General features: G+C 72.8%; 58 protein-coding genes and 1 tRNA gene (2 of these 59 only partly in view). 30 read left to right on the top strand and 29 right to left on the bottom strand.

The window, feature by feature from the left end; genetic code table 11:
- Together FJ658_RS06225 and FJ658_RS06220 are read right to left on the bottom strand one after the other, a co-directional pair.
- Positions 1–2,271 carry the 5' portion of a bifunctional RecB family nuclease/DEAD/DEAH box helicase gene (locus FJ658_RS06225; protein ID WP_141144506.1) on the bottom strand. Its footprint begins 1,320 nt before the window's first position, so only the first 2,271 of its 3,591 coding nucleotides appear in the window; the start codon lies at positions 2,269–2,271; the stop codon falls past the left edge of the window.
- Between the two features lie 104 nt (positions 2,272–2,375).
- Positions 2,376–3,389: an ADP-ribosylglycohydrolase family protein gene (locus FJ658_RS06220; RefSeq protein WP_255447598.1), complete on the bottom strand. Its 1,014-nt coding sequence runs from the start codon at positions 3,387–3,389 to the stop codon at positions 2,376–2,378.
- 88 nt (positions 3,390–3,477) lie between these two features.
- On the opposite strand from FJ658_RS06220, the gene FJ658_RS06215 reads away from it, so the two are divergent.
- Together FJ658_RS06215 and FJ658_RS06210 are read left to right on the top strand one after the other, a co-directional pair.
- Positions 3,478–4,761 carry a nuclease-related domain-containing protein gene (locus FJ658_RS06215; protein WP_141144505.1) on the top strand — a complete coding sequence of 428 codons (1,284 nt, stop codon included), beginning with the start codon at positions 3,478–3,480 and terminating at the stop codon, positions 4,759–4,761.
- Positions 4,762–4,805: 44 nt separating this feature from the next.
- Positions 4,806–5,288 (top strand): hypothetical protein, encoded by a 483-nt coding sequence (locus tag FJ658_RS06210; RefSeq protein WP_141144504.1) that lies wholly within the window; start codon positions 4,806–4,808, stop codon positions 5,286–5,288.
- Positions 5,289–5,309: 21 nt separating this feature from the next.
- On the opposite strand, the gene rlmB is transcribed toward FJ658_RS06210, so the two are convergent.
- The 4 genes from rlmB to FJ658_RS06190 form a co-directional block, all read right to left on the bottom strand.
- Complete coding sequence (rlmB, locus tag FJ658_RS06205; protein ID WP_141144503.1) at positions 5,310–6,314, bottom strand: 23S rRNA (guanosine(2251)-2'-O)-methyltransferase RlmB; 1,005 nt, start codon at positions 6,312–6,314, stop codon at positions 5,310–5,312.
- A complete protein-coding gene (gene cysS, locus FJ658_RS06200; RefSeq protein WP_141144502.1) occupies positions 6,311–7,714 on the bottom strand; it encodes a cysteine--tRNA ligase in 1,404 nt (467 codons plus the stop codon). Before cysS ends, rlmB begins: the two co-directional genes overlap by 4 nt.
- 121 nt (positions 7,715–7,835) lie before the next feature.
- Positions 7,836–8,993: a 2-C-methyl-D-erythritol 4-phosphate cytidylyltransferase gene (ispD, locus tag FJ658_RS06195; RefSeq protein ID WP_141144862.1), complete on the bottom strand. Its 1,158-nt coding sequence runs from the start codon at positions 8,991–8,993 to the stop codon at positions 7,836–7,838.
- Entirely contained in the window at positions 8,990–9,472 is a 483-nt protein-coding gene (locus FJ658_RS06190; RefSeq protein WP_141144501.1) for a CarD family transcriptional regulator, read from the bottom strand. The genes ispD and FJ658_RS06190 overlap by 4 nt, the downstream gene beginning before the upstream one ends.
- Before the next feature lie 130 nt (positions 9,473–9,602).
- Here FJ658_RS06190 and FJ658_RS06185 point away from each other — a divergent pair, with 130 nt between their 5' ends.
- Positions 9,603–10,184: a hypothetical protein gene (locus FJ658_RS06185; protein WP_181408345.1), complete on the top strand. Its 582-nt coding sequence runs from the start codon at positions 9,603–9,605 to the stop codon at positions 10,182–10,184.
- A gap of 102 nt (positions 10,185–10,286) precedes the next feature.
- Here the strand turns inward: FJ658_RS06185 and FJ658_RS06180 are convergent, their stop codons facing one another.
- A complete protein-coding gene (locus FJ658_RS06180) occupies positions 10,287–10,967 on the bottom strand; it encodes a response regulator transcription factor (protein ID WP_141144500.1) in 681 nt (226 codons plus the stop codon).
- Positions 10,964–12,118: a cell wall metabolism sensor histidine kinase WalK gene (locus tag FJ658_RS06175; RefSeq protein WP_141144499.1), complete on the bottom strand. Its 1,155-nt coding sequence runs from the start codon at positions 12,116–12,118 to the stop codon at positions 10,964–10,966. Before FJ658_RS06175 ends, FJ658_RS06180 begins: the two co-directional genes overlap by 4 nt.
- 164 nt (positions 12,119–12,282) lie before the next feature.
- Here FJ658_RS06175 and phoU point away from each other — a divergent pair, with 164 nt between their 5' ends.
- From phoU to FJ658_RS06160, 3 genes are read left to right on the top strand one after another with little or no spacing between them, the layout of a single operon-like run.
- The gene (gene phoU, locus FJ658_RS06170; protein WP_141144498.1) at positions 12,283–12,936 is read left to right on the top strand and encodes a phosphate signaling complex protein PhoU; all 654 of its coding nucleotides are present in this window, start codon (positions 12,283–12,285) and stop codon (positions 12,934–12,936) included.
- Between the two features lie 53 nt (positions 12,937–12,989).
- On the top strand, positions 12,990–13,493 hold the full coding sequence (locus FJ658_RS06165; protein ID WP_141144497.1) for an AAA family ATPase: 504 nt from the start codon (positions 12,990–12,992) through the stop codon (positions 13,491–13,493).
- A gap of 56 nt (positions 13,494–13,549) precedes the next feature.
- The gene (locus FJ658_RS06160; protein ID WP_141144496.1) at positions 13,550–14,092 is read left to right on the top strand and encodes a YaeQ family protein; all 543 of its coding nucleotides are present in this window, start codon (positions 13,550–13,552) and stop codon (positions 14,090–14,092) included.
- A gap of 18 nt (positions 14,093–14,110) precedes the next feature.
- Here the strand turns inward: FJ658_RS06160 and FJ658_RS06155 are convergent, their stop codons facing one another.
- Both FJ658_RS06155 and FJ658_RS06150 read right to left on the bottom strand, forming a co-directional pair.
- Positions 14,111–14,593, bottom strand: coding sequence for a 2'-5' RNA ligase family protein (locus tag FJ658_RS06155; RefSeq protein ID WP_141144495.1), 483 nt, complete (start codon positions 14,591–14,593; stop codon positions 14,111–14,113).
- 25 nt (positions 14,594–14,618) lie between these two features.
- A complete protein-coding gene (locus tag FJ658_RS06150; RefSeq protein WP_141144494.1) occupies positions 14,619–15,365 on the bottom strand; it encodes a phosphoglyceromutase in 747 nt (248 codons plus the stop codon).
- A gap of 103 nt (positions 15,366–15,468) precedes the next feature.
- Here FJ658_RS06150 and FJ658_RS06145 point away from each other — a divergent pair, with 103 nt between their 5' ends.
- Both FJ658_RS06145 and FJ658_RS06140 read left to right on the top strand, forming a co-directional pair.
- Positions 15,469–16,257, top strand: a complete 789-nt coding sequence (locus FJ658_RS06145) for a class I SAM-dependent methyltransferase (RefSeq protein ID WP_141144493.1) — start codon at positions 15,469–15,471, stop codon at positions 16,255–16,257.
- 12 nt (positions 16,258–16,269) lie between these two features.
- Positions 16,270–17,085, top strand: coding sequence for a DNA/RNA non-specific endonuclease (locus FJ658_RS06140; protein ID WP_141144492.1), 816 nt, complete (start codon positions 16,270–16,272; stop codon positions 17,083–17,085).
- A gap of 32 nt (positions 17,086–17,117) precedes the next feature.
- Here the strand turns inward: FJ658_RS06140 and FJ658_RS06135 are convergent, their stop codons facing one another.
- The 4 genes from FJ658_RS06135 to FJ658_RS06120 all read right to left on the bottom strand — a co-directional run bounded on the left by FJ658_RS06135 (position 17,118) and on the right by FJ658_RS06120 (position 20,410).
- Positions 17,118–18,260 carry an aromatic acid exporter family protein gene (locus FJ658_RS06135; protein WP_141144491.1) on the bottom strand — a complete coding sequence of 381 codons (1,143 nt, stop codon included), beginning with the start codon at positions 18,258–18,260 and terminating at the stop codon, positions 17,118–17,120.
- Positions 18,261–18,292: 32 nt separating this feature from the next.
- Positions 18,293–19,414 carry a folate-binding protein YgfZ gene (locus FJ658_RS06130; RefSeq protein ID WP_255447597.1) on the bottom strand — a complete coding sequence of 374 codons (1,122 nt, stop codon included), beginning with the start codon at positions 19,412–19,414 and terminating at the stop codon, positions 18,293–18,295.
- Positions 19,404–20,012, bottom strand: coding sequence for an FABP family protein (locus FJ658_RS06125; RefSeq protein WP_141144490.1), 609 nt, complete (start codon positions 20,010–20,012; stop codon positions 19,404–19,406). Before FJ658_RS06125 ends, FJ658_RS06130 begins: the two co-directional genes overlap by 11 nt.
- A 119-nt stretch (positions 20,013–20,131) precedes the next feature.
- Positions 20,132–20,410 carry a hypothetical protein gene (locus FJ658_RS06120; protein WP_141144489.1) on the bottom strand — a complete coding sequence of 93 codons (279 nt, stop codon included), beginning with the start codon at positions 20,408–20,410 and terminating at the stop codon, positions 20,132–20,134.
- A gap of 54 nt (positions 20,411–20,464) precedes the next feature.
- Between FJ658_RS06120 and FJ658_RS06115 the strand changes: the two genes are divergently transcribed.
- From FJ658_RS06115 to pstB, 7 genes are all read left to right on the top strand, one after another.
- The gene (locus FJ658_RS06115; protein ID WP_141144488.1) at positions 20,465–21,160 is read left to right on the top strand and encodes a response regulator transcription factor; all 696 of its coding nucleotides are present in this window, start codon (positions 20,465–20,467) and stop codon (positions 21,158–21,160) included.
- Positions 21,161–21,279: 119 nt separating this feature from the next.
- Positions 21,280–23,451 carry an RNA degradosome polyphosphate kinase gene (locus tag FJ658_RS06110; protein ID WP_141144487.1) on the top strand — a complete coding sequence of 724 codons (2,172 nt, stop codon included), beginning with the start codon at positions 21,280–21,282 and terminating at the stop codon, positions 23,449–23,451.
- Positions 23,448–24,392 carry an NUDIX domain-containing protein gene (locus FJ658_RS06105; protein WP_141144486.1) on the top strand — a complete coding sequence of 315 codons (945 nt, stop codon included), beginning with the start codon at positions 23,448–23,450 and terminating at the stop codon, positions 24,390–24,392. Before FJ658_RS06110 ends, FJ658_RS06105 begins: the two co-directional genes overlap by 4 nt.
- Before the next feature lie 206 nt (positions 24,393–24,598).
- Positions 24,599–25,690 carry a phosphate ABC transporter substrate-binding protein PstS gene (gene pstS / locus FJ658_RS06100; RefSeq protein WP_255447596.1) on the top strand — a complete coding sequence of 364 codons (1,092 nt, stop codon included), beginning with the start codon at positions 24,599–24,601 and terminating at the stop codon, positions 25,688–25,690.
- A 107-nt stretch (positions 25,691–25,797) separates the two neighbouring features.
- Complete coding sequence (pstC, locus tag FJ658_RS06095) at positions 25,798–26,775, top strand: phosphate ABC transporter permease subunit PstC (protein ID WP_141144484.1); 978 nt, start codon at positions 25,798–25,800, stop codon at positions 26,773–26,775.
- Positions 26,775–27,866 (top strand): phosphate ABC transporter permease PstA, encoded by a 1,092-nt coding sequence (gene pstA / locus FJ658_RS06090; RefSeq protein ID WP_141144483.1) that lies wholly within the window; start codon positions 26,775–26,777, stop codon positions 27,864–27,866. Before pstC ends, pstA begins: the two co-directional genes overlap by 1 nt.
- Positions 27,867–27,892: 26 nt before the next feature.
- The gene (pstB, locus tag FJ658_RS06085; RefSeq protein ID WP_141144482.1) at positions 27,893–28,672 is read left to right on the top strand and encodes a phosphate ABC transporter ATP-binding protein PstB; all 780 of its coding nucleotides are present in this window, start codon (positions 27,893–27,895) and stop codon (positions 28,670–28,672) included.
- A gap of 112 nt (positions 28,673–28,784) precedes the next feature.
- Here the strand turns inward: pstB and FJ658_RS06080 are convergent, their stop codons facing one another.
- Together FJ658_RS06080 and FJ658_RS06075 are read right to left on the bottom strand one after the other, a co-directional pair.
- Complete coding sequence (locus FJ658_RS06080) at positions 28,785–29,960, bottom strand: aminotransferase class I/II-fold pyridoxal phosphate-dependent enzyme (protein WP_141144860.1); 1,176 nt, start codon at positions 29,958–29,960, stop codon at positions 28,785–28,787.
- Positions 29,961–30,161: 201 nt separating this feature from the next.
- Entirely contained in the window at positions 30,162–30,857 is a 696-nt protein-coding gene (locus FJ658_RS06075) for a hypothetical protein (protein WP_181408344.1), read from the bottom strand.
- A 194-nt stretch (positions 30,858–31,051) separates the two neighbouring features.
- Between FJ658_RS06075 and moaA the strand changes: the two genes are divergently transcribed.
- The 4 genes from moaA (at position 31,052) to FJ658_RS06055 (ending at position 34,375) form a co-directional block, all read left to right on the top strand.
- Complete coding sequence (gene moaA, locus FJ658_RS06070; protein ID WP_141144481.1) at positions 31,052–32,125, top strand: GTP 3',8-cyclase MoaA; 1,074 nt, start codon at positions 31,052–31,054, stop codon at positions 32,123–32,125.
- On the top strand, positions 32,118–32,366 hold the full coding sequence (locus tag FJ658_RS06065; protein WP_141144480.1) for a MoaD/ThiS family protein: 249 nt from the start codon (positions 32,118–32,120) through the stop codon (positions 32,364–32,366). Before moaA ends, FJ658_RS06065 begins: the two co-directional genes overlap by 8 nt.
- A gap of 114 nt (positions 32,367–32,480) precedes the next feature.
- On the top strand, positions 32,481–33,323 hold the full coding sequence (locus tag FJ658_RS06060; RefSeq protein WP_141144479.1) for an MTAP family purine nucleoside phosphorylase: 843 nt from the start codon (positions 32,481–32,483) through the stop codon (positions 33,321–33,323).
- Positions 33,323–34,375 (top strand): NAD(P)-dependent oxidoreductase, encoded by a 1,053-nt coding sequence (locus FJ658_RS06055; protein ID WP_141144858.1) that lies wholly within the window; start codon positions 33,323–33,325, stop codon positions 34,373–34,375. The genes FJ658_RS06060 and FJ658_RS06055 overlap by 1 nt, the downstream gene beginning before the upstream one ends.
- Before the next feature lie 66 nt (positions 34,376–34,441).
- Here the strand turns inward: FJ658_RS06055 and FJ658_RS06050 are convergent, their stop codons facing one another.
- Complete coding sequence (locus tag FJ658_RS06050) at positions 34,442–35,335, bottom strand: sensor histidine kinase KdpD (protein WP_141144478.1); 894 nt, start codon at positions 35,333–35,335, stop codon at positions 34,442–34,444.
- Positions 35,322–36,065 (bottom strand): response regulator transcription factor, encoded by a 744-nt coding sequence (locus tag FJ658_RS06045; protein WP_141144477.1) that lies wholly within the window; start codon positions 36,063–36,065, stop codon positions 35,322–35,324. The genes FJ658_RS06050 and FJ658_RS06045 overlap by 14 nt, the downstream gene beginning before the upstream one ends.
- Before the next feature lie 179 nt (positions 36,066–36,244).
- Here FJ658_RS06045 and FJ658_RS06040 point away from each other — a divergent pair, with 179 nt between their 5' ends.
- The 3 genes from FJ658_RS06040 to FJ658_RS06030 are packed head-to-tail and all read left to right on the top strand — an operon-like array spanning position 36,245 to position 38,309.
- The gene (locus tag FJ658_RS06040; RefSeq protein WP_141144476.1) at positions 36,245–36,916 is read left to right on the top strand and encodes a glycosyltransferase family 2 protein; all 672 of its coding nucleotides are present in this window, start codon (positions 36,245–36,247) and stop codon (positions 36,914–36,916) included.
- On the top strand, positions 36,913–37,578 hold the full coding sequence (locus FJ658_RS06035; RefSeq protein ID WP_141144475.1) for a DUF2064 domain-containing protein: 666 nt from the start codon (positions 36,913–36,915) through the stop codon (positions 37,576–37,578). The genes FJ658_RS06040 and FJ658_RS06035 overlap by 4 nt, the downstream gene beginning before the upstream one ends.
- Positions 37,575–38,309 (top strand): bifunctional 2-polyprenyl-6-hydroxyphenol methylase/3-demethylubiquinol 3-O-methyltransferase UbiG, encoded by a 735-nt coding sequence (locus tag FJ658_RS06030; RefSeq protein ID WP_141144474.1) that lies wholly within the window; start codon positions 37,575–37,577, stop codon positions 38,307–38,309. Before FJ658_RS06035 ends, FJ658_RS06030 begins: the two co-directional genes overlap by 4 nt.
- On the opposite strand, the gene FJ658_RS06025 is transcribed toward FJ658_RS06030, so the two are convergent.
- Both FJ658_RS06025 and FJ658_RS06020 read right to left on the bottom strand, forming a co-directional pair.
- Positions 38,207–38,725, bottom strand: coding sequence for a hypothetical protein (locus FJ658_RS06025; RefSeq protein WP_141144473.1), 519 nt, complete (start codon positions 38,723–38,725; stop codon positions 38,207–38,209). The genes FJ658_RS06030 and FJ658_RS06025 overlap by 103 nt on opposite strands.
- Positions 38,722–39,888 (bottom strand): molybdopterin-dependent oxidoreductase, encoded by a 1,167-nt coding sequence (locus FJ658_RS06020; RefSeq protein WP_141144472.1) that lies wholly within the window; start codon positions 39,886–39,888, stop codon positions 38,722–38,724. Before FJ658_RS06020 ends, FJ658_RS06025 begins: the two co-directional genes overlap by 4 nt.
- 111 nt (positions 39,889–39,999) lie before the next feature.
- Between FJ658_RS06020 and FJ658_RS06015 the strand changes: the two genes are divergently transcribed.
- Both FJ658_RS06015 and FJ658_RS06010 read left to right on the top strand, forming a co-directional pair.
- Positions 40,000–41,412, top strand: a complete 1,413-nt coding sequence (locus FJ658_RS06015) for a glycosyltransferase 87 family protein (protein ID WP_141144471.1) — start codon at positions 40,000–40,002, stop codon at positions 41,410–41,412.
- On the top strand, positions 41,322–42,962 hold the full coding sequence (locus FJ658_RS06010; RefSeq protein ID WP_141144470.1) for a glycosyltransferase family 39 protein: 1,641 nt from the start codon (positions 41,322–41,324) through the stop codon (positions 42,960–42,962). Before FJ658_RS06015 ends, FJ658_RS06010 begins: the two co-directional genes overlap by 91 nt.
- Before the next feature lie 39 nt (positions 42,963–43,001).
- Here FJ658_RS06010 and FJ658_RS06005 read toward each other — a convergent pair whose 3' ends face one another.
- From FJ658_RS06005 to FJ658_RS05990, 4 genes are read right to left on the bottom strand one after another with little or no spacing between them, the layout of a single operon-like run.
- Complete coding sequence (locus tag FJ658_RS06005) at positions 43,002–43,415, bottom strand: molybdenum cofactor biosynthesis protein MoaE (protein WP_141144469.1); 414 nt, start codon at positions 43,413–43,415, stop codon at positions 43,002–43,004.
- Positions 43,408–44,436 carry a bifunctional molybdenum cofactor biosynthesis protein MoaC/MoaB gene (gene moaCB / locus FJ658_RS06000; RefSeq protein ID WP_141144468.1) on the bottom strand — a complete coding sequence of 343 codons (1,029 nt, stop codon included), beginning with the start codon at positions 44,434–44,436 and terminating at the stop codon, positions 43,408–43,410. The genes FJ658_RS06005 and moaCB overlap by 8 nt, the downstream gene beginning before the upstream one ends.
- Positions 44,433–45,665: a gephyrin-like molybdotransferase Glp gene (gene glp / locus FJ658_RS05995; protein ID WP_141144467.1), complete on the bottom strand. Its 1,233-nt coding sequence runs from the start codon at positions 45,663–45,665 to the stop codon at positions 44,433–44,435. Before glp ends, moaCB begins: the two co-directional genes overlap by 4 nt.
- A complete protein-coding gene (locus tag FJ658_RS05990; RefSeq protein WP_141144466.1) occupies positions 45,665–46,825 on the bottom strand; it encodes a ThiF family adenylyltransferase in 1,161 nt (386 codons plus the stop codon). Before FJ658_RS05990 ends, glp begins: the two co-directional genes overlap by 1 nt.
- 90 nt (positions 46,826–46,915) lie before the next feature.
- Between FJ658_RS05990 and FJ658_RS05985 the strand changes: the two genes are divergently transcribed.
- The 4 genes from FJ658_RS05985 to FJ658_RS05970 are packed head-to-tail and all read left to right on the top strand — an operon-like array spanning position 46,916 to position 49,680.
- Positions 46,916–47,344 carry a molybdopterin-binding protein gene (locus tag FJ658_RS05985; RefSeq protein ID WP_141144465.1) on the top strand — a complete coding sequence of 143 codons (429 nt, stop codon included), beginning with the start codon at positions 46,916–46,918 and terminating at the stop codon, positions 47,342–47,344.
- Positions 47,341–48,147 carry a molybdate ABC transporter substrate-binding protein gene (modA, locus tag FJ658_RS05980; RefSeq protein WP_181408343.1) on the top strand — a complete coding sequence of 269 codons (807 nt, stop codon included), beginning with the start codon at positions 47,341–47,343 and terminating at the stop codon, positions 48,145–48,147. Before FJ658_RS05985 ends, modA begins: the two co-directional genes overlap by 4 nt.
- A complete protein-coding gene (locus FJ658_RS05975; protein WP_141144464.1) occupies positions 48,137–48,955 on the top strand; it encodes an ABC transporter permease in 819 nt (272 codons plus the stop codon). Before modA ends, FJ658_RS05975 begins: the two co-directional genes overlap by 11 nt.
- Positions 48,952–49,680 carry an ATP-binding cassette domain-containing protein gene (locus FJ658_RS05970; RefSeq protein ID WP_219995722.1) on the top strand — a complete coding sequence of 243 codons (729 nt, stop codon included), beginning with the start codon at positions 48,952–48,954 and terminating at the stop codon, positions 49,678–49,680. Before FJ658_RS05975 ends, FJ658_RS05970 begins: the two co-directional genes overlap by 4 nt.
- Here the strand turns inward: FJ658_RS05970 and FJ658_RS05965 are convergent.
- The 4 genes from FJ658_RS05965 to FJ658_RS05950 all read right to left on the bottom strand — a co-directional run bounded on the left by FJ658_RS05965 (position 49,599) and on the right by FJ658_RS05950 (position 52,696).
- The gene (locus FJ658_RS05965) at positions 49,599–50,171 is read right to left on the bottom strand and encodes a GtrA family protein (RefSeq protein WP_255447595.1); all 573 of its coding nucleotides are present in this window, start codon (positions 50,169–50,171) and stop codon (positions 49,599–49,601) included. The two genes, FJ658_RS05970 and FJ658_RS05965, sit on opposite strands and share 82 nt — an antisense overlap.
- Positions 50,172–50,175: 4 nt before the next feature.
- Positions 50,176–51,003 (bottom strand): anti-sigma factor domain-containing protein, encoded by an 828-nt coding sequence (locus FJ658_RS05960; RefSeq protein ID WP_141144461.1) that lies wholly within the window; start codon positions 51,001–51,003, stop codon positions 50,176–50,178.
- The gene (locus tag FJ658_RS05955) at positions 51,000–51,578 is read right to left on the bottom strand and encodes a sigma-70 family RNA polymerase sigma factor (protein ID WP_141144460.1); all 579 of its coding nucleotides are present in this window, start codon (positions 51,576–51,578) and stop codon (positions 51,000–51,002) included. Before FJ658_RS05955 ends, FJ658_RS05960 begins: the two co-directional genes overlap by 4 nt.
- Positions 51,579–52,066: 488 nt before the next feature.
- Positions 52,067–52,696 (bottom strand): DNA-directed RNA polymerase subunit beta, encoded by a 630-nt coding sequence (locus FJ658_RS05950; RefSeq protein ID WP_141144459.1) that lies wholly within the window; start codon positions 52,694–52,696, stop codon positions 52,067–52,069.
- A gap of 220 nt (positions 52,697–52,916) precedes the next feature.
- Between FJ658_RS05950 and FJ658_RS05945 the strand changes: the two genes are divergently transcribed.
- Positions 52,917–52,989: transfer RNA gene (locus tag FJ658_RS05945), tRNA-Lys, on the top strand.
- A gap of 75 nt (positions 52,990–53,064) precedes the next feature.
- Here the strand turns inward: FJ658_RS05945 and FJ658_RS05940 are convergent.
- Positions 53,065–53,844, bottom strand: a complete 780-nt coding sequence (locus tag FJ658_RS05940) for an SDR family NAD(P)-dependent oxidoreductase (protein ID WP_141144458.1) — start codon at positions 53,842–53,844, stop codon at positions 53,065–53,067.
- Between the two features lie 86 nt (positions 53,845–53,930).
- On the opposite strand from FJ658_RS05940, the gene FJ658_RS05935 reads away from it, so the two are divergent.
- A protein-coding gene (locus tag FJ658_RS05935; protein ID WP_141144457.1) for a helix-turn-helix transcriptional regulator crosses the window boundary here: on the top strand, positions 53,931–54,819 show its 5' portion. 5 nt of this gene lie beyond the right edge of the window; only the first 889 of its 894 coding nucleotides appear in the window; the start codon lies at positions 53,931–53,933; its stop codon lies off the right edge, out of view.

Genomic DNA, 54,819 nt, shown 5'->3' with positions numbered 1-54,819 from the left:
CGCGTCGACGCGGGCGCCCCACTCCTCGATCGCCGCGCGGTGCCCCTCCGTCATCGGCGGCGGCCCGGGAGTCAGGGCGATCGGCAGCGCGTTCCACGGCTCGATGTCGGCGCCCGGCCCGCCCGGGGCGCCGGGTGCCGCCCCCGGGAGGGTCTCGGCGAGCAGCACCGACCCGTCGTCGCCGATCTCCTCGATCGTCGCTCCGTGGTCGAGCGCGTGACGCGGATCGCGCCCGGCCTTCGCGTAGACGGCGGGCCGGTAGATCGCGAAGACGCGGCCGGGGCGCGCCGAGCTGCCCGGAGCCCAGGCGCCGCGCAGTCGCACGCGGCGGCGGCTCGCGCGCTGCCCCGGCCCGGGTTCGGTCCAGTCCTGTTCGACCGTGCTCAATGCCGCATCCACCTCGAAGACGTCGCGGGTGCCCATCCAGTCGATCGCGTCGCTCTCGAGCCGCTCGAAGTGCGCCCACCAGAAGCTCTTGTCCTCGCGCCGGTGGTAGTCGATCGCGGCGGCCGCGAGCCGGTTCGCGGCCGCGCCGTCGGCGTCGTGGACGGCCACTCGCCGCTCGGCCCGGGCGAGCAGCGCGGGGGTCAGCGGGTCGAGGCGAAAGGTGCGCTCCGCGTCCGGCGCGCGCTCACCTCCCGTGCCGGGCTCGACGCCGGCCTCGGCGCGCGCGACCTCGATGAGCCAGTCGCGCAGGCGCCGGGTCGAGACGCAGTCGTAGCGGTTGTAGTCGATGATGTCGTCGAGGATGCGCTGCGCCTCCTCGAGGTCGCCCAGCTGCGCCGCCTGCCGGCTGACGGCGTACTGGATCACAGAGTCGGCGGCGTTCGTCACGCCGTCCTGCGTGCGCAACTCGTCGCCCATGTAGAGCGGCTCGAGCTTCTTGATCGAATACGAGCGGCTGGCGACGCGGATCGACCGCTTCACGACCGGATACAGATCGACGAGCACCCCGGCGCTCAGCAGCTCGTCGACGTCCGCCTCGCCGACGCCGTGCCGGGCGGCGATCGACGCGAGGTGCGTGCGCTCATAGCTGGCGTAGTGGTAGATGTGCATGCCCGGATTCGCCTGCCGCCGCAGCTTCACGTCGTCGAGGAAGGCGCGCAGGGCGACCGCCTCGGCGGCCAGGTCGTGGGCGAGGTAGCTCGTGAACTGCTCGGCGTCGTCGATGTAGCCGAACAGGTAGTCGAGCCCCCACAGCGAGGTCACGCCGTCGGCGGCGAGCTCCTGGTGCAGCGGGTCGCCCTCGAAGTCGAAGTAGATGTCGCCGGGATCGGGCGCGGGGAGATCGGCGATGATCTGCGGCGCGAACATGCGGAACGCGGGCACCGCATGCGCCGTGGCGGCGTCGGAGGACTCCCCCGCGAGCGCCTCCGCCGCCATCGCGCTGACCTGCAGCGCGGCCTGCTCGTGGAGCGCGCGGTAGGTGGCGGCCGGCACGGTGCTGCCCTCCGGCTGCTCGGCGGCGCGGGCGAGATCGTCGATCGTCGTCAGCCCGCCGGCCCGCAGCTTGGCGCGCTGCGTCGCGCGCATCCCGGCCACCAGGAAGAGGTCGCGATGCGCATCGACCTCGGCGGCGCAGACCTCGCACCGGCCGTCGGCGGCGTAGCGCGCATCCCCCCAGTCGACCGCGCCCGGCTCGGCCCGGTGCTCGCGGATGATGCCGTGCAGCCGCTCGCGCCGCAGCTCGAAGACCGGGCGGATGTCGTCGATGTGATGGATGCTGGAGCGCCCGTCGCCGAGGATCAGCTCGACCTCGTCGTCGACGGGCACGCCGAGCCGCCGCAGCTGCTCGTGATAGGCGGCGAGCTGCAGGAGCGCGGTGACCTTGGCCGAGCGCGCGAGCTTGGAGTCCTGCACGCGATAGCGCCCGTCGGGCTGCCGGGCGAGGAAGTCGGCGAAGCCCACGAACAGCAGCTCGGGGTCGCTCTCGTCGAAGAACACGGCCTGGTAGACGAATCCCGCACCCGAGTGGAGGGCCTCGAGCGTCTGCACGGCGAGCCGCCGCAGCTCGTCGGCATCCCGCGCGTTCTCGGGCCGCGGCAGCGCGACGACGTCGCTGCCGGGCTCGTCGCGCAGCGCCTCGACGATGCGCTCCTCGTGCCGGTCGCCGAGCCGGGCGGCGCGCTCGAGCATCGCGTCCGCCTCGACCTCGACGGCGACCGCCCGCCCGAGCTTGACGTCGAGCGTGCGCAGCAGAGCGAACTCGCACTCGCTCGCGAGCTTGAGGTCGCTGGCGCTCGTGACGAGCGCGTCGTTCAGCAGGTACACGGTGCCTTCCGGATCGGGATGCGTCTCACGCTACGGCGCGCCACCGACATGAGCGCGTCTCGGGTCAACGGATGCTGTCGCCGGGCGCTCACCGAGGCCCCGGCTCAGGACCGCGCAAGCGACGCCGTCGCCGCCCGCTCGGCCCGCGCGACCAGATCCGCGTCGCGGAGGTCGGGCCAGCCGTGCAGCCGTGCGCGCCACTCGTCCGGGAACGCGCTCGCCCCGTGCGCCGCGCCGAGCAGCTGCCCGGCGATCGCGGCGACCGTGTCGGTGTCGCGGCCTCCGCGCACGGCCCGCTCGAGCGCATCCACCGGACCCTGCCCGTGAGAGATCGCCGACCACGCCCCCTGCAGCGCGTGCACGACCCAGCCGTTCTGCTCGAAGTCGCGGGGATGCCGCGCCTCGGCCTCGTCGAGCAGGGCGCCCCATCGCGCGGCCCGGTCGGCGGGCAGCACCGCGAGCCCCACGCGCACATCGAGGTCGCCCGTCAGAACCGCGTGCCGGATGGCGACCGACCAGAGCGCGCAGGCGTCGCCCGCATCCGCCTCCCAGTGGGTGAGCTCGCTGACGCGGCGCGCCGCGGCCGCGAGCGCCGCGAGGGTCGCGACCTCGGGTTCGCTGCCCAGGCCGCCCCCAGCGCCTCCGCCCAGGAACGCGAGCGCGACCGGCCCTGTTCGCATGAGCGAGCCGTTGCCGCCGGAGCGTCCGCGCTCGCGGTGCAGCCGCTCGGCCGCCGCCCGCGCCGACGTCTCATCGGGGTGCGCGACGTCAGCCAGCACCGCCCGGATCTGGATGCCCACATCGCGCGCATCCCGCGCCCACACCCGCCAGCTCTCGATCACCGCGCCGAGCGACGCCGCATCGTCGAAGCGCGATCCGTCGGCGGCCGCGTCCAGCAGCGGGATGGCCATGCTGGTGTCGTCGGTCCACTCGCCGACATCCCAGCCCATCGTGTTCAGCCCGCCTCCGAGCTCGACCGCGTTCGTCTCATCGAGCGGAGGCCCGAACTCGTAGCCGGCACCGAGCGCGTCACCGCACGCCTGCCCCACGATCACGCCGGCGGCCCGGTCGAGCAGCGCCGGGTCGACGGCTCCGCTCTCGATCGTCTCGGCGGTCACGCGCAGCACCTCATGCCCCGACGCTAGCGCCGCGTGCGCCCCGAACGCGGGATCGCGCAGCCGACACCCGTCGCGCAGACTCGATCGGGTGAGTGATCTTCAGCAGCGAGTGCCGGGGCAGTCGCTCATCGAGAAGCTGCTGAGCGAGTGGGACGCCGGCCGCATCCGGATGGATGCGGCGACGGGGCGGGTGGAGATCGCCGACGAATCGATCAGCTGGTTCCAGGGCGTTCTCGGCGAGCGGGTCACGGGTCGCGTCCTGAACCAGATCGCCGTCGAGCCCGGAACGACGGTGCTGCACTCCGTGCCCTTCGGCAGCCGCTCCGCCGATATCGACCACGTCGTGATCACTCCTGCCGGCGTGTTCGTGATCAACACCAAGGACCACGAGAACGCGAGCATCTGGATGGCGGGCTGGGGGCTGCGGGTCAACAACCGTCCGCAGAACGCCTACATCCAGAGCCTCGTCAAGCACACCCGCGCCGTCGAAGCGAGGCTGTCTCAGGCGGCCGGCTTCGCGGTGCCGGTCATCGGGATGCTCGCGTTCGTCGCGCCGGCGTCGTTCAGCCAGACCGCTCCGCTCGGCGATGCCACGACACCGCCGATGGCGGCTGCCCCGGTCGACCGCCTCGTGGGCGAGTTGCGGGGCCGCCGACGCGAGATGAGCGACGAGCAGCTCGACCGGGTCACTCGCGCGGCTCTGCGCCCCGAGACCTGGCACGATCATCCGCTCACCTCGCGGCCCGGCTCTCATCTGGGTGCGGAATTCGACGCGCTGTACGCCGAGATCGGCGGTGCTGTGCTGCTGCGGCGTGCCGATCAGCGGCACGAGCGCCGCGAGCGGGCCGCGATCGTGCGCGAGACGACGCGATCCGGTGCGGGGCGCGGTCGCGGTGTCCCGCCGCGCTCGACGTCGTTCGGTGCGTCCGACATCGGAGCCGTGCCGACCCGGCGCCCGCCGGTCACGTCGCCGACACCGGCGACCACGTGGACCTGCGGCAGTCGCGGCCTCGCGCTCTGGCCCCTGCTCGTGGTCGCGGCGATCGGCATCACGAGCGCCATCGAATCGATCGGCGACGTGGCGAGTCCCGGTGTCTTCGGCCTGACCGCCCTGTGGGCTCTGCTGATCATGAGCCCGCTCCTGTTCGCCGCCGCCGATCTCGTCGAGTTGCGGCGTCGGGGAACCGACCTCGGCGGACCCTCGGTCGCCCTCGCCCTGCTCGGCCCCCTCGTCCATCTGAGCGTTCGCGCTGTGCGCCTCGCCCGACGAGGTCAGACCGGAATGAGCGCTCTCATCACGCACCTGATCTGCGGGGTCGCGGCGGTGCCGATCCTCATCACGATGAGCTTCGCTGCTGCGGTCGGACGCTGATCTACGGGCATCCCGAGCCGGACCCGCCCTGCCAGACTGACGACGTGCCCGCCGCTCCCCCGCTCGTCACCCGCCGCATCCGTCTCGCACCCGGTCTGGTGACGCTGTTCCTCGTGATCATGGTCGCGACGCCGGTGCTGCTCGCGCTCGTGCAGCCCTCCGGCTTCGGCTCCGCGATCCCGGCGCCGGCGTGGATCACGATCGCGGTCGTGGAGGTCGGGCTGCTGGCCTCGCTGCTCAGCTGGCACCGCCTCGAGATCGACGACGACCGCATCCGACTGCGCTGGTTCCCGATCTACGATCGCACCCTGCCGCTCGACGAGCTGACCGGGTTCGAGCCGGTGACCGTCCGCTTCGCCGATCACGGCGTCGGGCTGCGCGTTCTCGGCGGCGGCGCGATCGCCCTCGTCAACCGCGGCGGGCCGGGCGTGCGCCTCGAGTTCACCGGCGGGCGCAGCTACGTCGTCGCGCTCGCCGCCGACGCCGAGGTGGATGCGGTGCTCGCCGCCGTCGCGCAGCAGCGCTAGACAGCGGGAGCGGATGCGGGCTCAGCCCTCCGCGCGCAGCTTCGCCACCTCGTACAGCGCGACCGACGTCGCGATGCCCGCGTTCAGCGACTCGGTCGCCGAGCTGATCGGGATCGACACGATCGCGTCGCACTTCTCGGTGATGAGGCGCGAGAGCCCCTTGCCTTCGCTACCGGTCACGACCAGCAGCGGGCGCTTCGCCAGCTCGAGCCCGGGCAGCGACACGTCGCCGTCGCCGTCGAGGCCGATCACGAAGACGCCGCGGTCCTTGATCGCGTCGATCGTCTGGGCCAGGTTCGAGGCGAGGGCGACCGGGATGCGCGCGGCGGCTCCCGCCGAGGTCTTCCACGCCGAGGCGGTCACGCCGACGCTGCGACGCTGCGGAACGATCACGCCCTGGCCGCCGAACGCGGCGACCGAGCGGATGATGGCGCCGAGGTTGCGCGGGTCGGTGACGCCGTCGAGCGCGACCAGCAGGGGCGTCGCATCCCGTTCGATCACGTCGTCGACGAGGTCGAGCGGATGCGCGTACTGGTAGGCGGGCACGGCGAGGGCGATGCCCTGGTGCACGGCGTCGCGCCCGGCCTTGCGGTCGAGCTCGGGGCGCATGACCTCGACGAGCGGGATGCCGCGCTTGGTCGCGAGGGCGATCGACTCCTTGACGCGGTCGTCCATCTCGATGCGGGTGGCGATGAAGAGGGTCGTGGCGGGCACCTTCGTGCGCAGCGCCTCGAGCACCGAGTTGCGGCCGGTCAGCAGCTCGCTGTCGTCGTCGCGCTTCGGGGTGCGGCGACGCTCGGGCGCCGAGCCCGAGCCGCTCGCACCGCCTTTGCCGTGGCGGGCGCGCGCCGCCTCGAGGCGGTCCTGCGCCGCCTTGCGCTTGCCGGCGACGTGCCAGCTGCGGTCCTCGGCCTTCGGGGTCGGGCCCTTGCCCTCGAGGGCGCGACGGCCGTGCCCGCCGGTGCCGACGCTCGCGCCCTTCTTGCCCTTGCTCGATCCGGGTCGTCCGGCCTTGCTGCTGCTCATGCGATGCTCCAGTGCGCCCCGTCGGGCGTGTCCTCGATCGTGATGCCGGCCGCGGTCAGCTCCTCGCGGATGCGGTCGGCGGTGGCGTAGTCCTTGGCCTGGCGGGCGGCGGCGCGGTCGCCGAGCATCCGCTCGACCAGCGCGCCCAGGGCGGTGTCGCCACCGGAGGCCGCCACGGGCCACTGCGACGGGTGCACGCCGAGCACCTCGGTCATCGCCGACACCTCGCCGTGGATGCGCGCCACCTGGTCCACGTCGTCGGCGTCGAGCGCCACGTTGCCGGCGCGAACCCGCTCGTGCAGCACGGCGAGCGCCTGCGGCACGCCCAGATCGTCGTCCATCGCGGCGCCGAACTCCTCGGGCACGACGCCGGTGCCCGAGCCGGCCCAGCGGGTTCCGGCGGTGCGCCGCTCGGCGCGGGCGAGGAAGGTCTCGATGCGGTCGATCGCGGCCTCGGCCTCGGCGAGCGAGCCGTCGTGGTAGTCGATCGTCGAGCGGTAGTGCGCGCTCGCCAGGTAGTAGCGGATCGCGATGCCGCGCGCCGATCCCAGGAACTCGGCGGCGTAGATCGAGTTGCCGAGCGACTTCGACATCTTCTGCCCCTCGATCGCGACGAGGCCGTTGTGCACCCAGTAGCTCGCGAAGGCGTCGCCCGCGGCACTCGACTGGGCGAGCTCGTTCTCGTGGTGCGGGAAGCGCAGGTCGAGCCCGCCGCCGTGGATGTCGAAGGCCGTTCCGAGGTAGCGCCGCGACATCGCGGAGCACTCGATGTGCCAGCCGGGTCGCCCGTCGCCCCAGGGCGAGGCCCAGGATGCCGACGCCGGCTCGTCGTCTTTGCGCCCCTTCCACAGGGCGAAATCGCGCGGGTCGCGCTTGCCGCGGGTGGGTGCATCCCCCGACTCGCTCATGTCGTCGAGGCTCTGCCGGGTGAGCGCGCCGTAGTCGCCCCAGCTGCGCACGTCGAAGTACACGTCGCCGGTGCCGTCCTCGGCGGAGTAGGCGTGGCCGCGCTCGATCAGCTCGTCGATGAGCTGCTGCATGCCCGGGATGCTCGCGGTCGCCCGCGGCTCGTAGGTCGGCGGCAGGATGCCGAGAGCGGAATACGCGGCCGTGAACTCGAGCTCGACCCGGTACGCGAGCGCCCACCAGGGCTCGCTCTCGGTCGCGTTGGCCAGGACCTTGTCGTCGATGTCGGTGACGTTGCGCACGAGCGTGACGGCATAGCCGCGGTAGGCGAGCCAGCGGCGCCACAGGTCGTAGACGAGTGCGCTGCGCAGGTGCCCGATGTGCGGCGACGACTGCACGGTGGGACCGCAGACGTACATGCCGACCTCGCCGGAGCGCAGGGGCACGAAGTCGCGAACAGCCTGGGCTCGGCTGTCGTAGAGGCGCACGGTCACCCCGGGAGTCTACCGGCGGGGTGCCGGACGCCCGGGCGCGTGACGTCGATCGCGACGGCGGGGCCGCGGGCCGTTGACGAGGCCGCGCGCAGGACGACGCGGGCGAGGTGGATGCGCGGCCTCAGCTGCTGAGCAGCGCGGTCGCGATGCACGCCACGCCCTCGCCGCGCCCGGTCATGCCGAGCCCGTCGGCCGTGGTCGCCGAGACGCTGACCGGGGCGCCGACGAGCTCGCCGAGACGACGCTCGAGCTCGCCCCGACGGGCGCCGATGCGCGGGCGGTTGGCGGTGATCTGCAGCGCGACGTTGATCACGGTGAAACCGGCGCCGGTCACGAGCGCCAGGGTCTCGCGCACGAACACGTCGCTGCGCGCATCCCGGAACCGCTCGTCGGCCGAGCCGAAGCGGGTACCGAGGTCGCCGAGCCCGGCCGCCGAGAGCAGCGCGTCGCAGACGGCGTGCAGGGCGGCGTCGCCGTCGCTGTGGCCGGCCAGGCCCGGCTCGTCGGGCCAGTAGAGCCCGCCGAACCACATCGGCGACTCCTCGTCGTAGGCGTGCACGTCGAGGCCGATGCCGGTGCGGATGCCGCGGCTCACGCCGAGCACGTTCTCGGCGCGGCGCAGATCCCACGGGGTCGTGATCTTGAACGCGCGGGCGTCGCCCTCGACCGTCACGACCTCGCCGCCCGCGGCCGAGAACAGCGCGGCGTCGTCGGTGTGCTCGGCGGTCGCCACGGCATAGGCCCCGTCGAGAGCCGCCCGCGGGAAGCCCTGCGGCGTCTGCACGTGCACGAGGTCGCTGCGGTCGACGGTTTCGGCGACCACGCCCTCGCGGATGCGCTTGACCGTGTCGGTGACCGGCAGCGCCGGGATCACGCCCGATCCGGTCGACTCGACCTGACGCACGACGCGATCGAGGAGCGACGCCGGGGTCAGCGCGCGGGCGGCGTCGTGCACGAGCACGGTCTCGACCGAGTCCGCGAGCGCCGCGAGCCCGGCGGAGACCGAGGCCTGACGCGTGTCGCCACCGGCGACGACCGAGACGGATGCCGCGGCCGGGCCGGCCGAGCGGGTCGCGATCGAGCGCGCCGAGGCGAGCTTGGCGACCGGCGCAACCACGACCACCTGGACGGGCGTCGACGAGTCGAAGACGTTGTCGAGGCAGCGCTCGAGGATGGTCACCCCGCGCAGCTCGACGAAGGCCTTCGGCTCGCTGTGCCCGAGTCGGGTACCCGATCCGGCGGCGACGACGATGACGGCGAGGCGGGGCTGATCGCTCAGGAGGCGAGCACCTCGTCGAGCACCGTGGAGGCCTTCTCCTCGTCGGTCTTCTCGGCGAGCGCGAGCTCGGAGACGAGGATCTGACGGGCCTTGGCGAGCATGCGCTTCTCCCCGGCCGAGAGGCCGCGGTCCTGGTCGCGACGCCACAGGTCGCGCACGACCTCGGAGACCTTGATCACGTCGCCCGAGGCGAGCTTCTCGAGGTTGGCCTTGTAGCGACGGCTCCAGTTGGTGGGCTCCTCGGTGAAGGGAGCGCGCAGCACCTCGAAGACCTTGTCGAGGCCTTCCTTGCCGATCACGTCGCGAACGCCGACCAGGTCGACGTTCTCGGCCGGGACCTCGATCGTGAGGTCGCCCTGCGTGACGTTGAGCTTCAGGTAGAGCTTGTCTTCGCCACGGACCTTCCTGGTCTTCACTTCGGTGATGGTTGCAGCGCCGTGGTGGGGGTAAACGACAGTCTCGCCGACCTCGAAGAGCATGGAGTTATTCCTTCCGCAGACTAAGTATTCTAACACAGCGACCCCTCAGTTAGGGGTGCCTAACCTCGGCGCCCGCGAGCGCCCCGATATGCTGTGGATCGCCCCGTCGAGCGATATCTGGAGAGTTCTGTTGAGAGCACGCGCGCTGGCATCCATCGCCCTTCTCGGAGGCGTCGCCGTCGGCCTCGCCGGCTGCAACTTCGTCACGCCGCAGGCGACCACCAACCACTACGACCCGTCTGACGGCGTCAGCGGCACGGTCGGCCAGGTCGAGCTGCGCAACGCCGTGGCGATCGTGAACGACGACGGGGACGCGAACCTCGTGCTCACGGCCGTCAACAACTCGGCGCGCACGATCTCGCTGCGCGTGCAGTACGAGGCCGGCGGGCAGAAGGAGAACACCCGCCTCTCGCTCTCGCCGGGCGCGACCACGGTCGGCTACGGCAAGCGCGGCCAGAAGCTGCTCGAAGACTTCGACCCGAAGGCCGGCTCGCTGGCCAAGATCTACTTCGTCTACGGCAGCCAGGAGGGCGTGCAGCTCGGCGTGCCGGTGCTCGACACGACCTGGTCGGAGTACGAGAAGCACGGTCCGACGGCCCCGCCGAGCCCCTCCGTCTCGCCGAGCCCGAGCGGCACGCCCAGCGAGGGCGCCTCGACCGACCCGAGCGGCACGCCCAGCGACGCCGCATCGGACGGCACGACCGAGGGCTGACCTCCGCGCACACGGTCGAGGAGACCGCCGCGCCACCGACACACGAGGGGCGAGCATCCGGTTGGATGCTCGCCCCTCGGTCGTTCTCGGGAAGGCCGCGCCTCAGGCCTCGAAGCGGTAACCGAGACCGCGCACGGTCACCAGCAACGTCGGCTGCGAGGGGTCCTGCTCGATCTTCGAGCGAATGCGCTTGACGTGCACGTCGAGGGTCTTGGTGTCGCCGTAGTAGTCGGCGCCCCAGACGCGGTCGATCAGCTGCCCCCGGGTCAGCACGCGGCCGGCGTTGCGCATCAGCAGCTCGAGCAGCTCGAACTCCTTCAGCGGCATCGCGACCTCCTTGCCGTCGACCGTCACGACGTGACGCTCCACATCCATGCGCACGGGGCCCGACTCGAGCACGGCGTCGTCGACGTCGAGCGCCTCGACCCGGCGGCGCAGCACGGCGCGGATGCGGGCCAGCAGCTCGCGCGTCGAGTAGGGCTTCGTGACGTAGTCGTCGGCGCCCAGCTCGAGCCCCACCACGATGTCGACCTCGGAGTCCTTGGCCGTCAGCATGATGATCGGCACGTTCGAGGTCTGGCGGATCTCGCGGCACACCTCGGTGCCGGGGAGCCCCGGCAGCATCAGGTCGAGCAGCACGAGGTCGGCTCCCCCGCGCTCGAACAGCTGCAGCGCCGAGCGGCCGTCGGCCGCGACGGCCGTCTCGTAGCCCTCGCGGCGCAGCAGGTAGTCGAGGGGCTCGCTGAGCGACTCCTCGTCTTCGACGATCAGGATGCGGGTCATCCGGTGGCTCCCGTGGTGACAGCCGAGGCGTCGGAGGCCTCGGGCAGGCGGATGGTGAAAGTCGAGCCGCTTCCCGGCTGCGACCAGAGGCGCACATCGCCGCCGTGGTTCTGGGCGACGTGCTTGACGATGGAGAGGCCGAGGCCCGTGCCGCCGGTGTTGCGAGCGCGGGCCGCATCCACTCGGTAGAAGCGCTCGAAGACGCGGTCGCGATCGGCGGCGGGGATGCCGACGCCCTGGTCGGTGACGGCGATCTCGACGACCCCCTCGTCGACCGAGACGCCGAGCCCGACACGCGAGTGCTCGGGCGAGTACTGGATGGCGTTCGCGACGAGGTTGTTGAGCGCGGTCGCGAGCATGGTCGGGTCGCCGATCACGCTGACCCGGCGGCGCTTGCCGACGACGAGCTCGATGTCCTTGGCCTCGGCCTGCACGCGGTGGTGATCGATCGACTGGCGCACCAGATTGTCGATCTCGACCGGCTCGGCCTTCTCGAGGGCGTCGCCCGACTGCAGCCGGCTGAGCTGGATGATCTCGGCCGTGATGCGCGCCAGGCGGTCGGCTTCGCGGGTCAGACGCGACGCGAAGCGCCGCACCTCCTCCGGCTCGTCGGCGGCCGACTCCAGCGCCTCGGAGAGCAGCCCCACGGCGCCGATCGGCGTCTTGAGCTCGTGGCTGACGTTGGCGAGGAAGTCGCGGCGCACCTCCTCGAGGCGGTGCGCCTCGGTGCGGTCGTCGCCGACCAGCAGGATGTAGCGCGAGCCGAGCCGCGACACCCGCACCAGCAGGAACAGCGATTGCTCGCCGAGGCGGCTGCGGGTGAGGTGCAGCTCCTCCGACGCGGGCTCGCCGGTGCGGCGCACCGCATCCACCAGGTCGACCAGCTCGGGGTTCACGAGGTGGTCGTTGAAGATCAGGTTCGCGGCGATCGCCCGGGGCGACGCCGAGAGCACGTTGTTGCTCGCGTCGAGCACGATGCCGACCGACTCGAGGGAGTCGATGAGCGCATCCACGCCGTCGGGCACCCGAGGGGTGACCACCTCGACGGCACGCTGGCCACGGCGGTGGGCGACCACGAAGAGGGTCGTCGCGCCGACGCCGAGCAGCACGCCGAACACCAGTGCGGCGGGCACGAGCAGGGCCGTGTCCATGTGCCTAGATTAGGGTCGCTGTGGAACGCCGCCGCACCCAAGGCCGTCGTTCCAGGCACGTTCACCGCGAAGTTCAGGGGATCGTCACCGCCCGTTAACCTGACGGCGCGACGGTGTCATCGCGGCGGGGACGACTCTGCCGACACGACGAGAGGACGCAGCAGATGCGTGAGGTTTTCCAGCAGGAGCTGCGCGACGTGCAGGACCGACTGGTGGAGATCGCCGGCCTGGTGGCCGACGCGATCGACAACGCGACGACCGCGTTCAACGAGTCCAACGTGGCGCTCGCGGAATCGGTCATCGCCGACGACGACAAGATCGACGCCGCCGCGAACGAGCTCGACGAGCTCGCGATCGAGATCCTGGCCCGCCAGAACCCGGTCGCGCGCGACCTGCGCATCGTCGTGAGCGCCCTGCGCATCAGCGCCTCGCTCGAGCGCATGGGCGACATCGCCCGCCACATCGCGCAGCTGTCGCGCTACCGCTTCCCCGAGAAGGTCGTGCCGAAGAGCCTCCGCCCCACCTTCAAGAGCATGGGCGAGCTCGACGTGCAGATCGCGCGCAAGCTCACCGAGCTGCTCGAGACGCAGGACGTCGACATCGCCGAGCACATCCGCAACGAAGACGACAAGGTCGACGAGCTGCACCTCAGCGTGTTCGACCAGGTGCTCGCCGAGACCTGGAACGGCGCCGCCTCCGACACGGTCGACGCGACCCTGGCCTCGCGCTACCACGAGCGCTTCGCCGACCACGCCGTCTCGATCGCCAAGAAGGTGCAGTACCTGGCGACCGGCGACTGGACCCCGGTCGAGGACTGATCGCGCCCTCCTCGCTCGCTCGACGCTCTCTCGACGCTCTCTAGGCTGAGGGGATGGCCTCCGTCGCGATCCTCGTCAACGGCCTGCCCGGCGCCGGCAAGAGCTCGCTCGCTCGCCAGCTGGGCGGCATCCTCGGGGCGCCGGTGCTCGCGAAGGACGCGCTGAAGGAGACCTTCGGCGCGCTGCTGCCCGACGGCGACTCCGCGCGCCTCGGCAGCATCGCGATGGACACGCTCTGGCGTCTCGCGGCCGAGACCGACGGCGGCGTGATCGTGGATGCGGTGCTCGACCGCACCCGCGACCTCGAGTCCGCCCGGCGCGGCCTCGAGGTCGCCGGCTCGCCGCGCATGGTCGAGCTCTGGTGCGACGTGCCGGTCGACGTGGCGCGCGCTCGCTTCGCCGAGCGGGCGACGTCGCGGGCTGGCATCCACCGCGAGTGGGATGCGGCCTTCGAGGGCTTCGCGCCGCTCGCGCTCGGGCCCGTGGTGCGGGTCGACACGAGCGGGCCCGTCGAGTTCGAGGCGCTCGTGCTCGAGCTGGGCCAGCACTTCCTCTGAACCGGTCGACGGCGTCTGAGCCGGCCGGCGTCGTCGGCCCACCTAGGCTCGATCCCATGGCTGCCGGCGCGACGATCCACACCTTCGACCTGACCATCTCCGACGTCGACCGCGGCGTCTACGAGTCGGTCAGCCTGCGGGCCGCGCGCCACCCGTCCGAGACCGAGCAGTTCCTCGTGACGCGGGTGCTGGCCTATGCGCTCGAATACGTCGAGGGGATCGCCTTCAGCGAGGGCATCTCGACCACGAAGAACGAGCCGGCCGTGCTCGTGCGCGACGCCACCGGGTCGATCACCGGCTGGATCGAGATCGGCGCGCCGGATGCGGAGCGGCTGCACTACGGCAGCAAGCTCGCCGACCGCACCGTCGTCTACACCCACCGCGATCCGGTCAAGATCGCCGCGCTCTGGACCGGCAAGAAGATCCACCGCGGCGACGAGATCGAGCTGCGCAGCTTCGACGACGGCTTCATCGACCAGGTGGCGGGAGCGCTCGGCCGCCGCAGCGAGCTGACCGTGTCGCTGATCGAGTCGCGCGTCTACGTCGAGCTCGACGGGCAGAGCTTCCAGAGCGAGCTGCACTCCCAGCCCGCGATCTAGTCGAGCGCGGCGCGCCCGTCAGATCAGCGGGAACTGCGCCACGAGGCGCCACACCGGTCCGCCCTCGGCGTGGGCGTCGCGCTCGAGCAGGGCCACCGCATCCAGCTCGACCCGCTCGCCCCGGTCGACGCGGTCGCCGTCGTCGGTCACGGAGACGTGCGGTCGGTAGCCGGCGCCGGCGTGCTGCGGGTCGAGCAGGCGCACCCCGAGCGGACGCAGCTGCTGGATCAGGGCGCGATGCACCGCATCCAACTCGCCCTCGTCGTCGTCGAGCAGGGTGACCTCGATCGAGTCCGCCCCGCCGAACAGCTCGTCGTCGCCGGCCTCGGTCTCGATCGGACCGAAGGCGGCCAGCGCCGACTCGATCGCCGCCTCGAGCTGACCCTGATCGGCGTCGGTCTCGGCCGGACTCAGCAGGGTCACGTGCAGCGGCAGCGTGCCCGGCGCGAACTCGGTGTCGAGGGCGGCGTCCTCCAGGAACGCGGCGATCAGGAAGCGCACGGCGCGGTCGGCCCCGCCGTCGCGCTTACTTCTTGCCCTGCGCGGCGACCGCGGCGGCTCCGGCGGCGGCGGCCTCGGGGTCGAGGTAGCGCGCGGGGCCGGTCGGGCGGAAGTCGTCGTCGAGCTCGTAGACCAGCGGGATGCCGGTCGGGATGTTGAGCTCCGAGATCTCGGCGTCGCTCACGCCGTCGAGGTGCTTCACGAGCGCGCGCAGGCTGTTGCCGTGGGCCGTGACGAGCACGGTGCGGCCGGCCGCGAGGTCCTTCGTGATGTCCGACTCCCAGTAGGGCAGCATCCGGTCGATCACGAGCTTGAGGCTCTCGGTGCGGGGCAGCTCAGCGTCGGGCAGGTCGGCGTAGCGCTCGTCGCCCACCTGCGACCACTCGGCGTCGTCGGCCAGCACGGGCGGCGGGGTGTCGAAGCTGCGGCGCCAGGTCTGGAACTGCTCGGGGCCGTACTTCTCGAGCGTCTCGGCCTTGTCGAGACCCTGCAGCGCGCCGTAGTGGCGCTCGTTGAGGCGCCAGCTGCGCTTGACCGGGATCCACAGGCGGTCGGCGACCTCGAGGGCGAGGTTCGCCGTCTGGATCGCGCGGGTCAGCACGCTCGTGTAGAGGATCTCGGGCTTCAGGCCCGACTCGGCGAGCAGCTCGCCGGCGCGCTTCGCCTCGCCCACGCCCTGCTCGCTGAGGCGGACGTCCACCCAGCCGGTGAAGAGGTTCTTCTGGTTCCAGTCGGAGTTGCCGTGGCGGAGCAGGATGAGCGTGCTGGTCATGGTGCTCAGCCTAGCGAGCGCGGGTGACGTCGGAGCCCGGGTGCTCGGGCCGGGCAGCTCGGGCCGGCCGAGCGCGCCGGTCCCCCGCCGGTACGCTCGTGCCGTGGTTCGGGGCACGCGGGTCGAGGGGCGCATCACCCGCGGCACGACCAACACGAACCGCCTGCGCCGCATCGACCGCTGGATCGCCGCGCAGCCCGTGCTGCGCCGCGCCGACGACCCGCTCGTCGTCGACCTCGGCTACGGGGCCTCGGCCACGACGCCGCTCGAGCTGCACGCGCGGCTCGCCCGCGTGCGTCCCGGGGTCGAGGTGGTCGGCGTCGAGATCGATCCCGAGCGCGTGCGGATCGCGAGCGCGCGCGCCCGGCCGGGCGTGAGCTTCCGTCTCGGCGGCTTCGAGACGCCGACGCCCGACGGGCGGCCCGCCGCGATCATCCGGGCCTTCAACGTGCTGCGGCAGTACGACGAGGGCGAGGTCGCGGCGGCGTGGCAGCGGATGCTCGGCCGCCTGCAGCCCGACGGCCTGCTGGTCGAGGGCACCTGCGACGAGATCGGCCGGGTCTGCAGCTGGATCGCGCTCGGACCGGAGGGCGCGCGCACGCTCACGATCTCGCTGCGGCTGGCCGAGCTCGAGGCGCCGTCGATCGTGGCGGAGCGGCTGCCCAAGGCGCTGATCCATCGCAACGTGCCGGGCGAGCGCATCCACGCCCTGCTCGTCGACCTCGACCGCGAGTGGGCGCGCGCCGCGCCCCTGTCGACGTACGGCCCGAGCCAGCGCTGGATCTCGGCGGTCGAGGGGATACGTGCCGCCGGGTGGCCCGTGCGCGACGGCCGCACCCGCTGGAGGCTGGGAGAACTCACCGTGGACTTCTCGGCTGTCGCACCCTCCTGAGACGGTGGTGGGGTGAGCGGATACGACGCGGAATTCCTCGGCACCACCGTCCCCCTGCCCGTGCCGGCCGAGGGGCGCGAGCTCGTCGACCTCGACTCGACGCACTTCTCGATCGGCTTCGACCCGCACCGCAAGCTCGCGGCGTTCACGGCCGTGAACATCGACGGCGCGCGCCTCATCGACCTGGGGCGCGGCGACGACTGGCATCTGGATGCGCGGCTGCCCGAGTCGCAGCAGACCGGGCCTGCCGTCTACGCCCGCAACGACCTCGACCGCGGTCATCTGGTGCGCCGCCGCGACCCGGTGTGGGGCGACGCCGAGACGGCAGCGCAGGCGAACCTCGACACCTTCGCCTACACGAACGCGGCGCCGCAGGCGTCGACCTTCAACCAGAAGCCGGAGCTCTGGCTGGGGCTCGAGGACTACGTGCTCGAGGCGGCCGAGGGCAGCGACGCCCGGCTCGCCGTGCTCACCGGGCCCGTGTTCGCGTCGGACGATCCGCTCTATCGGGGCACGCGCATCCCGCAGCGGTTCTGGAAGGTCGCGGCCTGGGCCGTCGACGGCGAGCTGCGGGCGACCGGGTACGTGCTCGATCAGACCGCGCTCGTCGAGAAGTACTGCGGGGATCGGCGCGACGAGCCGACGGTCGCGCCGGGCGACCCGGAGCTCGGCGCCTTCCGCACCTTCCAGGTGCCGATCGACGACGTCGCGCACCTGACGGCGCTCGGGCTCGGGCCGCTGCCCGCCGCCGATCGGATGCCGCGCGCGACGCTCGCCCCCGACGACCGCTGGATCGAGCTCGACTCCCCCGCCGCGCTGCGCTTCTAAGAGCGGGCCGCGCCCCGGGGCGTGGATGCGGCTCAGGCCGCAGGCAGCAGCGCGCGGGCCTCGTCGGCGGGCAGGCCCGTCGCGCCGAGCAGATCGACCACGAGCGGACGCAGCAGCATCACGATCGTCACCTCCGCGGCCGAGGCGCCGTCGCCCGAGACGGCGTCGTCGACCGCGTGCGGGCCGAGCTCGCCCGCGAGCTCGGTGAGCAGCGTGCGCGCCGCTCCGGTCAGCTCGGGGTCGTCGACGCCGCGCCCGACCAGGTCGATCGCCGTGCCGACCCGGCCGATCAGCTCGGCGAGGCGCGGGCGCGGCTGGCGGTCGGCGCTGAGGAACTCGGCGCGGCGGGCGATGACCCGCAGGTGCCGTGCCGCGAGGTCGCCCGTGCGCAGCGCGCGCTGCTGCAGCCGCAGCTCGGGCAGGTGCCGGCGCAGCAGCGGGGCGATGCGCGCGACCGAGACGGCGCTGTCGAGCGAAGTGGTCCAGGCATCCACCATCGACTGGGTGCGTCGCAGCCGGGTGAGGGCCAGACCCGCGGCACCCGGGTCGCCGTCGGCCAGCGCGGACGTGACCGATCCGGTCGACTCGGTCAGCACCGAGAACAGCGCGCGACCGTCGCGGCGGGCGGAACCCCGCGGATCGCGCGGCACGAGCGCCGTGACCAGCACGGCGAGCACCGCGCCGATCAGCGCATCCAGGGTGCGGGTGAACGGCCCGCCGACCGGGTCGGGCAGCAGCATCACGAGCGCCGACTGGATGGCGGCGGCGATCGCGAAGCCCGGAGACGGGGAGGCGGCGCGCGCCACCACGAGCGTGACGAGCAGCACGACGACGAGCTGCAACAACCCGCGGCCCGCGACGACGACGAGCAGGTCGGCGAGGGCGATGCCGATGAGCATGCCGACGATGGTCTCGACCAGCAGGCGGGGCCGCGCATCCCGGGCCAGACCGAGCGCGCTGAGCGTGAAGGTGACCGACAGCAGCGGGGTCACATGGCCGAGCAGGTAGTGCGCGATCGCGTAGGCGGCCGTGACCGCGACCACGATCTGCAGGATGGCGGGGGCCGAGTCGGCGACGCGGCGGCCGGCGGCGAGCAGGTCGAGCCGGCGGCGCAGACGACGCTCGATCGCCGCGGCCGTGCTCGCGGCCCGGCCGGTGCGGTCGTCGCGTGCCATCCCGCTCTCCGCTCGGCGGCCGCGGCCGGCGGCTAGCGGCGCACCGCGCCGAGGCGCGGCAGGCGGGGCACGTCGGCGACGGCGCCGGCGTCGGTCGGCACGATGACCTCCTGCGCGGCGGCGACCTCGCCGTCGGCGGAGACGACCACGAGGTCGCCCTGCGGGGCCGCACGCCGCAGCACGGCGAGCGCGATCGGCCCGAGCTCGTGGTGCTGCGCGACCGCGGTCACCCGGCCGAGCACCTTCGCCTCGTCGCCGGAGCCGGCGCGCACCTCGTCGCCGGCGGCGACGACGCGGTTCTCGGAGCCGTCGAGGTGCAGCAGCGCAAGGCGACGCGGCGGGTGTCCGAGGTTGTGCACCTTGGCCACGGTCTCCTGGCCGCGGTAGCAGCCCTTGGTCAGGTGCACGGCGCTGCGCAGCCAGTCGAGCTCGTGCGGCAGGGTCGTGGCGTCGAGCTCGGTCGCCGCGCGCGGGCGCCAGACTTCGATGCGCAGCGCCTCGAGCGCGAGCGTTCCGGCGGCGGGCAGCTCGGCGAGCGCCGCGAGGTCGGCACGGGCGATGAGCGACTCGCTGTAGTCCCAGCCCTCGGCGGGATGCGCGCCCTGCGCGTACTGGTGGCCGCCGCGGGTCACCTCGGCCCAGGGGTCACGCCACACGGCGACCGGCGCGACGAGGCCGCGCAGCGGGTCGGCGCCGAAGCCGCCGACCGTCGCGAAGTCGGCCGAGCGATCGACGACCTCGACGCGCAGCATGAACCGCATCCGGTCGAGGAAGGCGGCGAGCGCCGCCCCTGACTCGGGCGTGTCGAGCAGCAGCCAGGTGGTCTCGCCGTCGTCGACGACGCGCGCGGCGTGCTCGATGCGGCCGCTCGGGTCGAGCAGCAGGGTCTCGCTCGACTCCCCCGCCGGCAGGCCCTTCAGGCTCTGCGAGGTGAGCGAGTCGAGCCACGACAGCCGATCGGGGCCGGTGATCGTGATCACGGCACGGTCGGAGAGGTCCACGATCGCCGTGCCGGCGCGCAAGGGGCGCTGCTCGGCGATCGGGTTGCCGTAGTGCTGCGGAGGGGCGCCGACCGCGCCCGGGCGGGCTGCGAAGGGCGAGGTGGATGCGGGCGAGACCGCGTCGCCGGTCGACACGGGGTCCTCAGTCGACACGAGACAGCCGCCCCGACGCGTGCGTGCGCAGGTCCTGGCCGAGCGCCGCGATGTCCCAGGCCCAGAGCAGGTGGCTGTCGACCAGACCGTAGAGGCGGGTCGCCGCCGCGTACTCCTTGGCGCCCGCGGTGCGCATGACCGCATCCGTCGCCAGGTCGATGCGCGGGCCGGCGATCGCGCCGATGTAGACCTCGCTCACGCCGCCGGGCTGCACGAGCGACACCTCGATGTCGAACGAGCCCTGCTCGTTGCGCAGCGACTCGACCGACTCCGCCGTCGTGAACGGCCGCTCGCCGACACCCGGCAGCATCGCCGGGCCGACGTCGCCGTCGACGCGGGGCCGGGCGAGGCGCCAGTAGCCGGTCTCGGTGTAGAGCGGCTGCGGCGCGTCATCCTCGTTCTCGCCCGGAAGCCAGACGTAGCAGGAGTAGTTCAGAACCGGGAGGCCGTCGTGCGTGAACGCGATGCGCTGCCCGAACTCGTGCTCGCGGATCTCGTCGCCCACCTTGTAGGCGATGACCCCCGTGCCCTCCCAGACGCCGAGCAGCCACGAGAGCGGGCCGAGCTCGGCGGGAACGCCGGCGTCGAGGTCGAACACGCTCAGCGCTGGCCGCGGAACAGGTTGTAGAGAACCGTGACCGAGACGAAGCCGATGCCGAGCGTCGCGAGCGCCAGGAGCCCGATGTAGAAGAGTTCGAGTGCCAGCATGCCGTCAGTCTAGACGGTGACGGCCAGCGAGACCGGGTGCACCACGGCGAGCACGCCCGTGATCGCCACCAGGATGATGAGCGAGCCGACGACGCTCACGCCGAGCCGGGTCACGAGACCCTCGCGGCGGCCGACGCCGAGCTGGATCGCGAAGGCGACGAGGATGCTGATCGCCGCCACGACGGGGATCCAGGTGAGCCAGCGATCGCCCGCGATCAGGGCGACTCCGAGGCCCGCGATCAGCGCGACGACCCAGACCGGGAGGGCGCTGCCGAGGACGCGGGACATGGAGCCATCGTAGGGGGCAATAGAATCGGGACCCTGGCGGAACCCGGAGGACGCGTGGCGCAGCTGTTGATCCTGACCTCGACGGTCGACGCCGACGTCCTGCCCGCGCTCGGACTGCTCAGTCACCGCGTGCGCCGCATCCCGGCCGAGCCCGCCGCCCTCGTGGCCGCGCCGAACGCCGAGATCGTGTTCGTCGACGCCCGCCACGACCTCGCCGGCGCCAAGTCGCTATGCAAGATCCTCAGCACCACCGGAGCGGGCGCGCCGCTCATCCTGATCCTCACCGAGGGCGGGCTCACGGCCGTCTCGGCCGACTGGGGCGTCGACGACGTCGTGCTCGAGAGCGCCGGCCCCGCCGAGGTGGATGCGCGCATCCGCCTCGCGATCGGCCGGGCCGCGCAGGAGAAGACGGGCTCGAAGATCCAGGCCTCGGGCGTCGTGATCGACGAGGCCAGCTACTCGGCGAAGGTGCACGGCCGCCCGCTCGACCTCACCTTCAAGGAGTTCGAGCTGCTGCGGTTCTTCGCCACGCACCCCTCGCGGGTCTTCACCCGCGAGCAGCTGCTCAGCGAGGTGTGGGGCTACGACTACTTCGGCGGAACGCGCACGGTCGACGTGCACGTGCGGCGCCTGCGCGCCAAGCTCGGCGACCTCGACTCGCTCATCGGCACCGTGCGCAACGTCGGCTACCGCTTCAACGTCTACGAGGACGACGAGCGGCCCGAGCCGGCGACCGCCTCGGTCGAGTAGGGCCGCACCCGACCGGCGGGGCCCGCACCCGCCGCGGCGCGCGGCGCGCATCCACCCGCCTTGATGCGCGGCTCACCGGTTCACCTCCCGTTAACGCGCGCCGGTGGCAGGATTGGGCCATGGACAGCGACAGCCCCCTCGGCGACGCCACGGTCGCGGCGGATCTCCTCGACGACTACGAGCCCGAGCCCGAGATCGAGGACGACGGCACGCTCCCCGGCGACCGGTTCCTCGACCGCGAGCTGAGCTGGCTCGCCTTCAACCAGCGCGTGCTCGAGCTGGCCGAAGACGAGACGCTGCCGCTGCTCGAGCGGGCGAACTTCCTGGCGATCTTCGCCTCGAACCTCGACGAGTTCTTCATGGTGCGCGTCGCCGGCCTGAAGCGCCGCATCGCGACCGGCCTCGCGGTGCCGACCAACGTGGGCCGCTCCCCCGTCGACGTGCTGGCCGACATCGGCCGCCTCGCGCACGAGCTGCAGGAGCGGCACGCCTGCGTCTTCCGCGACTCGGTCAAGCCCGCCCTCGACGACGCCGGCATCCACGTCGAGCACTGGAGCGACCTCGACGAGGCCGACCGCGCCCGCGTCGACGAGCTGTTCACGAGCCAGATCTTCCCGGTGCTCATGCCGCTCGCGGTCGACCCCGCGCACCCCTTCCCCTACATCTCGGGGCTCTCGCTCAACCTGTCGATCCGCGTGCGCAACCCCAAGACCTCGCGCATCGAGTTCGCGCGACTCAAGGTGCCCGCGAACCTGCCGCGCTTCGTGCAGCTGCCGGATGACGAGAGCGGCCGCCTGCGCTACATCCCCCTCGAAGACCTCATCTCCAACCACCTCGACCACCTGTTCCCGGGCATGGAGATCCTCGAGCACCATGAGTTCCGCGTCACGCGCAACGAGGACGTGCAGATCGAGGAGGACGAGACCGAGTCGATCATCCAGGCGCTCGAGAAGGAGCTGCTGCGCCGCCGCTTCGGCCCGCCGATCCGCCTCGAGATCAGCGACGACATGGACGACGTGACGCTGAGCCTGCTGATGCAGGAGCTCGACATCACCGAGGAGGAGGTCTACCGCCTCCCCGCGCCGCTCGACCTCGGCGGGCTGTTCGAGCTGCAGCGCATCGCGCGGCCCGAGCTGAAGTACCCGAAGCAGGTGCCGACGACGGCCGCCGCGCTGCTGCCCAGCGACCCGACCGACAAGCCCGACATCTTCGCCTCGATGCGGCGCGGCGACATCCTGCTGCACCACCCCTACGAGTCGTTCTCGACGAGCGTGCAGGCCTTCCTCGAGCAGGCCGCCGCCGACCCGAACGTGCTCGCCATCAAGCAGACGCTCTACCGCACGAGCGGCGACAGCCCGATCGTCGAGGCGCTGATCGACGCCGCCGAGGCCGGCAAGGCCGTGCTCGCGCTGGTCGAGATCAAGGCGCGCTTCGACGAGCAGGCCAACATCAGCTGGGCCCGCAAGCTCGAGAAGGCCGGCGTGCACGTGGTCTACGGCCTCGTCGGGCTCAAGACGCACTGCAAGCTCGCCCTCGTCGTGCGTCAGGAGCGCGGCGGACTGCGCCACTACAGCCACATCGGCACCGGCAACTACAACCCCAAGACGAGCCGCATCTACGAGGACCTCGGCCTGCTGACCGCCGACGACACGGTCGGCAAGGACCTCACGCGCCTGTTCAACGAGCTCTCGGGCTATGCGATCGAGAAGAAGTTCCGCCGTCTGCTCGTCGCGCCGCTGCACCTGCGCAAGGGACTCATCAAGCGCATCGACGCCGAAGCCGAGAACGCCCGCGCGGGCAAGCCCGCCGGCATCCGCATCAAGGTCAACTCGATGGTCGACGAGGCGATCATCGACGCCCTCTACCGCGCCAGCCAGGCCGGCGTGAGCGTGGATGTGTACGTGCGCGGCATCTGCTCGCTGAAGCCCGGCGTGCCCGGCCTCAGCGAGAACATCCGCGTGCGCTCGATCCTCGGCCGCTACCTCGAGCACTCGCGCATCTTCAGCTTCGAGAACGACGGCGACCGCCAGGTCTTCATCGGCAGCGCCGACATGATGCACCGCAACCTCGACCGCCGCGTCGAGGCGCTCGTGCGCCTCACCTCGCCGGCTCACATCGACGAGCTCGAGCGGCTCTTCGACGACGCCATGAGCGACGCGACCAGCACCTGGTGGCTCGGCGCCGAGGGCGAGTGGGAGCGGCACAGCCGCGACGCCGCCGGCGAGCCGCTCGTCGACCTGCAGTCGCAGCTGATGACCGAGATCGCGGCGCGGAAGCGCAGCACCCGGTGAGCGCCGCTCCGGCGCCCGTGCTCGCGGCCGGTGCGGTCGTCTGGCGGGAGAAGGACGGCGAGCCCCGCGTGCTCGTGGTGCACCGCACCCAGCACAAGGACGTCTCGCTGCCGAAGGGCAAGCTCGACCCGGGCGAGACGCTGCCCGAGACGGCCGTGCGCGAGATCGCCGAGGAGACCGGCCTGCTGGTCGGGCTCGGAGCGCCCATCGGCGTGGTCGAGTACCCGCTGCCGAACGGCCGGCCGAAGGTCGTGCACTACTGGCTGGCCGAGGTGGGCGACGACGCCGTCGCCGCATCCACGTTCCAGGCGAACGACGAGATCGCCGAGCTCGACTGGGTCACGATCGAGAAGGCGCGCACGGTGCTCGACTACCCGCACGACGTCGAGCTCGTCGACCGCTTCGCCGAGCTCTGGAAGCGCGGTCGCGCGCGCAGCTACGCCGTCATCGCGCTGCGTCACGGCAAGGCCGTCAACCCGCACGAGTGGGGCGGGCCGGATGCGACGCGCCCGCTGCAGGAGCGCGGCGCCGTGCAGGCCGCCAGCGTCGCCCACGGCATCGCCGCCTACCGCCCGCGCAAGCTCATCACCTCGACCGCCGTGCGCTGCGTGGCCACGATCGAGCCGACCGCCCGGGTGACGGGGCGCGCCGTCACCCAGACCGACGAGATCAGCCAGGACGCCTACGGCGCCGGGCAGGACGACGTCGGCGCGGTCGTGCGGAAGCGTCTCGAGAAGCGCAAGACCGCGGTGCTCTGCAGCCACGGGCCCGTGCTGCCCGAGATCCTCGCCGAGATCGCGCGGCGCGCGGGTGCCGAGCGCCCGGACGAGCTGCGCCGCGCATCCGGTCTCGGCACGGCCGAGTACGCGGTCGTGCACCTGCCGCTCGACCCCGCTCAGACCGGCGTCATCGCCGTCGAGGTGCACGGGCCCGCCGCCTGATCCCACCTCCTGGTAACGCCCGTGTCGAATGGATGCCCGACCACCGCATCCGCCCGACACGGGCGTTATGGCGTTGTTCACCTTCCGTTCACCCGTGCCGCGGATCGTGGTTCACCGACCCGCCTAGCTTCATCTCGGATCGAGAACGAGACCGCACCAAGGACTCCCGATCCGTACCTGCAGATCGCATTCCCGAAGGGACCACTGTGAACATCTCGCGCATCGGCGGCGTCGCCGCGATCGCCATCGTGGGGGCCATCGCCCTCAGCTCGTGCGCCGCCAACGAGGCCCCCGCGGGCGACTCGTCGAGCGACGCCAAGACCTACTCGGGCACCCTCAACGGCATCGGCTCGTCGGCCCAGGGCCAGGCCGAGATCACCTGGGGCACCGGCTTCCAGACCGCCAACCCCGACGCCACCGTCAACTACGACCCGCAGGGCTCGGGCGCCGGCCGCACCAGCTTCATCTCGGGTGCCGCCGACTTCGCCGGCTCGGACGCCGCGCTGAAGGACGAGGAGCTGTCGCAGACCTTCGCCGGCTGCGCCGCCGACACCAAGGGCATCGACCTGCCGGTGTACATCTCCCCGATCGCCATCGCGTACAACGTCGACGGCCTCAAGGACCTGAAGCTCGACGCCGCGACCATCGCCGGCATCTTCAAGGGCACCATCACCAAGTGGAACGACGACGCGATCGCGTCGCAGAACGACGGCGCCGACCTGCCCGACGCCGACATCCGCGTCGTGCACCGCTCGGACGACTCGGGCACCACGCAGAACTTCACCGAGTACCTCGCCGCGAACGCCGCGGACGTGTGGGACGCCGCCCCGTCGCAGACCTACCCCTACACGATCGGCGACGCCGCCAAGGGCACCTCGGGCGTGGCCGACACCACCTCGCAGACCGCGAACTCGATCACCTACATCGACGAGTCGGGCGCCGGCGACCTCAGCATCGCCCAGCTCAAGGTCGGCGACAACTACGTGAAGCTCACCGCCGAGGGGGCTTCCGAGGTCGTCGCCAACTCGCCGATCGCCGACGGCCGTGAGGACAACGACCTCGCGATCGCGATCGACCGCACCTACACGAGCGAGAAGGCCTACCCGCTGCTGCTCGTCTCGTACATGATCGTGTGCCAGGAGTACGCCGACGCCGACAAGGCCGAGCTCGTCAAGGGCTACGCCTCGTACGTCGCCAGCGAGGAGGGCCAGAAGGCCGCCGCCGAGCAGGCCGGCTCGGCTCCGCTCTCGAGCGACCTCGCCAAGAAGGTCGCCGACGCGATCGCGAGCATCAAGTAACGACAAGCACCATCCCACGGATTCGGCCCGGGTCGCCCCTCGCGGCCCGGGCCGAATCCCGTGAACCCGAACCCCCGCCGTCAGGCACCCCGACCCTGGAAGAGAGCATGAGCGCACCGACTGAGGCACCGCCCAGCGCACCGGACCGTGCCCCCGCCGCGGAGCCCGCCAAGCGGGTCGTCCGGATCGGCGACCGGATCTTCTCGGGCAGCACCGTCTTCGCGGGCAGCCTCATCCTCGTCGTGCTGGCGGCCGTCGCGATCTTCCTGATCGTGCAGTCGGGCCCGGCCTTCACCGCGAACGCCGACGAGGTGCCCGGCCCGTCGGAGGACTTCTGGTCGTACGTCGGCCCGCTCGTCTTCGGAACCGTCTGGGCCGCGTTCCTCGCGCTCGTCCTGGCCACGCCGATGGCCATCGGCATCGCGCTCTTCATCTCGCACTACGCCCCGCGCAAGCTCGCGCAGGGCCTCGGCTATGTGATCGACCTGCTGGCCGCCGTGCCGTCGGTCGTCTTCGGCCTCTGGGGTGTTCTCACCCTCGCCCGCTTCGTGCAGCCCTTCTACCAGTGGCTGGGCGACAACCTCGGCTGGATCCCGCTGTTCAGCGGCATCGTCTCCGGCTCGGGCAAGACCATCCTCACCGGCGCGATCGTGCTGGCCGTCATGGTGCTGCCGATCATGACCGCCGTCTGCCGCGAGGTCTTCCTGCAGGCGCCGCGTCTGCACGAGGAGGCCGCTCTGGCCCTCGGCGCCACGCGCTCGGAGATGATCCGGATGGCCGTGCTGCCCTTCGCGCGCTCGGGCATCGTGTCGGCGATCATGCTGGGCCTCGGCCGCGCGCTCGGCGAGACGCTCGCGATCGCGATGGTGCTCTCGCCCGCGCTCGTCATCTCGCCGCAGCTGCTGACCTCGCAGAACCCGAACACGATCGCCGCGAACATCGCGCTGCAGTTCGCCGAGGCCACCGGCAAGGGCGTCAACATCCTCATCGCGACCGGCCTGATCCTGTTCATCATCACCTTCGTCGTCAACTTCGTCGCCCGGGCCATCGTGGCCCGCCGTGCGGCCTTCTCCGGAGCGAACTGATGTCGACCACCACCGCGGCCCCCGCCGCCCGCCCGATGACGAACTCCCTCGCCGCGGGCCGTCTGCCGCGCTTCTCGCCGATCTTCCTGCTCATCGGCAGCTGGATCGTCATGGGCGCCGTCTACGGGATGCTCGCCGCCGCCGGAACGCTCGAGGGCTTCGACATCGTCGGCACCGTCTTCTTCGGCACCGTGCTCTTCGACGTGGCCCTGTTCGTCTGGTCGCTCGTCGTCGAGGGCGGGCGCCGCGCCCGCGATCGCCTCATCACCTCGCTGGTCTGCACCGCGTTCGTCATCGCGCTGCTGCCGCTGATCTCGTTGATCTGGACGGTCGTCGCCGGCGGCGTGCACCGCTTCGACCTGACCTTCTTCAGCTCGTCGATGCGCAACGTGCTCGACGAGGGCGGCGGCGCGCTGCACGCCACCGTCGGCACCCTCGAGATCACCGGCTTCGCCGCCCTGATCAGCGTGCCGATCGGCCTGCTCACCGCGATCTACCTCGTCGAGTACGGCCGCGGGTGGCTCGCCAAGGGCATCACCTTCCTGGTCGACGTCATGACGGGCATCCCGTCGATCGTCGCCGGACTCTTCGCCTTCGCGCTGTTCTCGCTGTTCGCCGGCCCCGGCATCCGCGCCGGTGTCATGGGCTCGGTCGCCCTGGCGGTGCTGATGATCCCGATCGTCGTGCGCAGCGCCGAGGAGATCCTGAAGCTCGTGCCGAACGAGCTGCGCGAGGCGTCCTACGCGCTCGGCGTTCCCAAGTGGCTCACGGTCGTCAAGGTCGTGCTGCCCACCGCCGTCGCGGGCATCACCACCGGCATCGTGTTGTCGATCTCGCGCGTCATCGGCGAGACCGCGCCGCTGCTGCTCACGGCCGGGTTCACTGCATCCATGAACTACGACCTGTTCGACGAGCGGATGATGACCCTGCCGGTGTTCGTGTACACCCAGTACGCGAACCAGGGCCCCGAGGCCAGCGACTTCATCAACCGCGCCTGGGCCGGAGCGCTCGAGCTGATCCTCATCGTCGCCGTGCTCAACATCCTCGCCCGCCTCGTCTCGTTCTTCTTCTCGCCCAAGACCGGGCGCTGACCCGCACCGCACCCCGAAGGAAAGCCGTGTCCAAGCGCATCGAGGTCAACGACCTCAACGTCTACTACTCCAAGTTCCTCGCCGTCGAAGGCGTGTCGCTCACGATCGAGCCCCGCACCGTCACGGCCTTCATCGGCCCGTCGGGCTGCGGCAAGTCGACCTTCCTGCGCACGCTCAACCGCATGCACGAGGTCATCCCCGGCGCCCGCGTCGAGGGCGACGTCATGATCGACGGCAACAACCTCTACGGCCCCGGCGTCGACCCGGTGCTCGTGCGCCGCCAGGTCGGCATGGTGTTCCAGCGCCCCAACCCGTTCCCGACGATGTCGATCCGCGAGAACGTGCTGGCCGGCGTGCGCCTCAACAACCGCCGCATCTCGAAGAGCGACTCCGACGACCTGGTCGAGAAGTCGCTGCAGGGCGCGAACCTGTGGAACGAGGTCAAGGACCGCCTCGACAAGCCCGGCTCGGGCCTCTCGGGCGGCCAGCAGCAGCGTCTCTGCATCGCCCGCGCGATCGCGGTGTCGCCCGACGTCGTGCTGATGGACGAGCCCTGCTCGGCGCTCGACCCGATCTCGACCCTCGCGATCGAGGACCTCATCGAGGAGCTCAAGCAGGAGTACACGATCGTGATCGTGACCCACAACATGCAGCAGGCCTCGCGCGTCTCGGACAAGACCGCGTTCTTCAACATCGCCGGCACCGGCAAGCCCGGCAAGCTCATCGAGTACGACGACACCCTCAAGATGTTCTCGAACCCGAGCGTGCAGGCCACCGAGGACTACGTCTCGGGCAAGTTCGGATGATCCCGCGCTGACCGGCTGCGGCCGGTCGGGCGCCGGTTCGGAACGAAGGGGCGACTCGCGTCACGCGGGTCGCCCTTCGGCGTTCGCGGGTGCGGCGCGGTGCGCCCGGGCCTCAGGCCCGGAAGCCGCCCAGCTGGCGCGCGGCCGCGGTCGTGGTGGCCTCGCTCTTGGCGAAGGTGAAGCGCAGCAGCGAGCGGAACTGCTCCGCGTGCTCGGGCACCGTGAAGGCCGACACCGGGATGCCCACCACGCCGACCTCGTCGACCAGCCGCCGTGCGGTCGCGACGCCGTCGTGCAGGCCGAGCGGGGCGCCGTCGGCGATGAGGAAGTACGAGCCGCCCGGACGGTTGACCGCGAAGCCGGCCGACTCGAGGGATGCCGTGAGCAGATCCCGACGAGCGCGCAGCTTCTCGGCGGCGCCCGTGAAGTACGCCTCCGGCAGCGCCAGCCCGACCGCCACGGCCGGCTGGAACGGAGCCCCGTTCACGTACGTGAGGAACTGCTTGACGGCGAGCACCGCATCCACCAGCTCGGGTGTCGCCGTGATCCATCCGATCTTCCAGCCGGTCACGTTGAAGGTCTTCGCCGCGCTCGACACCGTGATCGCGCGACCGCGGGCGCCCTCGATCGTGCCGATCGAGCGGTGCGGCCGCTCGAAGGTGAGGTGCTCGTAGACCTCGTCGCTCACGACGATCGCGTCGTGCCGCTCGGCCAGCTCGACCACGAGCCGCAGCGTCTCGTCGGGCAGCATCGCGCCGGTCGGGTTGTGCGGCGAGTTGATCAGGATGACGGCCGTGCGGTCGGTCACCGCGGCGCGCAGCTCGTCGGGGTCGGGCAGGAAGTCGGGGGCGCGCGCCGGCACCGGCACGAGGCGTCCGCCGGCGAGACCCACGAGCGCGGCGTAGCTGTCGTAGAACGGCTCGATCACGACGACCTCGTCGCCCGCGCCGACGAAGGCGAGCAGCGACGCGGCGATCGCCTCGGTCGCACCCGCGGTCACGAGCACCTCGCGATCCGCATCCCAGTCGAGCCCGCGGAAGCGGCGCTGGTGGTCGGCGATCGCCTGCCGCAGCTCGGGGATCCCGCGCCCCGGCGGGTACTGGTTGACGCCGTCGCTGATCGCGCGGCGGGCCGTCTCGAGCACCTCGGCCGGGCCGTCCTCGTCGGGGAAGCCCTGACCCAGGTTGAGGGCGCCGCGCTCGACGGCCAGCGCCGACATCTCGGCGAAGATCGTGGGGTGGGCGACCCCGTCGGGCCCGAGCAGTCCGGCGGCGCGGGCGGTGCGCATCCACGGGGCGTCGGGCGTCGGGGAATCGGCCGGGTCGGTCACTCCCCCAGCCTAGAGATCGCCGGGATGCGCTCCCGACCGCCGATCGCGCCGAGAAGCGCGGGCACGTGAACGCCCCGGCGCACGGAAGAGCCCGCCGCACCGGGATGCGACGGGCTCTTCCGAGATCCGGCCGAGGCGAGCTCGACCAGGCTGTGCCGATTACTCGGTGGCGACGGTGATCTTCGCGACGCCCACGAGCAGCTGGGCCTTGACCGCGTCGGTGCCGAAGGTCGAGTTCAGCAGCTTGGCGGCGTCAGCCGAGATGTGCACCGTGGTGCCCTCGAGAACACCGTTGGTGCCCTCCATCTGCAGCGGCTTCAGGGTGCCTCCGTGGAGGTCGAAGAGGAACGCGTCCTCCGCGGCGACGGTGCCGTCGACGGTGACCTTGCCGTGGAGCTCGGAGGTGCCCGGGTCGATGACGAAGTCGGTCAGCTCGACGACCTTGCCGCCGCCGGTGAGGCTGATGCCCGAGCCGGCGTGGTCGATCTCACCCTGCACGTAGGGGCGGTACGACTTGGCCGGGTCGTAGTAGTCGACGTTGCCGCCCGTGATCGGGAAGGCGAAGACGCCATCGGTGAAGGTCGCGGTGCCCACGGTGCCCGGGGTCAGGCCGAGGCTGGTGAGCGCGTCGACGAAGCCGGCGTCGACCGTCACCTGGGTGTCGACACCCTTCGACAGGTCGGGCAGCGAGACGACGGGCTCGGGCGCGCTCTCGGACTTGGTCGTGTCCTTGCTGGGCGACGAGGAGCCGCTGTCGCTGCTCATCGAGCAGGCGGAGAGCGAGAACGCGAGAGCGCCGACGGCGACGATGCCGAGGCCGCCCTTGAGGACGGAGGACTTGGAGCTGGAGAACATGATTCGATCCCTTGGTCGGTGAATCCCGCGATCCCTTGGTGGCGGATCCCGGTTGGTGACATGGGTTCGGGCGCAGACCCGAAAGGGGTGGGCGCTGTTACCTTTTCGTGACATCGCGCACAGCCGGGACTCAGGAACCTCAGGATCGGAACAGCGGCCGAACGGCTCGCTCGTGGGTCGCCTACGGTGGGCACATGGTCGCGCTGACGCTCGGGATGCCGGGCCTCCGTCGCGCCCCGGCGACGGTCGACGACCGCCCCGAGAGCCCCGCGCTGGTCGACCGACACGGCCGCACGGCCCGTGACCTGCGGATCTCGCTCACCGAGAAGTGCTCTCTGCGCTGCACCTACTGCATGCCGGCCGAGGGCCTCCCCGCGATCGCCCGCGACCGCCTGCTCTCCCCCGCCGAGATCGCGCGCCTCGTGCGCATCGCCGTGCGCGACCTCGGCGTGCAGGATGTGCGGTTCACCGGCGGCGAGCCGCTGCTGCGAGCCGATCTCGCCGAGATCGTGGCCCGCAGCGCCGCCGTCGCCGGCGGGGCCTCGCTGTCGCTCACGACCAACGGCATCGGCCTCGACAAGCGGATCGACGCGCTCGTCGCGGCCGGCCTCACCCGCGTCAACATCTCGCTCGACACGATCGACCGCGACCACTTCGCCCGCCTCACCCGCCGCGATCGGCTGCCCGCCGTTCTCGACGGCATCCGCGCCGCCCACGCCGCCGGACTGACGCCGGTGAAGATCAACGCCGTGCTGCTGCCCGAGACGCTCGAGGGCGCCGCCGACCTGCTCGCGTGGTCGCTCGCCACCGGCAGCCGGCTGCGCTTCATCGAGCAGATGCCGCTGGATGCCGACCAGACCTGGCAGCGCGACCGGCTCGTCGACGCGCAGGCGCTGCTCGACGAACTCGGCCGCCGCTTCGACCTCACCCCGATCGGCCGTCACGACCCCGCGGCCCCGGCCGAGGAGTGGGCCGTGAGCGGACACGAGATCGACGGGCGGCCGGCGACGGTGGGCATCATCGCCTCGGTCACGCGGCCGTTCTGCGCCGCCTGCGACCGCACCCGCATCACGGCGGAGGGCGCCGTGCGGTCGTGTCTGTTCAGCGACGCCGAGGTCGACCTGCGCGCCCTGCTGCGGGGCGACGCCGACGACGAGCAGATCGCCGACCGCTGGCGCGCGGCCATGTGGGCGAAGCCGGCCGGGCACGGGATGGAGCGGGCCGACTTCGCGCGGCCGCGCACGAGCATGGGGGCGATCGGTGGCTGAGCGCGGCGTTCTCGTGCGGCACTTCGCCGCCGCGGCCGAGGCGGCGGGCTGCCGCGAGGAGGTCGTGGCCGACGTCGCCACCGTCGGCGAGCTGCGCCGCGCGCTCGTCGCCCGGCACGGCGAGCCGATGGCGCACATCCTGCGCATCGGCTCGCTGCTGGTCGACGGCGTCGCGAGCGACGACGACGCCCGCCCGCTGGGCGCGAGGGTCGACGTGCTGCCGCCGTTCGCCGGCGGGTGAGCTCGGCGGCAGACGGCTGAGGTCGGCGACGTCGCCGACCCGCGCGCCTGATCGGCGGCTGACCGCCCGCTCGCGGCGGAGCATCCCGGCCGCGCCGTGCACCATGATCGAGACATGACGGCAGCGGCGACCATCGGCATCATCGGCGGCTCCGGCCTCTACGAGCTCTTCGACGCGGATGCGGGGCGCACGATCGACGTGCCGACGCCGTTCAGCGCGACGCCCGCCCGCATCACGGTGGGCGAGCTCGGCGGCCGCCCGGTCGCATTCCTGCCGCGGCATGGAGCCGGGCACGCGGTCGCGCCGCACCTGATCGAGGCGCGCGCCAACATCTGGGCCCTCGCCTCGCTCGGCGTCACCGCGATCATCTCGACCGCCGCGGTCGGGTCGGTGAACGCCCAGTACCCGCCGCGCACGCTCGCCGTGCTCGACCAGATCCTCGACTACACGCACGGCCGCGCCGACACGTTCTACGACGCGGGCGACGTGCAGCACCTGCCCTTCGCCGACCCCTTCGATCCGGTGCTGCGCGAGCTCATGATCGCGGCGGCGCCGGAGGCCGTGCCCACGGCGACCGTCGGCGTCATCCCGGGGCCGCGCTTCTCGACCCGCGCCGAGTCGGCGCGATATCGCGGCGACGGGGCGCACCTGCTCAACATGACGCTCTCGCCGGAGGTCGCGCTGGCGGCCGAGCTGGGCATCGGCACGGCGACCCTGGCGATCGTGACCGACACCGACGCCGGCGACGCGGCCGGCGATCCGGACTCCGCGACGGCCGAGCTCGTGTTCCAGCGCCTCGCCGAGGCCCTGCCGCGCATCCGCGAGATCATCGTCGGCGTCGCCGCCGCGATCCCCGCCGACTACGCGCCGCGGCAGCTCATCGCCGCCGAGGCCGTTCAGCGGGTTCTGGCGCGGCCGGTGGCCGCTGCAGCGGACGCGGCGCGAAGCGAAGCGTGATGCGGCTCCTGATCACCGGCGGCGCCGGCTTCATCGGCTCGCACGTCGTGACCGCGGCCCTCGCGCGCGGCCACGAGGTGCGCATCCTGGACTCGCTGCGCGACGACGTGCACGCCGGCGCCGCGGTCGAGCGCCGCGACGGCGTCGAGCTGCTCGTGGGCTCGGTGGGCGACGCGGCGCTGCTCGATCGCGCACTCGCGGGCGTGGATGCGGTCTGCCATCAGGCCGCGAAGGTCGGCCTGGGCAAGGAGATCGGCGACGCCCCCGACTACGTGGCGTCGAACGACCTCGGCACCGCCGAGCTGCTCGCCGCGATGGCCCGCGCCCACGTACCGCGACTGGTGCTCGCCTCGTCGATGGTCGTCTACGGCGAGGGCGCCTACTCGGGCGCCGAGGGACCGGTGCGGCCGGCGCCGCGACGACGCGACGACCTCGACGCCGGCGTCTTCGATCCGCGAGATCCGGCGACCGGAGCGGTGCTCGCGCCCGAGCTGCTCGGCGAGGACGCCGCGCTCGATCCGCGCAACGTCTACGCCGCGACCAAGCTCGCGCAAGAGCACCTCAGCGCCGCGTGGGCGCGCGAGACGGGCGGGCGCGTGGCCGCTCTGCGGTACCACAACGTCTACGGTCCGCGGATGCCGAAGAACACGCCCTACGCCGGCGTCGCGTCGCTGTTCCGCTCGGCCATCGCCCGCGGCGAGGCGCCGCGGGTCTTCGAAGACGGCGGACAGCGCCGCGACTTCGTGCACGTCGCCGACGTCGCCGACGCGAACGTCGCGGCGCTCGACTGGGTCGACACTCAGTCGGAGGGCGCGGTGCGCGCGTTCAACGTGGGCAGCGGCCGGGTCACGACCATCCTCGAGATGGCGCGGCTGCTGGCACGCCACGCCGGCGGCGAGGAGCCCGTCGTCACCGGGGAGTACCGCATCGGCGACGTGCGGCACATCACCGCATCGTCGCAGCGCGCCGCCGAGGAGCTCGGCTGGCGTGCCCGCGTCGAGCTCGACGCCGGCATGGCCGAGTTCGCCACGGCGCCGCTGCGCGGCGACTGAGGCGCATCCGCGCGGGCGCCGCCGGATCCGCGCCGGCGAGTGCGCCGCCCGGCGCTGACCAGCGCCTCAGGCGGCCGTCAGCGCGCTGTCGGTCGGCAGACGGAACTCGAACCGGCATCCCCCGGGCACGTTGCGCACGCTGATGTCGCCCCGATGCGCCTGGGCGATGCCGCGCACGATCGCGAGACCGAGCCCCGCTCCCCCGCTCGACGCGCCCGCGCCGACCGGCGACGCAGCGGCGGCGGCTCCGCGCCATCCGGTCTCGAAGACGCGCGCGATCTCGTCGTCGGCGATGCCCGAGCCCGAGTCGACGACCGAGATCACCGGGCGACCATCGAGCACGTCGGCGCTGACCGTCACGGGCGCGTCGGGCGGGCTGTGCTGGATCGCGTTGAGCAGCAGGTTCGATACGGCGCGGCCCAGCTCGCGACCGTCGGCGAGCACCATCAGATCGCTGCCGCGCGGCACGCGGAGCCGGATCTCGCGCCCGTCGGCGCGCGAGCGGTGATCGTGCACGGCCGCGCTGACCACGTCGACGAGCGACACCGGACGCAGCTGCAGCGCGAGCGTGCCCGACTCGATCTTGCTCAGCTCGAACAGGTCGTCGACCATACCCGACAGCTGCAGCGAGAGCGCCTGGATGCGGTGGTGGAAGCGCTGCGGATCGTCGGCGACACCGTCGGCGAGCGCGGAGCTCATCGCGACGATGCCACTGAGCGGATCGCGCAGATCGTGGGCGAGGAACGCCGCGAGCTCACGCCGCGAGGCGGCGACCCGCTCGTCGCGGGCCCGCTCGTCGCGCTCGGCGTCGAGGCGCGCGGTGACGGTGGCGAGCTGTCGGGCCAACGTGGTTCTCTGCGCGCCGAGACGCGCGGCGATCAGCGCCGCCGTGAGTCCCAGCAGCGCCGCGAGCGCCGTGAGGGTCCATGCCAGTGTCGCGTAGCCGTCATTCGACCCCACCTGTGGCCTCCGTGATCTCGAATCGATAGCCAACGCCCCAGACGGTGGCCAGATGTCGGACGGAGTGGGGGTCTCGTTCGATCTTCTCCCGCAGTCGGCGCACGTGCACCGTCACGGTCGAGAGATCGCCGTGAGTCCAGCCCCAGACGACACGGAGGAGTTCGTCGCGTCGGAAGACCTGGTTCGGTCGCTTCAGGAAGAACTCCAGCAGGTCGAACTCGCGGCCGGTCAGATCGAGCTGCTCGCCGTCGAGCTCGACGCTGCGCGCCGTGGGGTCGAGCCGGAAGCCGCCGAGCTCGATCACGGTCTCCGGGGCGAACTCGGCGACCGTGCGGCGCAGGATCGCGAGCGATCGCAGCACGAGCTCGCGCGGTGCGTAGGGCTTGGCCAGGTAGTCGTCGGCGCCGGCCTCCAGCCCGTCGATGCGCGACTGCTCGTCGCTCATCGCGGTGAGCATGAGCACCGGGATGCTCGCCGTCGCGGGGTCGGCGCGCAGCCGCCGGCACACCTCGAGTCCGTCGACGCCGGGCATCATGCGGTCGAGCACGACGAGGTCGGGCCGGATGCGGGTCACCGTCGCCAGCGCGGCGAACCCGTCGGCCGCGTGGTCGACGACGAGCCCGGCGCGACGCAGGTAGCCGACGGCGACCTCCGCGAGCTCGGGCTGGTCTTCGACGACGAGCACCCGGCGATCGCGCAGACGGGCGTCGGTCGGCGCGTCGAGGTCCACAGGCTGAGGCTAAGCGACGGGGGCGCGCGTCGAGCTCGAGCGAGGCGGACGTCCAGCCTCGACGGGCCGTGCCGCATCCGGAGCCTCATCCGGAGCCGCAGCCGCGACCGCGCAACTCGTCCGCGTTCCGTAACACTTCTGCCCGGCCCCGCCCCCGGGGTCGCCAGTACGGTCGGAGCATGGTGTCCACCGCACGCGTCGACGTCGTGTTCCCGTGCCTGAACGAGGAGGCGGCACTGCCCGGCGTGCTCGCGCGCCTGCCCGAGGGATACCGCGGCATCGTCGTCGACAACGGCTCGACCGACCGCTCGGCCGAGGTCGCCGCCGCCGCGGGCGCTCTGGTCGTGTCCGAGCCGCGACGCGGCTTCGGCAGCGCGGCCCACGCCGGACTGATGGCGGCGACCGCGCCGCTGGTCGCGTTCTGCGACGCCGACGCCTCGCTCGACCCCGCCGAGCTGCAGCCGATGGCCGAGCTGATCGACGCCGGCACGGCCGATCTCGTGCTCGGCCACCGCGCCCGCGCTGGCCGGAGCGACTGGCCGCTGCACGTGCGGATGGCGAACCGCTACCTCGCCCGGCGCCTGTCGCGCATCACCGGCACCCGCATCCACGATCTCGGCCCGCTGCGCATGGCCCGCACCGAGCCGCTGCAGCAGCTGGGTCTGCGCGATCGCCGCAGCGGCTACCCGCTCGAGATGGTGCTGCGCGCGAACGCGGCCGGCTGGCGCATCGCCGAGACCGAGGTCGGCTACACCCGCCGCGTCGGCCGCTCGAAGGTCACGGGCACCGTGCGGGGCACGGCCACCGCGATCCTGGACATGTCGCGCATCCTGTCGGAGCTCGCCCGATGACCGGCGTCGTCGCGACGCCGGTGACCGTGGCCGTGATCGCCAAGGAGTGCCGGCCCGGCCTCGTGAAGACCCGGCTGCATCCGCCGCTCTCGCTCGAGCAGGCCGCCGACGTGGCCGCCGCAAGTCTGCACGACACCCTCCAGGTCGTGCGAGCGCTGCCCGCCGATCGCCGGGTTCTTTTCTTCGAAGGCCACGCCGCCGACGCGGTGCGCGACGGCTTCGAGGTGCTGCCCCAGCCCTCGGGCGGCCTGGACGAACGCCTCGGCGCGCTCTTCGACGCGGTCGACGGGCCCCTGCTGCTCGTCGGGATGGACACGCCGCAGATCACGGCCGCCGCCGTCGCGCCGTTCTTCGACGGCGTCGCGACAGCGGCCGGGTCACGGGTCACGGCGTGGTTCGGCCCCGCGCTCGACGGGGGGTTCTGGGCGCTCGGTCTGACGGCCGCCGCGCCCGGCCGCCGTCGCGGCGACCTGATCCGCGGCGTGCCGATGTCGCGCGACGACACCGGCGCCGTGCAGCGCCGTCGCCTCGTCGAGGCCGGCTGCGACGTCGTCGACCTGCCCGCGCTGCGCGACATCGACACGATCGACGACCTCACGGCGGTTCGGGATGCCCACCCGCACCTGACCACGGCGGCGGCCGCCCGGGCGGTGCCGGCGTGAGCGGCACCTTCGGCACGGGAGGCGACGAGCCGTACCGCGGCCTGCTCGGCGCGGAGGCCGCCGGGCCGCTCGTGCTGCGCCGCATCGACGGCGACGGCCCCGAGATCAGCATCGACGCCGCGCGCTGGCTCGGCCTCGCCACGGATGCCGACCTCTCCGCCCTGGATCACGCCCGCGCTCCGCTGCTCGACATCGGCTGCGGACCGGGGCGGATGGTGCGCGCCGCGGCGGATCGCTCCGTCGCCGCGCTCGGCATCGACGTCTCCGACGACGCCGTGGCGATGACCTCGGCCGACGGCACGCCGGCGCTGCGCCGCTCGGTCTTCGAGCGCCTGCCGCTCGAGGGCGGCTGGGGCACGATCCTGCTCATGGACGGCAACGTCGGCATCGGCGGCGACCCCCGCCTGCTGCTCGCCCGCTGCCGCGAGCTGCTGGCCGAGGGCGGCTCGCTCGTCGTCGAGGCGGAGAGCCAGCCCGATCTGCTCGAGACGGCCGTGTTCATCGCGGTCGACGACGACGGCCGCGAGAGCGGCCCGTTCCCGTGGTCGCGCGTCGGCCGGATCGCGCTGCGGGAGCTCGTGCTCGAGGTCGGGCTGCAGCTCGACGACGAGTGGGAGACGAGCGGGCGCTACTTTCTGCGAGCGCGGCGCGCCGACAGCCTCGGCACGACGAGCGCGACCGCGATCGCCACGACCGCCAGGGTCCAGATCACGGCGAGCGAGAGCAGATAGGGCGTCGTCGCGATCGTCGGGTTCGCGCTGCCGCGCTGATTGGCGAGCAGGCCCGGGATGCCGACCGCGGTGAGCACTCCGGCGACGACCACAGCCCCCTGCACGACCGCGGCCGCGCGAGCGCTGATGCGCAGCCGGTCGCGCGCCCGCAGCAGGCCGAGGCCCGCGGCGACGAGCAGCGGAGCCAGCACCGCGTCGTGCAGCAGCACGGCCACCACGAGCCACACGGCGAGCCCCGGGTAGCGCTTCGGCGCGACGTCGTTCAGCAGGATGATCGCTCCCACGACGCAGATCGCCACGCCCCCGACCAGCAGCACGAGACGCGCGACGCGGTAGGGACCGGAGATCGGCGACTCGGCGAACAGCGGGAGTGCGCGCATCCGGGCCAGCAGGCCGATCGCGGGGCGGCCGCTCATCGCACGACCTCGATCGTGGCGAGCCATTTCGTCTGCAGAGCGCCCGGACGGCCCGGCGCGATGATGCGCGCCGGGTAGCCGTGATCGATGTCGAGCACGTCGCCGTTGAGCTCGAGCGCCACCAGGGTGAGCGGGTCGGCGGAATAGGCGGCCGGCATCTCCATGCGGCTGGTCACCCCGCTGCGCTGCAGGCTGCGTACGCGCAGGTCGCTCGCGGCCGGGGCGCCGACCGCCTCGAGCAGGTCGCGCATGCGCACGCCGCGCCACTGAGCCGACTGGCTCCAGCCCTCGACGCAGGCGATCGGCAGGTCGGCGGTGGTCTGCGGCAGCGCACGCAGCGCATCCAGATCGAGGTGATGACTCACGCCGTCGACCACGACCTCGAGCTCCCAGGCGGGCGACTTCGCCTGCGCGATCACCCCGGCCTGCATCGCGGTTTTATTGACGGGCAGTCCCTGCGGGCCGATGTTCTGCTTGCGCGGCGCGAGCACGTCGAAGGGCTTGAGCGCGTCGATCGTCTGACCCGCGGTCGTCAGCGTGACCGCCCCCACCGAGACCCCGACCACGCCGACGAAGCCGCGGCGCGAGATCACCGTGCCGGCCTGCGGTCGATCGCGGGGCCCGCTGCGCCAGTAGCGCGCGATGAGCGGCAGCTTCACGGCGATGTGGATCGCGAGGCTGCCGAAGACCACCCAGCCGAGCGCGAAGTGCGTCTGCCGGAACGGGAACGGGAACACGTAGACCTGGAAGATGTTGAGCAGACCGATCGCGACCTCGACCAGCGAGGCCGTGATCAGCACCGCGATCGACAGCCGCTCCAGGATGCCCGCGACCGAGCGGAACGGCGGCCATTCGAACAGGCGGGGGAAGACCGTCCAGAGCTTCGCGAGCAGCAGCGGGATCGAGGCGATCCCGCTGATCACATGGGCGCCCTGGGTGATGCGGTAGATGCTCACGGGTCGCGGCGCGGTGATCCAGTACGGGTAGTCCTGCAGGATGTGGCTGAACACCCCGGTCAGGAAGCAGATCGTGAACGCGGCGCCGAGCAGGCGGCCGATGACGACCGCGGTGCGCGTCGACTTGACGGGATCGGAGGCGGTGCGCCGCAGCCGCGCGAAGACCGGCTCGAGCCGGTCGGAGACGCGCGTGGTCAGATCCGCCATGCACTCAGTGCACCACGGACGACGGCCGGAGCGCAGAGCGAAACATTACGGTTCGCAGACAGAGCCCCGTGCGGGGCCCGGCGCCACACCCCCACCAGCGAGGATCGAGGGGTGAGAGCAGCGGTCGCGGTCGTGCTCGCCGCGGTCACGGCCGCGGCGATCGGCTGGTCGACCCTCATGTTCACGACCATGCGCGCGGGCGAGAGGCCCGCCCTGACGACCTGGATCGCTGTCGCCTGGGTGCTCTTCGCCCTCGCCGTGCTGGCGCTGCGCCGGGTGCCGGCACGCGCCGTCGCGGCGGTGGTGCTGGCGGGGTCGGCGCTGATCGGCGCGGCGGGACTCCTCGCTCCCCCGAATACGAGCAACGACTCCGCCCGCTACGCCTGGGACGGCATCGTGCAGAAGGCGGGGATCTCGCCCTACGACCATCCACCGGCCTCCGACGCGCTCGACGATCTGCGCCCCGAGTGGCTGTTCCCCGCACCCACCTCGGTCGGCAGCGGCGCCGACGGCGAGATCTCCTGCCCGGGCTACCGCTACGACGGCGTGCGCAGTGTCGACGACGGCGATCCGCTGTGCACGGCGCTCAACCGCCCGACCGTGCTGACGATCTACCCGCCCGTCGCCGAGGCCTACTTCGTGGTGGTGCGACTGTTCGTGCCGCCCGAGGCCGAGTACCTGCCGATGCAGATCGGCGGTCTCGTGCTCTCGCTCGGGGTCACGGCCGGGCTGATCGCGGCGCTGCGCCGTCGGGGCATGGATGCGCGCTGGGCGGCCCTCTGGGGCTGGTGCCCGCTGGTGGCGACCGACGCCGTGAACAACGCGCACGTCGACGTGCTCGGCGCGGCCCTCGCCGTGCTCGGCACGCTGCTCATCAGTCGCGGCCACCGCGTCTGGGGCGGCATCGCGCTCGGGGCGTCGATCGCGACCAAGCTCATCCCGGTCATCGTGGCGCCGCCGCTGATCCGCCGGCGTCCCGTCGCCGTGATCGTGGCCGCCGTGCTGACCTTCGGCGCCGTCTACATCCCCGCCGTCATCGCCTCGGGTCCGCAGGTGCTCGGCTATCTGCCCGGCTATCTGAAGGAGGAGGGCTACGAAGACGGCTCGCGGTTCGCTCTCCTGTCGCTCGTGCTGCCGGGGTCCTGGACGCTGCCGGTCGCGGCCGTGATCCTCGCCGGCGTCGCGGTGCTCTGCGTGCTGCGCACCGACCCGACGCGGCCGTGGATGACCCAGGTCGTGCTCGTCGGCATGACCCTGCTGATCGTGAGCCCGCGCTACGCCTGGTACGCGCTGCTGCTCGTGCCGTTCATCGCGCTGAGCCGACGGTGGGAGTGGTTCGCCGTCGTGCTGGCGCTCAGTGCGCGCTCGCTGATCCCCTCGCTGACCGTCAGCCGGGTCGCGCTCGCGATCGCCGCGGTCGTGCTGATCGCCGCGTGGCTGATCCGCCGACGTCGTCGCGCGTCGCCGACCCTCGCGCCGGCACCGGGGTCGGCACCGACGTCGACGCTGGAGGCGGCACCGTGACCGCCCTCGACGAGCGCACCGGCCTCGACCGGTCGCCGGCGCCCCTCGCGCCCCGGCGCCCGCTGCGCTCCTGGCAGCTCGCGTCGCTGCTCGGCTTGATCGCGGCCGTCGTGACGGGCGCCTTCTCGTGGGTCCCGTCGCTCTGGTACGACGAGGGCGCGACTGTCACGGCGACGACCCGCGACGTGGATGCGCTCGGCGTGCTGGTCAGCCGGGTCGACGTCGTGCACGCCCTCTACTACTGGCTGATGCACCAGTGGTTCGACCTGGTCGGCTACTCGGCCGTCGCGCTGCGGGTGCCGAGCATCCTGGCCGCCGGGGTCGCCGTGGCGCTGACGGTGCTGCTCGTCGAGCGGCTGGCGACGCGGCGGCTCGCGGTCATCACCGCCGTGGTGCTGATCGCGATCCCGCGGTTCAGCTGGGCGGGCGGCGAGGGTCGCAGCTACGCCCTCGGGCTGGCGCTCGCGACGCTGTCGACGCTGCTGCTGGTGCTCGCGATCGAGTCCGGGCGTGCGGAGGCGGGGCGACGCGTGCTCTGGACCGCCTTCGCGGTCGTGACCGGCCTCTCGATCGTGCTCTACCTCTACCTCGTGCTGCTGCTCGCCGCCCAGGCCGTCGCGGTCGTGACGCTGCTCGCGGCGCGCCGGCTCGCGCCGCGCCGTGCCGCGCCGTTCGCGCTCGTGACCGCCGCCGTGCTGCTCGCGACGGCTCCCCTGCTGGTGGTCGCTGAGAGCCAGAAGGGGCAGGTGGGCTGGATCCACCCGCTGGATGCGACGACTCCGCACGCGGTGCTGGTCACGCAGTTCTTCCCCAAGGCGGCGCCGTTCGCCCTCATCGGCGGGCTGGCCGCGGTCGTCGGCATCGCGCTGCTGCTGCGCGCTCATCGCGCCCGACCGGTGCTGGTCGCGATGACGCTCGCGACGCTCGTCGTGCCGACCCTCGCGCTGCTCGTCGCCACGGTCGTCATCACCCCGCTCTACTCGCCGCGCTACCTGACGTTCTCGCTGCCGGCGCTCGCGATCCTGATCGCGGTCGCGATCGACGCGCTCCCCCGGCGGGCGGTGCGCATCGTCGCTCTGCTCGCGGTGCTCGCTCTCGCGGCTCCGCCCTGGGTCGCCCAGCGGATGCCCGAGGCGAAGCAGCACAGCGACTGGAGCCAGGTCGCCGCCTACGTCGAGAGCGAGAGCCGCGAGCTAGCCTCCGAGGAGTCGACGAGTCCGGGAACGCCCGTCGACGCACAGGCCGGCGTGGTCTGGGGCGGTCTGCGCGAGCACCCGACGTCGACGTCGCGCGTGATCGCTCAGAGCTATCCGGCGTCGTTCGCCGGGCTCGACGACATCAATGCCGCCGGGCCGCCGCGGGGGCTCTGGCAGAAGAACACGCGCCTGACACCCGACTCGCTCGACGGCTACCGCTCGGTCTGGTACGTCGTCAGCAACCACTCGCTCACGCAGGACGAGAAGTTCACCGTGTTCGCGGAGGCCGGCTTCGCGCTCGCGCAGACCGAGCACTTCAGTCGCACCGACGTGTACCTGTTCACCCGGGACTGACCGCGACGCCGGCGCTTCCGGTCCCTCCGGCGCATCCGGTCAGAGCCCGACCCACTCCGAACGCCCGTCGGTGAAGGTCTGGCGCTTCCAGATCGGCACGGTCTGCTTGATCAGGTCGACCAGGTCGGAGCAGGCCGCGAATGCCTCGGCGCGGTGCGCCGACGCCACGCAGGCGACGAGGGCCACGTCGCCCACGCCGAGCTCGCCGATGCGGTGCACGGCGACGACGCGCAGGCCGCCGCGCTCGGCGATCGTCGCGCAGGCGCGCTCGAGATAAGCGGCCGCATCCGGATGCGCCTCGTACTCCAGCGCGGTCACGGCGCGTCCGTCGTCGTGGTCGCGCACGACGCCGCGGAACGTCACGACGGCACCCGCGGTCGACGCCGCCACGGCCGACTCGAGCTCGGCGACGTCGATCGGATCGCGGGTGATGCCGCTGCCCGGCTCAGCCATGGTCGGCGTGACCGGCGAGCTGCTGCAGCAGGTGGTCGAGCAGGCCGTCGAGCACGGCGATGCCGTCGCGCACCCCGCCGGTCGACCCCGGCAGGGTCACGACGACGGTCCCGGCCTCGGAGACCCCGGCGACGCCGCGCGACAGCGCCGCCGTCGGCGTGCTCGCGAGCCCGCGGCCGCGCACCGCCTCGATCACGCCCGGCAGCTCGCGTCGCAGCCGCGAGCGCACCACGTCGGGGGTCTGATCGCCGGGGCCGAGCCCGGTGCCCCCGGTCGTGATGAGCACGCGCGGGCGTGCGGCGAGCGCCGCGTCGACCGCCGCGGCCACCTCGGCGTCGGCGACCACCCGCGGCGGAGCGACATCGAAGCCGCGCGAGCGCAGCCAGTCGACGAGGAGCGGGCCCGTTCGGTCGTCAGCCTCGCCCGCCGCGGCGCGCGTCGACGCCACGATGACGACGGCCGTGCGGATCTGGGCGACGTCCGTCGCGGCGGCGTCCACCGACACGGCAGCGTGGCCGCCCCCGGTCGACGGCTCGCCGCGGCCGACCGCGGCGCCGCGCATCCACTCGCCGTGCCGCCCGCCCGACTTGCTCTCGAGGCGCACCTCGGTCAGCGTCGCCGCCGGGTCGACCGCCTTGATCATGTCGTGCAGGGTCAGGCCGGCGACGGCGACGGCCGTGAGCGCCTCCATCTCGACGCCCGTGCGCGCCGTCACGCGGGCCGTCGCCGTGATCCGGATGCCGCTGTCGTCGAGCTCGAAGTCGACCGACACCGAATCGAGCGGCAGCGGATGGCAGAGCGGGATGAGCTCGCTCGTGCGCTTGGCCCCGCCGATGCCGGCGAGGCGGGCGGTCGCGAGCACGTCGGCCTTCGGCAGTCCGTCGGCGCGCACCAGGGCGATCACCTCGGGGGTGGTCAGAAGCCGTCCCGAGGCGACCGCCTCGCGGGCCGTGACCGGCTTGGCTCCGACGTCGACCATGCGCGCCCGCCCGTCGGCATCCAGATGACTGAGTCCGCTCACAGGCGCACCACCTCGACCTCGGTTCCGGCCGGCAGGGCGGTGACCTCCGCCGGCACATCGATCAGCGCATCCGCCGCGGCGAGACCCGCCACGAGGTGCGAGCCCGGGCCCGAGACCGGCGCGACGCCGTCGTCGTCGACGAGCCGCGCGCGCAGCAGCTGCTGCCGACCGCGCGGCGACTCGATGGCGTCCGCCAGGCGGCGCACCTCGCGCACCGCCGCCGGCATCCCCGCGTGCTCGCGCAGCAGCGGGGCGACGAACACTTCGAACGACAGCTGCGTGCTCACGGGGTTGCCCGGGAATCCGACGACCGGCACGCCGTCGAGCACAGCGACGGACTGGGGGCCGCCCGGCTGCATCGCGACCGTGCCGACCCAGGCGCCCCGCGGCTCGAGCGCCTCACGCACGACCTCGAAATCGCCCTGCGAGATGCCGCCCGAGGCGATCACCAGGTCGGCCGCGGCGAGCGCGGCGTCGAGCTGAGCGTCGAACGCCGCCACGTCGTCGATCACTCGGGCGCGCAGCACGACCTCGGCGCCCACGGCGACGATCGCCGCGGCGAGCGCGACGGCGTTCGCGTCGTGGACCTCGCCAGGACGCGGCACGGCCGCGACGTCGATCAGCTCGGAGCCGGTGGTGAGCACCGCGATGCGCGGCCGCCGGCGCACGGTCACCTCGGTCACGCCCGCCGCGGCGAGGGCGCCGAGGTGGCGCGCCTGCAGGTGGAGACCGGCGGGGAGCAGCGTGTCCCCCGCGCGCACGTCGCTGCCGCGGTCGCGGACGAAGGTGCCCGGCGCGACGGCGGCGGCGAAGGAGACCCGACCGTCGCTCGTCTCGACGCGCTCGACCGGCACGACGGCATCCGCCCCCTCGGGCACGACCGCGCCCGTCATGATGCGCACGGCGGTGCCCGGCGCCAGCGGGTCCGGTTCGCCGGCCGCCGCCGCGACGACACCGGCGACCGGCAGCATCACCGGGGCCCCGCCCAGGTCGGCCGCGCGCACGGCGAATCCGTCCATCTGCGAGTTGCGGAACAGCGGCAGGTCGACCGGCGAGGTCACGGTCGTCGCGGTGGTGCGGTGCAGCGCGGCCTCGAGCGGCAGCGTCTCGACCTCGTCGGGCAGCGCGGGCTCGATGACGCGCCGCAGCAGCGCCGCGTGCTCGACGAGCGCGGGGACGCGACCGAGGTGCGTCGCCGGCCACGCGACAGCCGGTGCCGTCTCGGTCATCAGTACCTCCGCATGCTCGGGTCGACCTCGGTCGCCCAGGCGTCGATCCCGCCGCGCAGATGCCGCACCCGGGTGAATCCGCGCTCGCGCAGCCGGGTGAGGGCCGCGGCGGATCGGACGCCGTGGTGGCAGTAGATCACGAGTCGGTCATCCGGGCCGATGCCCGACTCGTCTGACTCGGCGAGCTCGTCGAGACGAGCGAGCGGCAGGGCGATCGCCCCCGGCAGGGCGACCAGGTCGACCTCCCAGGGCTCGCGCACGTCGAGGAGGGCGGGGGCCTCGGGGCCGTCGAGCTCCTCGCGCAGCGCCGCCGCCGTGACCTCCTCGCTCGCACTCGGCAGGCCGCACAGCAGCTCGTAGTCGACCAGGGCCGTGACCGGCTCGCGCTCCGGCGCCCGGACGAAGCGCACCTCGCTCAGGCGCGCGGTGAGCGCGTCGACGATGGCGACGCGGCCGAGCAGCGGCTCACCCGGGCCGCCGAGCAGCTTGACCACCTCGGCCACCATGAGCGCCGCGGTCATCGCACAGGCCGGCGGGTACACGCCGTCCTCGGCGCAGCTGCGCACCGACCCCGGCGGCGGCGGCGTCGGGAACAGGTCGCGGTAGTCCGGCGATCCCGGGGCGACCGCCGACACCTGCCCGCCGAAGCGGCTCACCGAGCCCCAGACCAGCGGGATGCCGAGCAGCGCGGCGATGTCGTTCGCGAGATAGCGGGTCGGGAAGTTGTCGCTGCCGTCGACGAGCAGGTCGTAGTCGCCGACCAGCGCGGCGGCATCGTGCGCCGTCAACCGCACCGGATGCTCGACCACCCGTGTCGTCGGCGACAGCATCCGCAGCTTCTCGGCCGCCGAGGTCGTCTTGAGGCGCCCGACGTCGTGCGGCGTGTGGATCGTCTGCCGCGGCAGATTGCTCGTCTCGACGGTGTCGTCGTCGACGATGCCGATCGTGCCGACGCCGAGCGCCGCCAGTGCCGGCAGCACCGAGCTGCCGAGGCCGCCGGCGCCGATCACGAGCACCCGCGCTCGCTGCAGCGCCCGCTGCGTCTCGAGCTCGAACCCGGGCAGAGCCAGCTGGCGGGCGAATCGCGCGTCGACGTCACCCGGCTCGGCGACGAGACCGACGAGATCGTCGAGATCGTCGAGACCGTCGACCCTGCGCATGGCGCAATTGTGACAGGGTCCGGACGGAGCGGGCCAGGCGCCGCATCCACGGCTAGATTCGAAGTCTCACGACGAGGATGCGGAGATTCCATGACGACGAGGTACCGGGTCAGCGAGGCGGCCGCCGTGCTGGGGGTGAGCGACGACACCGTGCGGCGCTGGGGCGATTCCGGTCGGCTCACGATCGAGCGGGGCGACTCGGGCCCGCTCAGCGTGGATGGGCGCGAGCTGGCGCGGGTCGCGCTCGAGCTGGGCGAGGCGTCGGAGCTGTCGTCGGTGTTCCCGACCGCTCGGGCCTCGACCCGCAACCGCGTGACCGGGATCGTGACGCGCGTCGTGCGCGACGGCGTGATGGCGCAGGTCGAGCTGCAGGCCGGCCCGTTCCGGATGGTCTCGCTCATCAGCCGAGAGGCGGCCGACGAGCTCGAGCTGCAGCCCGGCGTCCTCGCCGTGGCGACGGTCAAGGCGACGAACGTGGCCGTCGAACTGCCCGACACGCCCCGCCGGAGCGAGTCGTGAGCGGGTGCCGCGCCGCGCGCGCCGCATCCGCCGCTCTGATCGCCGGTATCGCCGCCCTCGCGCTCGCCGCCTGCTCCTCCCCCGGCCCGACGTCGTCGTCAGCCCCGTCGTCGACGGCCGACGAGCTGAGCGGCACCGTGACCGTGTTCGCGGCCGCGTCGCTCACCGAGGTGTTCGGCGAGGCCGAGAAGATCTTCGAGAAGCAGCACCCCGGCGTCGACGTCGTGATCTCCTACGGCGGCAGCTCGGCCCTGGCCGAGCAGATCCTGAGCGGCGCCCCCGCCGACGTGTTCGCGGCCGCGAGCCCGGCGACCATGACGACCGTGGTCGACGGCGGCGGCGCGGAGGGCGAGCCGACGGTGTTCGCCACCAACACCCTCGAGATCGCGGTGCCGCGGGGCAATCCCGCCGGCATCGAGGGTCTCGCCGACCTGGCCGACCCGCAGCGCACGATCGCGCTCTGCGCCCCGGAGGTGCCGTGCGGCGCCGCGGCCGCGACGGTGTTCCAGAGCGCCGGTCTCACCGCCGCCCCCGACACCCTGGAGCAGGACGTCAAGGGCGTGCTGACCAAGGTCCGCCTCGGCGAGGCGGACGCGGGACTCGTCTATCGCACCGACGTGCTGTCGGCGGGCGGCGACGTGACGGGCATGCCCTTCGATGAGGCGGCCGACGCCGTCAACGACTACCCCATCGCGCTGCTCGCCGACGCGCCCTCGCCCGAGGCGGGCCAGGCCTTCGTCGACTGGGTGCTGTCGGATGCGGGCCAGAAGCTCCTGAAGAAGGCGGGGTTCGGTGCCCCCTGAGCGACGGGCGCCGCGCTGGGCGAGCGGGGTCGCGATCTGGGTTCCCGCCGCGATCGCGCTCGCTCTCCTGGTGCTGCCTCTGGTCGCTCTGATCGTGCGCGCGCCCTGGGGTGACATCACCGCCGTGCTCGGGCAGACGAACGTGGTGCAGTCGCTCGGCCTGTCGATCGCGACGGCGGCGACGTCGACGGCCATCAGCCTCGTGCTCGGAGTGCCGCTGGCGCTGGCCCTCGGCCGCACGCGCAGCTGGCCGGTCATCCCGCGCCGACTGCTGCGCGCCCTCGTGACCGTGCCGCTGGTGCTGCCGCCCGTGGTCGGCGGCGTCGCCCTGCTCCTCCTGCTGGGGCGACGCGGCCTCATCGGATCGCTGCTCGACTCCGCGTTCGGCATCACGATCCCGTTCACCACGACGGCCGTGGTGATCGCGCAGGTCTTCGTCTCGATGCCGTTCCTGGTGCTCGCGGTCGAGGGCGCGCTGGGCGCCTCCGACCGCCGGGTCGAGATCGCGGCGGCGACACTCGGCGCCCGCCCGCTCACGATCCTGCGCCGCGTGACCCTGCCGCTGATCTGGCCCGGCCTCAGCGCCGGGGCGCTGCTCTGCTTCACGCGCGCCCTCGGCGAGTTCGGCGCCACGGTCACCTTCGCGGGCAGCTTCCCGGGCGTGACGCAGACGCTGCCGCTGGCCACCTACCTGCAGATGCAGACCGATCCCGACGCCGCGATCGCGCTCGCGCTGGTGCTGATGGCCGTGTCGCTGGTCGTGCTGGTGAGCCTGCGCGACCGCTGGATCCCCGGGCTGTCGTCGTGAGCGGGCTCGAGGCGCAGGTCGTCGCCTCCCGCGGCGCCTTCACCGTGGATGCGCGGCTGACGGCGCCCGGCGGCACCACGCTCGCGCTGCTCGGCGCCAACGGCGTGGGCAAGTCGACCCTGCTGCAGGCGATCGCCGGCATCCTGCCTCTCGACGCGGGCCGCGTCGCCGTCGGCGACCGAACGCTCGCCGACGCCGCGACCGGGCGGGAGACGCCGATCGCCGAGCGCCGGGTGGGCGTGGTGTTCCAGGACTACCTGCTGTTCCCGCACCTGACCGTGCTCGACAACGTGGCGTTCGGGCCGCGCTCCCGAGGGCTAGGGCGGCGGGAGGCGCGCGCGCGGGCCCGCGACTGGCTCGACCGCGTCGGCCTGGCCGAGGCGGCCGACCGGCATCCCGATCAGGTCTCGGGCGGCCAGGCGCAGCGGGTCGCTGTCGCGCGCGCGCTCGCGAGCGAGCCGGATCTGCTCCTGCTCGACGAGCCTCTGGCGGCGCTCGACGCCGAGACGCGGGTGGACATGCGCGACGAGCTCGCCGGCCATCTCGCGCGCTTCGCCGGCCCGGCGATCGTGATCACCCACAGCCGCGCCGACGCGGTCGCGCTGGCCGCCGACGCCGTCGTGCTCGACGGGGGTCGGGTGAGTCAGGCCGGGTCGCTCGCCGAGGTGCTGGATGCGCCTATGAGCGGGTTCGCGCGGCGCTTCGCCGACGGCGACTTCGGCTGAGCGGCGTCGCCCGTGACCGCGTCGCGCGCGACGCCCTCCACGGGACCGTCGGCGGTCTCCTCCTCGGGCCCGGAACGGAACACGATCAGCTGGTAGCAGGCGAAGCGGAACGCGGTGCCCAGAGCCACCCCGATGACGTTGCCCGAGATGTTGTCGGCCACCACGCTGCGGAATCCGAGCAGGTAGTGCGAGATGCCGAGGCAGCCGGCGGCGATCAGCAGCCCGCCCACGTTCGCGAGCACGAACAGCAGCAGCTCGCGGCCGATCGGCTGCTGACGCCGTCGCCGGAACACGAGCGTGCGGTGCCCGATCCAGGCCACCGCGATCGAGACCGTCGCCGCAAGGATCTTCGCGACGACGACCTCATCGGCGAGCACGGTGGCCCTCAGCAGGTTGAACAGGCCCGCGTCGACGACGAACGCGATCGCGCCGACGACGCCGAAGGCGCCCAGGCGGGCGACGAGCCGCGCGCCGCGGCCGGTGCCCGGCACGCGGTCAGGCCGTCGTGATCGCGACGATCGGGGTCGTCGTCGGCTGCTTCGAACCGCCATCGGGCTCGACCGTGACGCCGATCGTGTCGCCCTTCGACCAGCTGCCCGAGAGCGGCGTGGTCGTCGCGTCCTGCCCGGCGCGGAAGGTTCCCGCCGACGTCGCGGCGCCGCTGCCGTCGATGTACCAGAGCTGATAGATCTCATCGGCCGAGAGTCCGCTGAGGTCGCGCGTGGTCAGCACCGAGCGCTTCTCCGAGGGCGACCAGGCGAGCTCGGCGGTACCGCCGCCGACCACATCGGCCGAGGCGCGCTGCACGTCGGCGGCGCTCGTGACCGCGCTGATCTCCTGGCCGCGCTGCAGCACCGGAAGGCCTGCCACGCCGCCCACGACGCCGCCGATCACGACCAGGCCGGCCGCGACCGACACCAGGGTCGAGCGCAGTCCGCCCCAGCGGGAGCGGGCCTTCAGCTCAGCCGGAGTCGGCTCGGCCGGGGTCTCGACCGCGGTGACCGGCACGGCACCGACCGCGGGAACGGCGACGGGCGCGACGGGGTCGACGCTCGGGGCCGTCTCGGCGGGCCGGGCCTGCTGCGGCAGGTCGGCGATCGCATCCAGGATGCTCGCGCGCAGCTCGGGGCGCGGCTGCTCCGGCTCGATGGCGAGGCCGAGGTACACGGCGGTGTCGGCGAGCTCGGTCGCCTCGGACCGCACCTCGTCGGCGTCGGCCAGGAAGCGCTCGAACTCCGCGCGCTCGGCATCGTCCAGCGCATCCAGAGCCCATGCTCCGGTCAGGGCGGCGAGCTCGTCGCGACGACGGTCGTCGGTGGTCATGAGGTCACCCCCATCTCATCGCGCAGACGGATCATGCCGTCGCGCAGTCGGGTCTTCACGGTTCCCAGCGGGATGTGCAGCATCTCCGACACCTCGCGGTGAGAGTAGCCGCCGTAGTAGGCGAGCACCACGGCCTGGCGCTGGAGGTCAGTGAGTCGGCCGAGCGCGACCTTGACGCGCTCGTTCTCGACGCGCACCTCGACGTTCTCGGCCACGACGTCGACGTCGGGCTCCCAGTCGCGGATGCCGATCCGGCTGTCGCGGTCACGGCTGGCCTGCGAGGCGCGCACGCGGTCGACGGCGCGGCGGTGGGTCATGGTGAGCACCCACGAGACGGCGCCGCCCTTGGCTGCGTCGTAGTGCGAGGCGCCCTGCCAGATCTCGAGGAAGATCTCCTGCGTGACCTCCTCCGACTGCGCGTGGTCGCGCAGCAGGCGCTTCACGAGTCCGAAGACCCGCGACGACATGCGGTCGTAGAACGCCGCGAAGGCGGTGCGATCGCCGCCGGCGATCTGCTCGAGAAGCTCCTCGGAGCTGATGTCGGCGCGCGAGTCGGGGGTCGCGTCGTCGGCCATGTGGTCCAGCCTCGCACGTCGATCTGCGAATGCGGGGGACGTGGAGGGCGACACCAGGAATGCGGTCATCGCTCTGCTCCTTCCTGTCCGGCCCGTGTGACGGGGTGCGGTGCGGGGCCAGCCACTGGGAGGTGGCCCCGCACCGGGTCTGCGGGCATCGCTCGGGTCGCGATGTCAGCAAGGGGTTCGGGATGCGCGGCCCGGCGGTTTGGGCGGATCTTCAGCCGGATCTGCTCGCGCCCCCTGCCAGTCGTCCCTGCTGCGGCTCGTGCCCTCTGCCGAGCGACACGCCCGGTCGTTCCGCGGGGAGCGGACGGTCAGCGACGGATGCCGGGCTCTCGTTACACTGGCTGACGCCGGGCCGCAGTAACCCCGGGCTCCAAATTCAGCCGCTTCGAGCGGCCTTGCGCCGAGAGGCGTTCTGCGGCCCGGTTTTCTCATGTCCGGGCACGGAACGCCTCAGACGAGCGCGTCCCGGCGGCTGCGCCTCACACGAGCGCCTCCCGGCGCTCCAGCCGCGCGCACTGGTCGAGGTCGTCGGCGAAGCTGTCGAAGCGCGCCGCGCGGGCCGTCAGGGCGGTGGCGTGCTGCGGGTCGGCGGGATCCCGCGCATCCGCCAGCTCGACCCAGCCGGCCGCGCAGATGCGGCAGTAGGCCGAGGCGCGCTCGAGCGCGATGCCGAGGTCGCCCTGGAACACGCCACGCAGGATCTCGTCGGCGAGCGCGCTGAGCTCGTCGGGGCCGGTCGGGTCGGCTGCGCCGGCGACGACCGGATCGATCGTGCTGAGCGCGGCGCTGCCCGTGCGGAACGCCAGGCTCGACGCCGTCGGGTCCTCGCGGATCGCGGCCCGCAGCAGATACAGCCGCCAGAGCGCGCCGGGCAGCGTGTGCGGACCGGCGGCCGCCCAGAGCTGCGCGACCAGGTCGAGGCCGTGCTCGTCGGTGTGCGTCAGCAGCCGCTCGACCACGCCCTCGTCGGTCGCGTTGCGGGCGCGCGCCAGAAGGGCCGCCGCCGACTCGTGCGCGCGGCGCAGGGTGACCGCCGGATCCTCGCCGCCCACGTGGTACTCGAAGTGGTCGTTCGGGATGCGCGCGGGCTTGTGAAAGCGCTCCGCCATCCCTCCAGCGTAGGACGGTGAGAGGCGGCTCCGCCGACGCGAGCCGCGGCCGCGCGTGGGCTCGCCCGCGTGCCGGTCCGCATCCGCTCGCGTCTCGGTGTCGCGGTGCGGATGAGGCCGACCGCGAAGCCCCCTCCTGGCTCGGCGGCCCACCTCGTCCGCAACGGCGGACGCGCGTGGCGCGGGCGGCCCGCCCAGCGAAGTACCCTGGGAACCGATCGGGCCTGTAGCTCAGTTGGCAGAGCATCGGACTTTTAATCCGCGGGTCGTGGGTTCGAGCCCCACCGGGCCCACCGCTCCCTCTCGCTCCCCTGAAGACGCCGGGGCATCCGCGGCGGGCGCGCCGGACGCGCCTACATCGGATCGGCTCAGGCGCCCGCCCCGCCGTCGACCGGAACGATCGCGCCCGTCACGATCGACGCCCGGTCGCTGAGCAGGAACGCGGCGACCTGGGCGACCTCGACGGGCTCGGCCATGCGTCCCATCGGGATCGAGGCGCTGATCTGCGCGGTCACGCCGGGGGTCGCCGATTCCCACTCGGTGATCATGTCGGTCGCGGTGCCGCCCGGGTGCAGGCCGTTGACGCGGATGCCGGCCGGCGCCCAGGTCACGGCGGCCGTCTCGGTGATGCTGTCGAGCGCGCGCTTCATGGCGCCGTAGGCCGGCAACGCCGGGTTGGCGCGACGCGCGCCGATGCTCGAGGTGTTGACGATCGCGCCGCCGTCCGACCGGCGCATGAGCTCCGCCTCGGCGTTCATCGCGACCCAGTGCGCGCGGAAGTTGACGGCGAACTGCTGCTGGATGTCGTCGTCGCTCGTCTGGTCGAGCGCGCCCGGCTGCTGCACGACGGCGGCGTTGTTGAAGGCCCCGTCGAGGCGTCCGTGCAGCTCATCGACTCGGGCGATCGCCGCGCGGATGCTCTCGTCGTCGGCCAGGTCGAGGGCGACCGCATCGGCCGTGCCACCGTGCTCGCGGATGCCGGCGACGACGCCGTCGAGCGCGTCAGCGCCACGGGCGCCGAGCACGACGGCGGCGCCCTCGGCGGCGAAGAGCCGCGCCGCGGCGGCGCCGATCCCGCGGCTCGCGCCGCTGATGAAGATGACCTTGCCGGCGAGCAGGCCGGCGGGCTGGATGTCGTGATTCGTCATGCCACCGAGCGTCACCGGGCTCGCGCATCCCATTCAGGTACAGCCGGTACCAGGCTGCGGCGAGCGCGGGCGCGCACACTGGTGGCATGGACAGACAGGAGCTCGCGGCCTTCCTGCGCGGTCGCCGCGAACGGCGGAACCCCGAGGATGTCGGGCTCCCGGCCGGTCCGCGTCGCCGCACTCCGGGGCTGCGTCGCGAAGAGGTCGCGGTGCTCGCGCACATCTCGACCGAGTACTACGTGCGGCTCGAGCAGGGTCGCGCGCCGCGTCCGTCTGCCGAGGTGCTCGCCGGCATCGCCGGCGCGCTGCGGCTGACGCCCGAGGAGTCGGATCACCTGCACACCCTCGCCGGCACCGCCCCGATCCGCGCTCAGCAGGTGCGGCGCGATGTGCGGCCGAGCATCCTCGCGCTGCTCGAGCGCCTGCCGAACACGGCCGGATTCGTGATGTCGGCCGCGTTCGAGGTGCTCGCCTGGAACGACCTCACCGCGGCGCTGATGGAGGACTTCGGTGCGGTCGCGCCACGTGAGCGCAATCTCGCTCGCCGCGCTTTCCTCGATCCGGGTCCGGAGTCGAGCCCGCTCTACGGCATCTCCGACGGGGCCGAGTTCCGCCATCACGCGGTCTCGGAGCTGCGCCAGACGCAGGCCCGCTACCCCGACGACGCCTCGGTCGCCGAGCTGATCGACGAACTGCGGACCGACAGCGCGACGTTCGCCCGGCTCTGGGAGCAGCACGACGTGCGGTCGGCGCCGATGCTGACCAAGACGTTCCGGCATCCCGTCGTCGGCCCTGTCACCGTCGACTGCGACTCGCTCGCCCTGGCCGAGCGCGACCAGCACCTCGTGCTCTACAGCGCCCCGGTCGGCTCGCCCGACGCGGATGCGCTGGCACTGCTGGGCGTGCTCGGCGCGGCTGCGCGCGGCGCGCATCCGCGCGGCCACAGCGCGACGTCGGCGGCGCGCGACCTCGCCG

This window comes from Schumannella sp. 10F1B-5-1 (assembly GCF_006517535.1).
Lineage (GTDB): Bacteria > Actinomycetota > Actinomycetes > Actinomycetales > Microbacteriaceae > Schumannella.
Note: the sequence above shows the minus strand (reverse complement) of the source record. Positions and strands in the feature narration are given on the sequence as shown.

What these genes read in the sequence shown, in the direction of transcription:
- FJ658_RS06025 (WP_141144473.1), bottom strand. Translation starts at nt 38,725, where the DNA reads ATGAGCGGCCGCCCCGCGATCGGCCTGCTGGCCCGGATGCGCGCACTC.
- FJ658_RS05985 (WP_141144465.1), top strand. Translation starts at nt 46,916, where the DNA reads ATGACGACGAGGTACCGGGTCAGCGAGGCGGCCGCCGTGCTGGGGGTG.
- FJ658_RS05990 (WP_141144466.1), bottom strand. Translation starts at nt 46,825, where the DNA reads ATGCGCAGGGTCGACGGTCTCGACGATCTCGACGATCTCGTCGGTCTC.
- FJ658_RS06150 (WP_141144494.1), bottom strand. Translation starts at nt 15,365, where the DNA reads ATGACCAGCACGCTCATCCTGCTCCGCCACGGCAACTCCGACTGGAAC.
- FJ658_RS06080 (WP_141144860.1), bottom strand. Translation starts at nt 29,960, where the DNA reads ATGCGCACCGCCCGCGCCGCCGGACTGCTCGGGCCCGACGGGGTCGCC.
- FJ658_RS06060 (WP_141144479.1), top strand. Translation starts at nt 32,481, where the DNA reads ATGACGGCAGCGGCGACCATCGGCATCATCGGCGGCTCCGGCCTCTAC.
- glp (WP_141144467.1), bottom strand. Translation starts at nt 45,665, where the DNA reads ATGACCGAGACGGCACCGGCTGTCGCGTGGCCGGCGACGCACCTCGGT.
- FJ658_RS06040 (WP_141144476.1), top strand. Translation starts at nt 36,245, where the DNA reads ATGGTGTCCACCGCACGCGTCGACGTCGTGTTCCCGTGCCTGAACGAG.
- FJ658_RS06135 (WP_141144491.1), bottom strand. Translation starts at nt 18,260, where the DNA reads ATGGCACGCGACGACCGCACCGGCCGGGCCGCGAGCACGGCCGCGGCG.
- pstC (WP_141144484.1), top strand. Translation starts at nt 25,798, where the DNA reads ATGAGCGCACCGACTGAGGCACCGCCCAGCGCACCGGACCGTGCCCCC.
- FJ658_RS06055 (WP_141144858.1), top strand. Translation starts at nt 33,323, where the DNA reads ATGCGGCTCCTGATCACCGGCGGCGCCGGCTTCATCGGCTCGCACGTC.
- rlmB (WP_141144503.1), bottom strand. Translation starts at nt 6,314, where the DNA reads ATGAGCAGCAGCAAGGCCGGACGACCCGGATCGAGCAAGGGCAAGAAG.
- FJ658_RS05950 (WP_141144459.1), bottom strand. Translation starts at nt 52,696, where the DNA reads ATGGCGGAGCGCTTTCACAAGCCCGCGCGCATCCCGAACGACCACTTC.
- FJ658_RS06175 (WP_141144499.1), bottom strand. Translation starts at nt 12,118, where the DNA reads ATGGACACGGCCCTGCTCGTGCCCGCCGCACTGGTGTTCGGCGTGCTG.
- pstA (WP_141144483.1), top strand. Translation starts at nt 26,775, where the DNA reads ATGTCGACCACCACCGCGGCCCCCGCCGCCCGCCCGATGACGAACTCC.
- FJ658_RS06160 (WP_141144496.1), top strand. Translation starts at nt 13,550, where the DNA reads ATGGCTGCCGGCGCGACGATCCACACCTTCGACCTGACCATCTCCGAC.
- FJ658_RS06075 (WP_181408344.1), bottom strand. Translation starts at nt 30,857, where the DNA reads ATGTTCTCCAGCTCCAAGTCCTCCGTCCTCAAGGGCGGCCTCGGCATC.
- FJ658_RS06165 (WP_141144497.1), top strand. Translation starts at nt 12,990, where the DNA reads ATGGCCTCCGTCGCGATCCTCGTCAACGGCCTGCCCGGCGCCGGCAAG.
- FJ658_RS05955 (WP_141144460.1), bottom strand. Translation starts at nt 51,578, where the DNA reads ATGGCCGACGACGCGACCCCCGACTCGCGCGCCGACATCAGCTCCGAG.
- FJ658_RS06180 (WP_141144500.1), bottom strand. Translation starts at nt 10,967, where the DNA reads ATGACCCGCATCCTGATCGTCGAAGACGAGGAGTCGCTCAGCGAGCCC.
- moaA (WP_141144481.1), top strand. Translation starts at nt 31,052, where the DNA reads ATGGTCGCGCTGACGCTCGGGATGCCGGGCCTCCGTCGCGCCCCGGCG.
- phoU (WP_141144498.1), top strand. Translation starts at nt 12,283, where the DNA reads ATGCGTGAGGTTTTCCAGCAGGAGCTGCGCGACGTGCAGGACCGACTG.
- FJ658_RS05940 (WP_141144458.1), bottom strand. Translation starts at nt 53,844, where the DNA reads ATGACGAATCACGACATCCAGCCCGCCGGCCTGCTCGCCGGCAAGGTC.
- FJ658_RS06120 (WP_141144489.1), bottom strand. Translation starts at nt 20,410, where the DNA reads ATGTCCCGCGTCCTCGGCAGCGCCCTCCCGGTCTGGGTCGTCGCGCTG.
- FJ658_RS06035 (WP_141144475.1), top strand. Translation starts at nt 36,913, where the DNA reads ATGACCGGCGTCGTCGCGACGCCGGTGACCGTGGCCGTGATCGCCAAG.
- FJ658_RS06005 (WP_141144469.1), bottom strand. Translation starts at nt 43,415, where the DNA reads ATGGCTGAGCCGGGCAGCGGCATCACCCGCGATCCGATCGACGTCGCC.
- FJ658_RS05960 (WP_141144461.1), bottom strand. Translation starts at nt 51,003, where the DNA reads ATGACCACCGACGACCGTCGTCGCGACGAGCTCGCCGCCCTGACCGGA.
- FJ658_RS06020 (WP_141144472.1), bottom strand. Translation starts at nt 39,888, where the DNA reads ATGGCGGATCTGACCACGCGCGTCTCCGACCGGCTCGAGCCGGTCTTC.
- FJ658_RS06110 (WP_141144487.1), top strand. Translation starts at nt 21,280, where the DNA reads ATGGACAGCGACAGCCCCCTCGGCGACGCCACGGTCGCGGCGGATCTC.
- FJ658_RS06190 (WP_141144501.1), bottom strand. Translation starts at nt 9,472, where the DNA reads ATGCTCTTCGAGGTCGGCGAGACTGTCGTTTACCCCCACCACGGCGCT.